Origin of the sequence: Geobacter sulfurreducens PCA (genome assembly GCF_000007985.2) — a bacterium.
GTDB classification, from domain to species: domain Bacteria; phylum Desulfobacterota; class Desulfuromonadia; order Geobacterales; family Geobacteraceae; genus Geobacter; species Geobacter sulfurreducens.
This window is the reverse complement of the sequence record NC_002939.5, coordinates 1,749,043-1,806,713: the sequence shown is the minus strand read 5'-3', so window position 1 is coordinate 1,806,713 and position 57,671 is coordinate 1,749,043. Positions and strand designations below refer to the sequence as shown.

The following is a 57,671-nucleotide window of genomic DNA, read 5'->3' as shown; positions in this document are numbered from 1 at the left end:
CCCGTACCGAGGCCATGATTGCAGTCATAGATGCAAAGATCCGCCTGCTCAAAGGGGAAGGAGTCGACACGGACAGCAGGGAAAAAAGCCTGTTCGCTCTCCGCAATACCTTCCGTCGCCTCTTTCATGAAGTCGACACCGCCCGCGTCGAGCAGGAATCGGGACGAATCCGCTCTGAACTAAGCGCCATCGACCAGTCCCTGGCACTCTATGACCAAGCAAAGCAACGGCGCAAATTCATAGGTGCCATTGTGGTAGGGGCACTCCTACTGGCGGCACTTTTTTCCCACCTTCTTAAAAAGACCTGGAACTAATCCCAGATCTGTCCGGACTGTATTGCATGGCTCACGGTCCGGTCAGATCTGCTTTTGCGGGTATCGATCGCTCTTCATGATGCACGGTTAATTTTCGCTAATTTTTATCTTTACTCCCGTATTCTTTTTGTGTATACATAACTGCGTTGTTCAAACAGGTTGAGAAATGGAGGTGACGTAACTATCAGCTCGATGCAAGCCGGATGACGCTCCACGTGGAGCGCGCGGCATCAACCTACCCCCCCGAGCCAATACGCTAAGGAGGAACAAATGGTTGTACTTGTACGCTGTATTGACGACACCATCACCGTTGCACTGGAAGCAAACCTGAAGCAGCTTATCCGGGAAGGGAGCATCAAGTCGTTTCTTCGTGCCGGAGAATGGGTCGACGCGGTGACTTCATTGGAAAGAAAGAAGCGCCCTGTCACTCTCAGTGAAGGACGTTACCTCACCCTCGTCTCAGGATTCTGAGCAACATCCTGCCCTCCATACACGGACAATTTTCATACGGACGACCCGACGGTCGTCCGTATTTTTTTATGGTGTAACAGAAAGCAATCTTTTACTATTTCTTTACAGAATTACGTTGACGTAACCAAGCTGTTCATTTACTGCCGTCCACAATCACTGTCCGGTGCTACTCCGCTGGAAACGAGAGGCCTATGACCACGACGCGCTCACTGCCGTTTTTGCTGATTGTTCTTGCCCTTGCCGGTTGCGGGGATTTTGAGTGGTTCCCGGATACCGAGACGAACCAGGGGAGTCTAGGAACCGTCGCCGATGCGGAGCGTAACGCCCCGGTGGTGTCCAAGGCTTTCACCATTACGGGTGGGTCAGCAGCGATCAGCATCGCCAATGGAGAATATTCGATCGACGGCGCCCCCTACACCTCTGCCAGCGGCAATGTACAAACGGGCCAAAGCGTAACCGTGCGTCACATCACCTCAAACGCCTACAGCTCCAGCATGACGACGGTTCTGACCATCGCCAACGAGAGCATTCCCTTTACCAGCGTGACCATGAGCAAACCGCCAGTCTTTGTGAACAGCTCAACGGCCACAGACTTCACGTTTGCCCCCAAGCTCGATGTGGAACCGAACACCGTCATTGTCTCGGACAGCCGGACAATTACGGGGAATACATCTCCGGCGCCCATAAGCATAACCGACGGAGAATACTCCACCAACGGCACCGACTTCACCAGTTCGGCCGGCACCATCAACGCCGGGCAGTCATTGCACGTGCGGCATACCTCCCCAACCACCTATCAGACAATCAAGACGACCCGCCTGACGGTGGGCGGCGTGCGGACCAACTTCTCGAGCATGACCAAAGCGGCGCCCTTTGTAAACTATTCGACGGTGAGCCCGGTCAACGCCGATCCGACCAATGTTATTTCGGTGGCTCAGCCCCTCGCTGCGACAAAGGATTTCACAACCTCTACCCACGTAAGCTTTTCAATCAGATACTTCTTGAATAATTCCTCCAATGAACAGAAAAACATCGGACTAACGATCGCCGGCGCCGATGCCCAGAACCGGCGTATTTATTACGGAACCATCGATGCTGCTGTCCCGGCCAATGCCAATCCCTATACCAGCACGCACAGCTTCGGAGCAGCCCTGACCATTGCCCAGTACAACAGCATCACCCAGTGGCTCGTGACGAAAATCATCATCTACCAATAGCGGGCCGCTGATCCAGAGTGGTCTGCAGAGAAGCGCAAAAGGGCCGGCGGTTTCCCGTCGGCCCTTTTGGGCGTGTAACTACTGTCGCAGTCCTTATACCCGCGTCAACTGCCGGTACTTGATCCGGTGCGGCATGTCAGCGGCGGCACCGAGGCGCTTCTTGCGATCCTCTTCGTATTCCGAGTAGTTTCCGTCGAACCAGACTGCCTGGCTGTCCCCTTCGAAGGCGAGGATATGGGTGGCGATACGGTCGAGGAACCATCGGTCGTGGGAGATTACCACAGCGCATCCGGCGAAGTTTTCCAGAGCTTCTTCCAATGCCCGCATGGTGTTCACATCCAGATCGTTGGTCGGCTCGTCCAGAAGGATGACGTTTCCTCCCTCCTTGAGCATCTTTGCTATATGGACCCGGTTCCGCTCTCCGCCGGAGAGCATCCCCACTTTTTTCTGCTGATCACTCCCCGAGAAATTGAAGCGGGAGACATAGGCGCGGGAATTGACACTCACCTTGCCGAGCTGAAGCGTCTCCTGGCCGCCGGAGATTTCTTCCCAGATACTCTTGTTCGGATCAAGGGCGTCGCGGCTCTGGTCCACGTAGGCGATTTTCACCGTCTCGCCGGTGCGTATGGTGCCGGCATCAGGCTCCTCCTGACCGGTAATCATCCGGAAAAGGGTCGTTTTGCCCGCTCCGTTGGGGCCGATAACACCGACGATCCCGCCGGGCGGCAGACGGAAGCTCATCCCCTCGACCAGCAGGCGGTCCCCGTAGGCCTTGGAGACATTGTCAGCCTCGATGACGATATCACCGAGCCTGGGACCGGGCGGGATATAGATCTCCAGGTCCTTGGCCCGCCTCTCGCTCTCCTGGGACAGGAGCTGCTCGTAGGAACTGATGCGCGCCTTGCTTTTGGCGTGGCGTCCCTTGGGGCTCATCCTGATCCACTCGAGCTCGCGCTGCAGGGTCTTCTGGCGTTCACTCTCCGCCTTTTCCTCCTGAGCCAGGCGGTTCTGCTTCTGATCAAGCCACGAGGAATAATTGCCCTTCCAGGGTATTCCCTCGCCTCGATCGAGCTCAAGAATCCAGCCGGCAACGTTGTCGAGGAAGTACCGGTCGTGGGTGACGGCGATAATCGTCCCGGGGTAGCTCTGCAGGTGATGTTCCAGCCAGGCGACGGTTTCGGCGTCCAGATGGTTGGTTGGTTCGTCCAGCAGAAGAATGTCGGGCTTTTGAAGGAGCAAGCGGCACAGAGCCACGCGGCGCTTCTCGCCGCCGGACAGAACGTTCACCGGCGTGTCGCCGGGGGGGCAGCGCAGGGCATCCATTGCCATTTCCAGGCGCGAGTCCAGATCCCAGGCATCCAGGTGATCGAGCTTTTCCTGCACCTCTGCCTGGCGCTCAAGCAGCTTGTCCATATCAGCGTCGGGATCGGCAAAGGCGGCGGTGATTTCGTTGAATTCGTTCAGGAGATTGACGGTTTCCTGGCACCCTTCCTCGACGATTTCACGGACGGTTTTCGACTCGTCGAGCTTGGGTTCCTGCTCAAGGTAGCCGACGGTGTAACCGGGCGAAAGCACAGCTTGACCGTTGAAGTCTTTGTCGACCCCGGCCATGATCCGCAGCAGCGTCGACTTGCCCGAGCCGTTGAGACCCAGGACACCGATCTTTGCCCCATAAAAATAGGAAAGGGAGATGTCCTTGATGACGGGCTTCTTGTCGTAGTACTTGGACACCCTCATCATGGTGTAGATGATTTTCGTGCTGTCGGTGCTCATGCGTGCGTGCAACCTCCTCGGAGTAAATGACCTTTCTTTTTACCCCGGCGCCCGTGGCATGTCAACGTCGGAGTCGCCGAACGCACAAAGACCGCCGGCACGACCGGCGGCCCCGGAAAATGAAGAGCTCAATCTGGCCGTCTCAGAGTTGTTCGCTGCACACCCGGTTTCTCCCCTCCCCCTTAGCCCGATAGAGGCAGCGGTCGGCTCGCTCCAGCAGCACTTCACCGATGGAGAGATCCTCCTTCTGATCCGGAGGGGTAAAACTGGCCACGCCAAAGCTGGCTGTAACCGTCACGGCCCCATCGCCCACAGAGGTCTGTATCAGGGCTATGCGTTGCCTGAGCCGTTCCGCCACAATAACCGCACCTGCCATATCGGTTTCAGGAAGTACCACCACAAACTCCTCGCCACCGTAACGGACGGGCCAGTCGATGTTTTCGCGGACCCCGGAGCGGACCGATTCGGCACAGGCCTTCAGGACCTGGTCGCCGACAAGGTGTCCCCAGGTGTCGTTCACCCTCTTGAAGTGATCAATGTCGAACATGACTACCGAGATGGGGCGTTCGTAGCGGAAGGTGCGTTTGACCTCCTGGTGCAGCCGGTCTTCCAGGTAGCGCCTGTTGTAGATACCCGTGAGCGGGTCACGCATGGTCAGGAGCCGGACCTCCTCCATGCTTTGCTTGAGCGAGCTTTCCAGATCGATAATACGACGGGCGGTCATGAGCCGGACGGTGAGCTCTTCAGGAGTCACCGGCTTCACTAGATACTCGTCGGCGCCGGCTTCGAGCCCTGAAATGATGCTCTCCTTGGAGTCGCGGGAGGTGAGGAGGATCAGGTAGGTATAGTGCTCAAGACCAAGGCTCCGTACGGCCCGGCAAAGTTCGGGCCCGTCCATGACCGGCATGACCCAGTCGGTAATAACCAGAGGGAAATAGCCACTTTGAATACGCGCGAGAGCATCCTTGCCGTCAATGGCAACAACCACGTCGTACCCGATCTCGCGCAGATTCCCCTCGAGGACCGCTCTCAGTAGGGCATTATCCTCGGCTATGAGCACAGGATACGGGCATTGTCTCTGTTCATCCGTCATCTGACCACTCCTAGCCGCTGGAGAGAGAGTCCCCTCCCCCTGCAGCCATCATGTTTGACATCGCTCCATTGTTCGCTACCGTTTAAACGGAAGCAGTTACTCTCATCGCCCCCAAGGAGGCAGCACATGTTCGACATCGATGTTCAGGATGCCATTTTCAAGTCCATTCAGACAGAAAAAAATGCCATGAATTTCTACCAGTTTGGCGCCGGCAGGATGAAAAATCCGGACGCCGTAAAGGTTTTTGAGCTTCTGGCCCGCGAAGAGCGTGAACACGCCGGGCATTTCCACAAAATCTACCAGAGAAACGACATCCCGGATCTGGAAGCATTTCTGAACACTCCTCCCGACCATGCCTCAGACTGGATGGCATCCCTGGCCAAAACCATAGATGCCGACTTTACCGAGCAGAAGGCAATGGAGCTTGCCATGGAAAAGGAGTTGGGCCTGGAAAAGGCCCTGCGGGAAACCGCAGCCCGTATTGCCGATCCCCAGGTACGCGCGGTGTTCGAACTGAACGCCAGGGAGACCCGTAACCATTATGAAATGATAGAGTCCGAGTACGCGCGGCTCATGGCCATGGTGCACGAGTCCGACATGGACACCTATGTTCGGGAATAGCACGCACCAGCAATCGGGTATAGGGGGGACAGTCGTCGTCCCCCCTATCGCTTCCCGTCCTCGATGGTTCCAACCCCGCACATTCCACAGGTCGCAAAACGTAATAGCAACTGACCGAATCTCTCCACAAAAACCGTACGCAAAGCGTCTATCCGCCGCATTGTCGTGCCGATGCGATGTTCATGTGGCTGAGCCGTTGTCTCTAAACATATCGGCGGATTTCAGGTTGGCTGCATCAGGAAAAACAGGATTACAGAAAAGGAACAGTTACCGGAAAGAGCCCTCGCCCAATGGGCTCTTTCCGGTAACGGAAGGCGGGAAAGGACGTATCAGTAGGCGTGTGTATCGTTAAGAACTTCTGCCTCAGTGACCGGGGCCCGGAATATCCGGTACACCCAGATCTTGTAGGCGATAACGATGGGGACGAAGATAAGGGCAACCGCGGTCATGATTTTGAGCGTATAGGGGCTCGACGATGAATTGAAAATGGTCAGGCTATAGGCCGGGTCGAGGCTCGACGGGATCAGGTTCGGGAAGAGCCCTGCCACGCCGGTCGCAGCCACCATGAGGACTGTCACGCACGAGGCGGCAAAGGCCGCCAGAGTCGCCCCCTTGGCCGAGAAGAGGCGCGTGCCGACAAGCCCGGCCACGGCAAGCAGCGGAACAATGAACAGAACCGGCTGGGCCAGATAGTTATCGTACAGCTTCGTGGCGAATTTCGTGTAAGCGAGAAATGCCACCGCAACCACCAGGAGCACCGGCCAAACCTTGTCGGCAACGCCCTTCGCCCGGGCACTAAGCTCACCAACCGACTTGACCGAGAGGTAGAGGGCTCCGTGTACCGTGAAAAGGAGCACGAAGAGTACCCCAGTGAGAAGGCCGTAGGGATTTAGCAGACCAATGAGGCTGCCGTGGTAGCCGTTGGCGTCCATGGGAAGGCCGGCGAAGATATTGCCGAAAGCCACCCCGAACAGGAGCGCGGGCAGAAAGCTCGACACCTGAATAGCCACGTCCCAGGTCTTTTTCCAGGTCGCACTTTCAACCTTGCCCCGGAACTCAAAGGCCACACCGCGGACGATGAGAGAGAAGAGCAACAGCAGAAGCGCTGTGTAGAGATAGCTGAACATGAGCGCGTAGGTGGTCGGAAATGCGGCAAAAGTTGCACCGCCTGCGGTAAGCAGCCAGACCTCGTTGCCGTCCCAGACCGGTCCCACGGCGTTGATGAGCACCCGCTTTTCGCCGTCGGTCTTAGCGATTACGTTGTGCAGGATGCCCGTGCCGAGTACAAATCCGTCAAGCATGAAATAGACCGCCCAGAGTACACCCCAGAGAACGAACCAGGTAATCTGCAGTTCCATGTTAGGCCCCCTTTACCGTCGCAGGCTTAATGATTCCGGAAAGATCGTCGTCAGGTCCCTTGCGGGCATACTTGGCCAGCAAGTAGATATCGATGGCACCCAGCAGGCTGTAAATCAGCGTGAAACCCACCAGCGAACCGACCACCTGGGGCGTTGTCACGGCCTTTGAGACACCATCGGCCGTCTTGAGCACCCCATAGACGATCCAGGGCTGACGGCCCAGTTCCGCCACGATCCAGCCCAGTTGTGCAGCAATGTACGGGAGCGGCAGCGCGAGCAGCATCACGCGCAGGAAGAGGGTCCTGTTCTCAAGATTCTTCATCCGGGAAAGAATAACGCCGGCCAGGGCGGCTAGTGTCATGAACGTACCCAAGCCAACCATGAGACGGAAGCTCCAGAAGGTGGGCTGCACCGGCGGACGCAGTTCCTTGGGAAAGTCCTTGAGCCCCTTGATCTCGGCGTCAGGGGTGTGGAAGGCGAGCATGCTCACCATATTCGGAATACAGAGCCGTTCCACGGCGTTGCACTCATTCTGCGGGTCGGGGAGCAGAATCAGGTTCATGCCGACCCCTTTCTGGGTCTCCCAGACTGACTCCATGGCAGCGAACTTGGTGGGCTGAGTTTTGGCTATTTCCACCGCGTGGAAGTCACCGGAGAGGAATACCAGGATGGCGGCGACGAAGCCGAAGGTGGCTGCCATTCTGAACGAGCGGACAAAGAAGTCGATACGGTTCTTCCTGAGCAGGTGCCACGCGGAGATCCCCATCACGAAGAAAGCCGCCACCATGTAACCGGACGTCAGCGTGTGAACGAATTTGATGATGCCGTAGGGATTGGTTACCACGGCCAGGAAGTCGACCATTTCGGCCCGGCCGTTGCGCAGCACGTAGCCGACCGGCTTCTGCATCCACCCGTTGGCCAGCAAAATCCAGAGAGCCGAGAGATTGGTACCGATGGCCACGAGCCAGATGGCAACCGCATGGGTCGCCTTCGACACTTTGTTCCACCCGAAGATCCAGACGCCGATAAAGACCGACTCCAGGAAGAATGCCACCGTGGCCTCGATGGCGAGCGGAGCACCGAAGATATCACCCACGTAGCGGGAATACTCGGCCCAGTTCATACCGAACTGGAACTCCTGGGTAATGCCGGTGACCACGCCGAGGGCAAAGTTGATCAGAAAGAGCTTGCCCCAGAACTTTGCCATTTTCAGATAGGTTTCATCACCCGTACGCACGTACCGGGTTTCCATGTACGCCGTGAGGACGGAGAGGCCGAGGGTGAGCGGCACGAAAATGAAGTGGAACATTGTCGTTGCCGCGAACTGGAGCCTGCTCAGGGTTAGTACGTCCATTCGCCGTTACCTCCTTTGAGTATGTACTTCAGAGTGATTATGCGGCTGCAGCCGCTGCACATGTAAAGCGCCCATGAATGGGCGCGGTTTTATTAAGAGTACCATACAGGACTATTTTTATCCTGTATACAGGCAAAAAAATTTCAGAGTTTCGTGGTAGCGGCCAGCTCTTCGAGGGTCACCGCGTCAAGGGTTTCGGCGACTCTTTCTTGCACCTTCCGCCAAACGGGGTGAACGCCGCAGATATTATCCCGCTCGCAGGTGCCACTTCCAAGGAGGCAACGGTTGGGCATGATCGGTCCTTCCACCGCCTCCACCACTTCGCGCAGGGTGATGCGCGACGGGTGACGCCCCAGGATGAACCCACCCCCGGCACCCCGAAACGATTTTACAATGCCGATCTTTGCAAAGCTCTGGAGAATCTTGGCAAGAAACGTCTGGGGGACGTCCGTCGCCTCGGCGATCTCGCTGATGAGCGCCACAGTGCCCGGTGGAATCTGGGCAAGATAGATGACGCCGCGAATTGCGTATTCACCCTTCCGGGTTAATTCCATCATAACAATCCCTAAAAGACCGAATTTGTCTTTTTTATAACAGAGCTCATCAGAGCTGTCAAAAAGAAAATGAACCTCAAGCGAAAGTTATTTACTGCGAGGGTCAGAGAGAGACAATGCGGCGAGACGGTTGCCCCAAGAGAGCCAATTAATGCTGTCAAACGCAATGACAAGGGCGGTCGGGATGAACGTGTCCACTTCGCTCAGGGGATGGCCGAGAAGGCGCCCGGCAAAGGTCCGGATAAGCCGGACTTCCTCGGTGAATATTCGGTCGAAATCACCGCGCAGGGCTGGATCGGCCAGAGGATCGGCATCGATGCAGTTGAGGGTACACCATTCATCGTGCATAATCTCGCCCGAAACGTCGACGAGAGGAAGTCCGTGCAGGCGGCAGGTCATGGGACGATGCTCGTAGACGAGGCAGCGGCCGTGTCGATCCAGAAGCGGACAGGGAGTTTCGTCGTCATCGGGCATGAGTGCTTCCCACTCATCATCGGGGCGCATATTGAGGATGAAGGGCTGATCGAATTCGGGCCATACCAGCCTGAGGATTGCGATGCGCTCCCGACAACGGACAAGAACCTGCTCGCGTACCTCCGGATCGAGCCGGTCAAAGCCCCGGCGCAGAAAGGCCGCGTCCAGGAGCGTTATGTCGAAGAGCCCCCGGCAGCAGTCCGAACAGCCGTCGGCACAGCGGATGCGGTCGCCCGAACTGTCGAGGCAGGCGCGGAACCAGTCGTCGATGCGGGAGAGCAGGCTGCCGTAGTGGTCGAGAATTTCTTTCATGGTCCATTAAAAAGGCAGGCGGGTGCACTCCCGCCTGCCTTCTCCTCATGCTTTCGAAGCCGCCGGCCCTTGTCAAGCCAGCAGCTCGGACTTGGTAAAAATTGTCCGGAGTTCGTACCCTTCCTGTTCGATATTCTCGCGGCCCCCCTCTTCACGGTCAACCAGGGAAACGATGCAGAGTACCTTGAGCCCTTCCTCTTCAGCCCGCTTGACGGCTTTCATGGAAGATCCGCCGGTGGTCACAACATCTTCCACAATGACCACCTTTGATCCGGGAGGAAGATTCTTGCGTCCTTCAAGCCACTGGCCCGTGCCGTGCCCCTTGGGTTCTTTGCGGATGATGAACGCGTGCATCGGGCGTCCATCCAGAAATGCGGCAATGGAGGTTGCCGTGGCAATGGGGTCGGCGCCGAGGGTGATCCCCCCTACCCCCTGGACCCCTTCCACATCCTTGATGGCCTCATAGAAGAGCTTGCCCACCAGCAGTCCCCCTTCGGCATGGAGGGTGGTCTGCTTACCATCGAAATAGAAGTCGCTTTCGCGGCCCGAAGCGAGGATTACTTTCCGCTTTTCGTAGGACAGCTCCAGGATGATCTGCTTCAGTCGGTCCTTGTCAGTCATTGGTCGGTTCACTCCTTTCAGAAAAGATCCAGTTGGGGTTCGGCCATGAGGCGCGGGAATGTGATCGGGTAGCCGCCGGAGAAACAGGCTTTGCAGAAGGGATTGCTGCCGGCGCCCACGGCCTGGAGCAGCCCTTCCTCCGAAAGGTAGCCCAGTGAATCGGCGGTTATGTACTTGCGGATTTCCTCGATGGTATGGGACGAGGAGATAAGTTCTTTGCGGGTGGGGGTGTCAATGCCGTAGTAGCATGGATAGCTCGTGGGGGGCGACGAGATGCGAACGTGAACCTCGGATGCGCCGGCGTTGCGTACCATTTTCACGATCTTGCGGGACGTGGTGCCTCTGACGATAGAGTCGTCGATGACCACCACCCGCTTTCCCTTCAGCACCTCCCGCACCGGATTGAGCTTGATCTTGACACCAAAATGCCGGATCGACTGCTGGGGCTCAATGAAGGTACGGCCCACGTAATGGTTGCGGATAAGCCCGAGCTCAAAGGGAATACCCGCCTCCTGGGCATAACCCAGGGCTGCGGGAACACCCGAATCGGGAACCGGGATGACGATATCGGCATCGATGCGGTGCTCGCGGCAGAGTTGGCGCCCGAAGTCCTTGCGTACCTGGTAGACGTTCTTGCCGAAGATGTACGAATCTGGGCGAGCGAAGTAGACGAACTCGAAAATACAAGGAGCCGGTTCGATCTTCTTATGCGGAAAATGGGAGGTGAGCCCGTCCTTGGTAATGACCACGATCTCGCCCGGCTCGATCTCCCTGACAAATTCGGCCTCGATCAGGTCCAAGGCACAGCTCTCGGACGCAACCACCCAGGCATCGCCGAGCTTGCCGAGACAGAGGGGGCGGAAGCCGTGGGGATCGCGGGCAGCCACCATGCGGGTTTCCGTCAGGAACAGAAGACAGTAGGCCCCCTTGATCCGCCCGAGGGCATCGATGATCCGGTCCTCCAGGGAACTATGCTTGGAAGTGGCCAGCAGGTGGAGGATCACCTCCGTGTCCATAGTGGTCTGGAAAATGGAACCCCAGGCCTCCAACTCGTCCTTGATGTACTGGGCGTTCACCAGGTTGCCGTTGTGGGCAATGGCAATGGAGCCCCTGGAGTAGTCGACCTTGATGGGCTGCACGTTCTTGAGGACCGAGTCGCCGGTGGTGGAGTAGCGCACGTGCCCGATGGCGGATTCACCGGGAAGATTGCCGAAGATTTCCTGATTGCCGAAGACATCCGCCACAAGCCCCATGCTCCGGTGGGTGTAGAGGCTGCGGCCGTCCGAGGAGACGATGCCGCAGGCTTCCTGTCCCCGGTGCTGAAGGGCGTAAAGGCCCAGGTACGTCAGATTGGCCGCCTCAGGGTGGCCGTAGATACCGAAAATGCCGCACTCTTCCGTTGGTCTGTAGAGCTTCATCATCTCTCCAAAATGGTGTGGGCGGGAAACCGCCCCCTACAGCAGGTTTGCCTTCGCGTAGTCGGCCGCGTTGCGGAACAGGACGAGTCCATCTCCCTCTTCGGGAAGGTCCTCGCGGGTCCAGCGGGGATGATTGGTCCGGTGGAGGAACGCCTCGGGGTGGGGCATCATGCCCATGAGCCGGCCGGATTCATTGCAGACGGCAGCGATGGCGTTGACCGACCCGTTGGGGTTCAATGGAAACTCCATGGTCGGTGCCGAATATGTTTCGTCGGAATAGGTGAAGACCGCCAGGTGCTTCGCTTCAATAGCGGCAAGAGTTGCCGGGCTGTCCACCACGAACTTCCCTTCCCCGTGACGTATCGGCAGATAGAGCCCCGTCTCCACCCCTTTCGTGTAAATTGACGGCGATGCCTGATCGACCTTCAGGTACACCCAGCGATCCTGGAACCTGCCGCAGGCATTGAAGGTGAGTGTTGCCGTCTGGGCCAGATAGGCACCGTCCACGGCAGGCAACAGCCCCATCTTGGTCATGAGCTGGAACCCGTTGCAGACGCCGAGGATCAGCTTGCCCGCGTCAATGAAGCGTATGATCTGGTCGATCAGGTGCTCTTCCAGGTCGTCGACCCGGGCATATCTGAAACGGTTTGCCTGGGCCTTGGCACTCCCCAGGTCGTCCCCGTCCAGGAACCCGCCGGTAAGATTGAGAAAGTGGAAATCGTCGAGCCGGATCTCACCGGTGAGAATATCGGATATGTGGGCAATGACGGTCTCATCGAAGCCGCCCAGGCGGCAGGCGTGAGCCGCCTCCATTTCGCAGTTTGTGCCGTTGCCGGTTATAACTATCGCTCGTGCCTTTGCCATTGATTACAGCTCCCTCAGCGGGCTCTGCCACGCTTGCTTGAGTTCGTCGATCCCTGCGTCGATGACCCTGGTGCCCGAAAGACCGGTAACCGTCACCCTCCCCTCTTCCGTCACCACCCCGATGGAGGAGAAGCAATTCGCTGCCATGACCGACTCGAAAGCCTCCCGATTCTCGGGGCGGACCGTGACGAGGTGCCGCGACGCAGACTCTGAGAACAGGAGAGCTGCATCTCCTTTCAGGGCTTCGTCACCGCTCCAGAGGACCCGTGACAGTTCGGCGACAATGCCAAATCCGCCGGCAAAAGCCGTTTCGGCCAAGGCCACGGCGAGCCCGCCATCGGAAAGGTCGTGGCACGAAGCAACCAGGCCCTGGCTGATGGCCCGGTGCAGGGCGCGGTAGCGCGGCAGCGCCTTGGCGGTGTTCACCTGCGGCACGCTGTTACCCACTAATCCCTTGAGGGCCATGTACTCGGAGCCTCCCAGTTCATAGCCGGTCTTGCCCAGGAGGTAGACGATGTCGCCCGGACGCTTGGCGTCCATGGTGACCGCCGTACGGATGTCGTCGATCTTGCCGATGACAGAGAACAGGAGGGTCGGCGGAATGGAAATCTTTACGTTTCCGTCCCAGAAGTCGTTCTTCATGGAATCCTTGCCAGAGATGAGAGGGATGCCGAAGGCGACGCAATAGTCGTAGAGGGCCTTGTTGGAGCGAACCAGTTGGGCCATCTTGTACTCGCCGTCAGGGGTCTTGTCCGACTGGACCGGGTCACACCAGCAGAAGTTGTCGAGCCCCGCCACGAGATCCAGGGAGCCGCCCACGGCCACATAGTTGCGCAGGGCCTCATCAATGGCGTTGGCGGTCATGTGATAGGCATCGATGTCGCTGTACCGCGGGCAGATCCCGTGGCTCACCACGACCCCCTCGAAGGAGTCGAGCACCGGCCGGATCACCGCCGCATCCGAGGGACCGTCGTTGGCAACGCCCGTGAACGGTTTCACCACGCTCCCCCCCTGCACCTCGTGGTCGTAGCGCCGGACCACCGACTCCTTGGAGCAGATATTGAGCGAACCGAGCAGTTGCTTCAGGTCGGCCGCGTAGTCTTGCTTCACCTCCAGCGCCGGCTCTTCGTGGCGCTTCACTTCCCAGACCCCCCGCATCTGCATGGGGGGTAGTCCACCATGGAGGAAGTCCATGGGAAGATACGCGATGGTTCTGTCCCCGTACATGATATGGAAGTAGCCGGAATCAGTGAACTCACCGAGGATGGTTGCCTCCACACCGAAACGGCGGGCCATGGCTATGAACTCGTCGATGTGCTCGGGCGGAACAGCGAGGCTCATCCGCTCCTGGGCCTCTGAGATCAGGATCTCCCAGGGATCGAGACCCGGATACTTGAGAGGTGCTTTGGACAGATCCATACGGCAGCCGCCGCACTCGCCCGACATCTCACCGATAGACGAGGAGAGTCCGCCGGCACCGTTGTCGGTGATAAAGTTGTAGAGCCCCTTGTCCCGTGCCCGGATAAGGAAATCGGTCATCCGCTTCTGGGTGATGGGATCGCCGATCTGCACCGCCGTTACCGGAGAACCTTCGTGGAGTTCTTCGGATGAGAAGGTTGCGCCGTGGATGCCGTCCTTGCCGATGCGGCCGCCGGTCATGACGATCAGGTCGCCGGGGCGGATGAACTTCTCGTGGGCCGGAGCTCCGTTGATGGTGGCAGGCATGAGCCCTGCCGTACCGCAGAAGACCAGGGGCTTGCCGGCAAAGCGATCGTCAAAGACGATGGAGCCGTTCACCGTAGGAATACCACTCTTGTTGCCGCCGTGCTCCACCCCCTCCACGACGCCCTCGTAGATGCGGCGCGGGTGCAACAGCCGGCTTGGCAAAGGCTTGTCGTAGAACGGCGAAGCAAAGCAGAAAACATCGGTATTAAAGATGAGCTTTGACCCTTTGCCGGTGCCGAAGGGGTCCCGGTTTACGCCGACAATGCCGGTGAGCGCCCCGCCATAGGGGTCCAGGGCCGACGGAGAGTTGTGGGTCTCCACCTTGAACACCAGGGACCAATCGTCATTCCAGCGGATGACACCGGCGTTATCCTTGAAGACCGAGAGACAGAAGTCCCGCTCGCCGAGCTGTTCACGCACCGTCTTGGTGGTTCCCTGGATAAAGGTCTTGAAGAGGGAACGAATCTCCTCGCGATTGCCGTTTTCGTCGATATATTCGATAGTGCCAGAGAAAATCTTGTGCTTGCAGTGCTCCGACCAGGTCTGGGCAATGGCCTCCAGTTCCGCGTCGGTGGGCTTAGCCGCAAGTCCGACCTTGGACCGTTCCGCTATGACTGCCGGATTGCGGTAGTGGGCCTGGATCACCTTCATTTCGTCCAGCGTGAGGGCAAGGACCCCTTCACGGCTGATCCTCATCAGTTCGTCGTCGGAAACGTTCAGGTCGATCTCCCGAACCTGGGCGCGGGTCTCTCCCGTCACCTTGGGAACAACGACTGCAACCCCGCCGGCAGCGGCGAATTCCGCCCGATCCAGAATGATGTAGCGCTGGATGAGCGTGTTGCAGAGGAGATCGCGGGCAATCCGTTCCACATCGGTCCGCGACAGGGCTCCGGAAAGCAGGTACTGCACCGAGGTGTAGACCCCCTCCCCCGCGGCAAAGGGGCGTCCGGTGATATATTCAATAGCCTCCCTGGCTGTCCTGCCCACGTTGTCGGTAACACCGGGGCGGAAGCCCACCTCTACCAGGTAGTCGAACCCATCGGCCAGAGGCCGATCCAGGCTCCAGGTCTGAATGACCGGGTCGCTGAACGGTTCCGAGGCGGCCTTCTCCAATTCGTCCGGCGAAAGGCCGGCGTCCACGGTGTAGACGTCGATGGTACGCACCTCGTGCACCGGCAGGTGGAGAAAATGCTCAATCTCCCGTCGAACCCGCTCGCCGCGGGCATCGCGAACTCCCTCTTTCAGGGCGACTTCGATTCGTTGCGCCATTTACTGTTCCTTTTCCATGATGACCGTCCGTATCGGATAGGGAATGGTGATCCCTTCCTCGCGGAACCGTGCGATGATCTGTTCATTGATTTTATCGGTGGTAGCAAAGACAGAGCCGTATTCACTTACCCAGAAGAAGAGCGACACATTCAGAGCGCTGTCGCCGAACGACACGAAAAACGCCTCCGGCGCCGGCTCCCGCAGCACCTCCGGAACCGAAAGGGCAGTTTCGACCAGCAGCGACTTGGCCCGCTCGACATCATTGTCGTAGGAAATACCGACGTTGATCCGTCCCTTGGCCCGGACGTCGGGAAACGCAAGGTTGATGATGGTTGTGTTACAGAGCTCCGAATTGGGAATGATCAGGAGCGTATTGTCCACAGTTTTGATCTTGGTGGTCCTCAGCCCGATATCGGCTACATCGCCCCATTGGCCGGAGGCAAGCTGAATCCGGTCGCCAATACGGAAAGGGCGGTCCACCATCAGGGTAAAACCTGAGATCATGTTGGCCAGGGTTTCCTTTGCCGCCATACCGATGGCAAGGGAGCCGATTCCCAGTGCCGTCACCACCGAGAGGATGTCGTAATTGAAATGTCTGAGCACCACCATCAGGGCGATACCTGCCAGGAAGATGGTGATGAGCTTTTCCAGCGGGGGTATGATCTGCCGATCGACTCCTCCGCCGTGGCGCTCAGCAAGACGGCTCCCGTACCACCCTAATAGCTCGTTTGTGATTCGCCAGGCAATATTGGTAACAACAATGACGTTAACGATGAATAGTGCCCCGGCACTGAGCACATGGGCCTTCTCAGGAAACGGCAACGACTTGACCGCATAGTAGAGACCCGCCAGGACCACCAGCAGGCATGCCGGCGGCGTCACGCGAGCCAGAATCCGGTCATCCAGGTCGGTGCTCGTAAACGCGGTGAACCGGGGAACCCATCTGGTGAGCAGGGTCCGGAGCAACAGAGACAGCCCCCAGAAAATGCTGAAGATGATCAGGGCGATGAGGGCTTCTTTCAGCCAGAAGAGCAGCAGATGATCTCCTGCCTCCAACCGGTAGAAGTTGCTGAGAAACGCTATGATGTCAGCCACCGAAGACCCTCGTGAAGATGGTGTTCACATGCTTCAGGTGGTAGTTGAGGTCAAAAGCCTCACGGATTTCATCCTCCGGGAGGAAACCGCGCACTTCACCGTCGGCCAGAAGTTCTTCCTGGAAATCCTTGCCCTGCTCCCACACCTTCATAGCATTGCGCTGGACCAGTTCATAGGCCTTCTCGCGGGACGCACCGGCAGTGGCCAACTTAAGGAGCACCCGCTGAGAGAAAATGAGTCCGCGCATGAGATTCAGGTTCCGCATCATGTTCTCGGGGTAAACCACGAGATTGTCGATGAGGCCGATGGTCCGGTTGAGCATGAAATCGAGACAGATGGTAGCATCCGGGCCGATGACTCGCTCGACGGACGAGTGAGAGATGTCCCGCTCGTGCCAGAGGGGTACGTTTTCGAGGGCGGATACCGAATAGCCCCGCATGAGCCGTGCAAGACCGGTCAGGTTCTCGGAGAGGACGGGATTGCGTTTGTGGGGCATGGCTGACGACCCCTTTTGCCCCTTGCTGAAAAACTCTTCGGCCTCGAGCACTTCGGTCCGCTGGAGATGACGAATCTCCACGGCAAACTTCTCGATGGAGGTGGCGATGATCGCCAGGGTGGAGAAGAACTCCGCGTGGCGGTCCCGCTGGATCACCTGGGTCGAACAGGGAGCCGGCTTGAGCCCTGCCTTGGCGCAAACAGCCTCCTCTACCATCGGATCAATGTTGGCAAAGGTGCCGACCGCCCCGGATATCTTGCCGTAGGCAATGGTTTCCCGGGCAGCCTCCATCCGGCGGAGATTGCGCTTCATCTCGTCGTACCAGAGAGCCATCTTGATGCCGAAGGTGACCGGTTCGGCATGGATGCCGTGGGAACGCCCCATCATCGGCGTATCCTTGTGTTCGTAGGCGCGGCGCTTAATGACCTCCATGAGCCGCTTGATGTCATCGATGATGAGATCGGAGGCCTCGGCCAGCAGCATGGCGAACGAGGTATCGAGCACGTCCGACGAGGTGAGTCCCAAGTGGACAAAGCGTGAATCATCTCCGATGTAGTCGGCAACGGAGGTGAGAAAGGCGATGACGTCGTGCTTCACCGTCCGCTCGATCTCATCAATGCGGTCTACGTCGAAGTCAGCCTTTGCCTTGATGCGCTCTACCGCGTCGCGGGGCACGTTGCCCAGGTCAGCGTGGGCCTCGCAGGCGTAAATCTCGATGTCGAGCCACTTCTGGTAGCGATTGCGCGGTTCCCAGATACGGGCCATTTCGGGACGGCTGTAACGTTCGATCACGGGCGGGTCCTTCCTTTCGTTCAGTAAAGTATGTGCAGTCCCTGACAGGCGTCGGAATACACGAAGCGTCCATCCTGCGCGGGTCGGTCAGCAGACTGTTGAAAAATCATGCAGGGTCGGTATTCGGGGTACCGTTCGCTCCATAACTCAACGTACCGGCGGGTACGCAGAATCTTCTGCTCACGTACGCCGTGCATCCCGGTCTCATGCAACAGCCTGTCAGATGTTCAAAAGCTCGCTGGGCCGATACTGATCGCCCACAACGAGACGTGGAGAGCAGATGTTTTGCCCGGCCAGGAAACTGGCGGTCACTTGGCGGGCCATGACGGGATCGTTGTTTACCTCCGAGAGGTGGGCAAGAAAAAGTCCCTCCAGTCCGGGGTTGATCACCTCGGCCAGGAGGGCCGCTGTATCGTTGTTGGATAGGTGTCCGTGACGGGACTTGATCCGCTGCTTCAAGTGCCAGGGATAGGGACCGTCCATCAGCATCCCTTCATCGTGATTCGACTCCACGACCAACGCCCGGCAGCCTGCAAGCTTGTCAGCCACGAGACGGGTTGCGGTCCCCAGGTCGGTGGCAATCCCCACCTTGCCCTCCCTGCTCTCAACGGTGAAACCCACGGGATCGCAGGCGTCATGGGTTATACGGAAGGGGTCAACGAGCAGGTCGCGAAACGTAAAGGAGTAGCCCGACTCGAACTCCGTCACGTAGACTCCATGGATCTGGCCGCTGATCTCCCGATGTGTCGGATAGCTCACGTGAACCGGTATTCGGTACTTCCTGGCCAGAACTCCGGCCCCCCGCACATGGTCCGTATGCTCGTGACTGATGAACAGTGCATCAAGCTGGGCGGCATCAACCCCGATGAGGGAGAGCCTACGGACCAGTTCCCGGGCCGAGAGGCCTGCATCGATGAGAATCCTGCTCTCGCCGGTCTCGATGAACAGGGAATTGCCTTTGCTCCCGCTGGCGAGGAGACAAACCCTCACACACCCTCCATTCATGGCCTTGTGGTACTACCGGCAAGCGAACAGCTCAACCTATCTTATATACAGGAAACAGGGGGAATGATTCAAGGCGAAAGGCGGAAAATTTTTTTAACGATCAACGGCTGCCGGATACCGGCTCCGGTCAGAGTCGCGAAGGTCACTCAAGCAGATTGAGGTAATCAATACTTCCATCTCCGGTGATGGGATTCAGAGGCAGCACAATGTGAAAAGTTGAGCCGGGAAATTGCTCGGGGTTGTAGCCAGGTGACTCGACCCATATCTCGCCGCCGTGCATCTCGACTATCCCCTTGGCAATGGAAAGTCCCAGACCCGCGCCGCGCGCCTTGAATGCCACCTTGCCCGAACTGTGCTCTTCAATGTTTCCCACCTCGTAGAATTTGTCGAATATCCGGAGCTGGTCATCCATATCGATGCCGATGCCGGTGTCTGTGATAGTGATTTCAACGTAAAGGTGCTGTTCCTTGCCGATATTGACCACCGGCTTGACCAGCTCCGGAATCGGCGCCTGCTTGGAGCGAAGCAGGTACTTGGTCCGGGTGGAAACAGTGATTCGGCCGCCATCGGGGGTAAACTTGATGGCGTTGCCGATGACGTTAGACATGAGCTGCATGAGTCGCACAGGGTCTCCCTTGATCCGGGGGACCGTTTCATCCAGTTCGCCGACCAGCTTCTGCTTGCGCATTGAGACGAAAAAGCGGAGCTCGTTCATGGAGTCTTCGACCAGCCGGTTCACATCGACATCGTCGAGCTTGAGCCGGAGCCGTCTTTCGTCGATCATCGAAATGTCGACCATATCCTTGACGATATTGTCGAGCCGGGCAGCAGCATTGGAGATGTTCTGCACCATGTCGATCACATTCCGGTCGACCTTGCCACTCATATCGGAAAGGATCAGCTCCGCATACCCCATGATCACGGTAAGTGGCGTTTTGAGCTCGTGGGAGGCTATCCCCAGGAATGAGTCCTTCATCTTGTTGAGGCGGGCCAGGTCAGTGGCGCTTTTTTCCAGGTTGAAAAGAATCTCCCGTTCACGGGTTACATCGCGGATGATGGCTTGAATGAGGCGCTCGGACCCAATGGTAACGGTGTTGGCGTGAATAAGTCCCACAACCTGTTCACCTTCCACTCGCGAGAAGCGGATCTCCTCCGCCACATGTCTCCCCTTCCCCACCTCTTGGAAAAAATTGTAAACAATGGGGATATTGTGGGTTTTGACCAGGACAAGCATCCTGCTCAGAGGCAGACCGACGACCTCCTCTGAGCTGTGGCCAAAAAACTCCTCCGCCATCTTATTCACCATTTTGACGATCTCGTTCTCGTCAACGACAACGATGGCATCACTGGCGTCTTCCAGCAGAGATTTGTACAGCTCTTCGCTCTTCTCCAGTTCGAGACTCAGGCTTTCCAGCTTGAGGTATGACGAATGGAGATCATTGTGGATATTTTCAAGCTCCTGGTAATTGCGCTTGATCTCCTCCTCGCGGTTTCCCAGGGCCTCTGACATGACGTTCACATTCCGGGCCAGCTCGTTGAACTCATATACGGACAGCTCGTCGATCCGGTGGTCGAAGTTCCCCTCCGTGATCTTTTTCACCCCGCCCAACAGGGCGGAAATGGGTTGAACAATGCTTTTCTTGACGAAAATAACCACCAGCGAGAAAGAGATCAGAAAAAAGAGCCCGAGCACCATCACGGAACGGAGGATGATCCCCTCAACCTTCTGATCCACCACCTTTTGCGAGAAACCGATGTGGATGAGCGCCACCTGCTTGCCATCCGATGAACGGACCGGCGTCACCGTATCGTAATAGGCTCCATCCTCCCCGATCAGGTGGATACTCTGGTCGAGTCGGGTGGTAAAAGCCTTCTTGATGATGTCGAAGCGTAGGGAGCGATAGACGGGATCGTTGAGAAACAGAACTGAACTTTCGCTGTCTGTAATGACGCAATAGGCAATTTCGGGGCTGGAATTGACCAAATCCCGACATTTTTCACTGAGGCCTTCGATGTCCCTGATGTCGATGCCGAGCCCGACAACCTTCTCGATACTCCCGCGCAAGGAGGTTCCGAGGCTTTGCGATCGCAGGATCAGCGCCTGAATATAATCACGCCTGAACCCCACGATATCCATGCCGGAATTGGCGGCAATCGTGAGAAACAGAATGATGAATGAAAAAAGGATTATTCGCTTTTCAAGGGTATTTTTCATGGAACCGTATGAACAAGGACGGAGAAAGCGCTCGTTCTTGACGGGCTTATAGTAGCACAACTTTCATAACCTTCTCATCTTTTTTATACATGAGGCTGTCTCGCCCGATGCAGCGAGAGAACGGCTCTGACGGCACAAAACGGTTGACGCTCGGCCCGCAACTCTATATGATTGTGAGGTTTGTATACTAAAGGCTCGCCGAGCTCTCACATCACGCGACAGGAGGATTCAATGGCTCTCAGAGTTGCAATCAACGGTTTCGGCAGGATCGGACGCTCCGTGCTCCGCGCGGCTGCCAAGGAGAAGGGCATTGAGATTGTTGCCATCAACGACCTCACCGACGCCAAGACCCTGGCTCACCTTCTTAAATACGATTCGGTCCACGGTCCGTTCCCCGGCAAGGTTGAGGTAGGCGACGGCGCAATCGTCGTGAACGGCAAGCCCATCACCATCATCGCCGAGAGAAATCCCGAACTTCTCCCGTGGAAAAAGATGAAGATCGACGTGGTCCTGGAAGCGACGGGCCTGTTCACGGCACGTGAAAAAGCCGAACTCCACCTGAAGGCTGGCGCCAAGAAAGTCATCATCTCGGCTCCCGCCACCAACGAAGACATCACCATCGTCATGGGGGTCAACCACGACGCCTATGATCCGAAGAAGCACAACATCATCTCAAACGCATCCTGCACCACAAACTGCCTCGCCCCCGTGGCAAAGGTTCTCCATGAAACCTTCGGCATCGAAAAAGGATTGGTTACCACGGTTCACTCCTACACCAACGACCAGCAGATTCTCGACCTTCCCCACAAGGACCTGCGTCGCGCCCGGGCAGCGGCCATGTCCATGATCCCGACCACCACCGGTGCCGCCAAAGCGGTCTCCCTCGTTCTTCCGGAACTGAAAGGGAAACTGGACGGCATGGCCATCCGCGTCCCGACCCCCAACGTCTCGGTGGTCGACCTCGTGGTCACCCTCAAGAAGAAGACCGATGCCGAAAAAGTGAACGCAGCCCTCAAGAAAGCCGCCAAAGGGAGCCTCAAGGGAATCCTCAGGTTCGAGGAAGAGCCCCTGGTCTCCATCGACTTTAACGGCACCACCCACTCCTCCATCGTTGACGCTCTGAGCACCAAGGTCATTGACGGCACCATGGTAAAGGTTCTTTCGTGGTATGACAACGAAACCGGTTTCTCCAACCGGGTCGTGGACCTGATGAAGCTCATCGCGTCCAAGTAAACCGGATACGCGCAAAAGGGGGGATCAATCCCCCCTTTTCTTTTTGCCCGCCAGTCGAACCGATCCCGCCCCTGCATTGCTGACACTATCTACTCGGGAGGAAACCATGGCAATCCGCTATATTGACGAAATATCCGAACTCAAAGACAAAAAGGTCTTCATCAGGGTCGACTTCAACGTTCCCTTGGATGAACATCAGAACATCACTGAAGACACGCGCATCAGGGCGGTCCTCCCTACGATCAACTTTGCCCTCGATGCCGGCGCGAAAGTGGTTCTCGCCTCTCACCTGGGACGCCCAAAGGGAGAGCGCAAGCCCAAGTATTCCATGGCCCCGGCGGCAAAGCGTCTCTCGCGGCTTCTGGGCAAAGAGGTACTCTTGGCGCCCGACTGCATCGGCAGCGAAGTACGGCAGATGATCGATGCCATGAAATCCGGCGACATCATCATGCTGGAAAACGTGCGCTTTTATGAAGGTGAGGAGAAAAATGACGAAAACTTTGCCCGAGAACTGGCCAACGGCTGTGAGATCTACGTAAACGATGCCTTTGCCGTCTCACACCGGGCTCATGCGTCGGTTGAAGCGATAACAAAGTTCTTTCCGGTAGTTGCGGCCGGATTTCTCATGAAGAACGAGATGAATTATTTCGAAAAGGCGATGCAAAAGCCGATTCGCCCCCTGGTCGCTATCTTGGGCGGGGCCAAAGTCTCGGGCAAACTGGAAGTTCTCGAAAGCCTTCTCAACAAGGTGGACAAAATCATCATCGGCGGCGGCATGGCATTCACCTTTCTGAAGGCCCTCGGCTACAACGTGGGCAAGTCGCTGGTGGAGGAAGACCTGATCGAAACGGCCCGCTCAACCTACGCCAAAGCCCGTGAAAAGGGAATCAAGTTCTATCTCCCCGTTGATTGCGTGGCTGCCGATCGATTCAACCCCGAGGCCGAGACCAAGGTAACCACCATTCAGGAAATCCCCGAAGAGTGGATGGCTCTCGATATCGGTCCTGCCACGGTTGCCCTCTTCACCGAGGCACTCCAGAGCGCCAAGACCATCATCTGGAACGGTCCCATGGGGGTTTTCGAGATGGATGCCTTCTCCCGCGGCACCTTTGCCATGGTGACTGCCGTGGCCAACTCCTACGCCCTTACCATCGTCGGCGGCGGCGACACCGACTCTGCGGTCCACCGCGCCGGCGAATATGCCAAGATCAGCTACATCTCCACCGGCGGCGGCGCTTTCCTTGAGCTCCTCGAAGGCAAGAAACTTCCCGGCATCAAGGTGCTGGAAGAAAACGGAAAATAGGAGGAGCGGCCATGAGAACACCTGTGATTGCAGGAAACTGGAAGCTGTTCAAAAAACGCGCCGAGGCCCGTGAGCTGGTCAATGGACTTGTTTCCCTGGTGAAGGACGTCCAGGGGGTCGAAATCGTCGTAGCTCCGGTCTTCACCGTACTGGCCGCCGTAAAGGGCGCCCTGGACGGCTCAGCCATCAAGCTCGCTGGCCAGGACTGCTTCTGGGAAGAGGAAGGGGCTTACACCGGCGAGATTTCCCCGGGCATGCTCGTGGATGCCGGATGCAGCCACGTCATTATCGGCCATTCGGAGCGCCGTCAGTATTTCGGCGAAACTGATGAAACCGTGAATCGTAAGATCAAGGCCGCCCTCAAAGCAGGACTCGCGGCCATTGCCTGCATCGGAGAATCCCTGGCAGAGCGCGAAGCAGGCACGACGTTCGACGTGCTGCGGACGCAGCTGAACGGCGGACTGGCCGGGCTATCCGCCGACGACCTCAAAGACGTCATCATCGCCTATGAGCCGGTATGGGCCATAGGCACCGGAAAAACCGCCACGGACGCCCAAGCCCAGGAGGCTCACGCCTTCATCAGAGGGGTGGTGTCCGAACTTCTCGGCAAACCGGCAGCAGAGGCGGTTCGCATCCTTTACGGGGGCAGCGTAAAGCCAGAGAACATCAAGGGGCTCATGACCCAACCCGATATCGACGGCGCCCTGGTGGGAGGAGCCAGCCTCAAGGCGGACTCTTTTGCGGCGATTGCCTCGTTCAGCATGTAAACACGAAAGAACGCCAAGTTAGGACTTGGCTTTTCAACTAACCTGTGGTATGGATTGCAGGTTACTACATACAGTGGAGTTGGCATTATGATGATCTTTTTGACGTTTCTTCACATTCTCGTCTGTCTTGCACTTATCGGAATCGTTTTGCTCCAGTCTGGCAAGGGAGCCGAAATGGGCGCATCGTTCGGTGCGGGCGGCAGCCAGTCGGTCTTCGGTGCCAGCGGGGGAACAACCTTCCTTAGCAAGCTCACCACTGCCGCGGCCATCATATTCATGCTGACATCCCTTACCCTCGCGTATCTGTCCGGACGTGCGGAAACCTCGTCCATCATGCCCGCCAAAGGCGTGTCGGCTCCGGCTCCCAAACCGGCTGCACCACCGGCACAACCTCAACAGACCCAGCCGGCTCCCGCGCAACCGGCGGTACCGGCACCGGCAGCACCTGCAAAATAGGAATTTTTAAAAAAAGCAGTTGACACCCAGGTAAAGATAATGCTAAAAAGTGAGTTCTTGATGACGAAGCACCAGATATCATCACTGTTTAGACAATAGAAGGTTTGCGGTAGTGGCGGAATTGGTAGACGCACCAGCTTGAGGGGCTGGCGGGGGTTACCCCGTGATGGTTCGAGTCCATTCTACCGCACCAACATTGAAGGCCCATCTACTGATGGGCCTTTTCTTTTACCTAACGCTCACCACTTATACGCCGATACTTACCCACACAAACAAATAAGGGGGCGCGCCACATGAAACGGCGCGCCCCTTATTTGTTTGTTAAAGCCGGAAAAGTTATCAACGGTCCTGGCGGGACTGGTTTACATAGATACTGCTCCGCTTCTCGGCGAATGTCAGATGGCCGAGCATGGCGTTGCGGGCACGCTCGCAATCTTTGTCGCGTATCGCCTCGAAGATGGCTTTATGATGAGCAAAGAGCGTCCTGTGGTCCTCTTCGGTAAGGTAAACGGCCCGCCAGACACTGCGCTGGAACTCCTTCATGGCCTCGAAAATAGTCTGCATCAGGTGGAGCCAGACCACATTGTGGGTTGAACGGGCAATCACAATGTGGAAATTGGCATCCAAATCCTCGGAAGGCTTGAGACCGTTAAGGTTTGCCTCCATATTCCAGACGATTCCTTCAAGTTTACGGACATCATCGGGTAGCGCACGCTGGGCGGCATAATAGGCAGTCCATGCCTCCATGCATTTGCGGACTTCGATGACATCCAGCGCCCTCTCCTGCTCGACCTTGATAATCTCGGACAGAGGCGGCCCAGACGCGGCATCCATGAGGGATTTGACGATAGTCCCGCCCCCCTGGTACGACTCCACAAGACCTGCTGCAGCCAGAATATTGAGGGCTTCGCGGACCGACGGACGCGAAACGCCGAACATCTCTGCCAGCTCACGCTCAGGTGGAAGCTTTTCCCCTGGGGTGAATTCGCCGGCAAGAATGGAGCTGCGGATCTGCTCGGCGATTTGGGTTGATATTTTTTTGGGCTTGATCGGCTTGAAGTTCATGGCGGGCTTCCGGATGAGACATTAATCATATGACCGGATATGAATACACCATAGCTCAACCGAAGGCAATCAGTATTATCCTGAGCAAGCGGTCAGAGGAGCATTCAAACGTACTGGTGTAGCAGGACATCCGGGGGCGAACAACTGCCCCCGAATCGGCTGGTGACTGTTCAGAGTAATGGGGGCAAGAGGCTTGCTGCAAGCACCTCAGTGACATGCAGTACCCGGATGGGCGGCGTCTCCTGGGCCAAGGCCTTACGAAGCTGGAGAAGACAGCCGGGGTTGGCAGTGACGAGAACGTCGGCCCCAGTGGCCTTGATGTTCTCCACCTTGCGGCGCAGCACGCGGTCGGACATCTCCGGCTTCTCGATGTTGTACGTACCACCACTGCCGCAGCAGGCATCGGCCTCGGGAAGCTCGCGGAAATCGAGCTCCGGCACGATCCTGAGCAGCGTGCGGGGCTCCTGGCGTATCCCCTGACAGTGGGCGATGTGACAGGGATCGTGGTAAGTCACCTTGAGCGACAGAGGGTTAAGCTTCGCCTTCAGCTCGTCGGCGTGAAGGGCCAGGACCTGCGTGATGTCGCGCACCTGGGCACTGAAGGTCGCGGCCCGGCTGTCATCTTCCAGGTGATGGCCGTATTTCTTGAGCTCGGCTCCGCAACCACCGCAGTCGGTGACAATGAAATCAAGCCTATGGCCGGCAAAGAGATCCACATTGAACCGCGCCGCATCCAGAAGCCCCTCCCGATCGCCCGACAGCATGTTGGGGGCGCCGCAGCACTTTTGGGCCTTCGGCGTGACGACGCGATAGCCAAGCGATGAGAGGAGCTTCACCGTTGCATAGCTTGCCTCGGAAAAGACCAGGCTCATGACACAGCCGAGAAAAAAGCCGATTGTTCCGCGCTCCGGTCCCACCGCCGGGGTCACCTCGTCGATGGTCTGGCGCAGGGGCTTGACCGGAAGCTCCGGCAGGAGTCCTTCCATCCGCTCAAGGGTTGGGGGAAACATCTTTAGGATGCCGAGTTTGCGGACAACCTTCTGAAGGCCTGTCCGCTGATAGAGGCGCATGGGGGCCGTTGCGGCCTCAAGCCGGTCGGGATGCGGCAAAAGCCTTCTGAGGATGAGGTTTTCCATCGTCGACAGCTCTTTCCCGTCCCTGCGTTCGCACCTGTAGCCAGCCACCATCTCGCCGGCATTTACCCCACAGGGGCAGGCCGAGGCGCATGCCTGACAGTCGAGACACAGCGAGAGGTATTCCAGCAGCCGCTCGCTCACCTCGAGATCGCCCTCCTCGATCTTGCGCATGAGCGCCACCCGCCCCCGGGGAGAGGCGGTTTCCAGAAATGTCTCCTTGTATGTGGGGCACTGGGGCAGACACATGCCGCAGCGCATGCAGTTGATCAATTTTACGTATTCCATCGAATACTCCCTAGAACACCTTCCCCGGATTCAGGATTCCCGTCGGATCGAATGCCTGCTTGATCCCCTGCATCACCCGTATCCCGGACTCTCCCACAAGCCGCGGGAGATACTTTTTCTTGGAAAGCCCCACGCCATGCTCGCCGGTGATAGTTCCCCCCATGGCGAGAGCCGTATCAAAGATTTCCTCGAACGCCTTGTGAGCCCGGGCGATCTCATCCTTATCCCGCTCGTCGGTGAGGCAAGTGGGATGAAGGTTGCCGTCGCCGGCATGGCCGAAGGTGCCGATGGTGAGATTGTACTTCCGGGCCGTGTCCTGGATAAACTTGACCATGGGGGCAATGCAGCTCCGGGGGACAGTGGCGTCCTCAAGGATAGTGGTGGGCTTGACCCGGGCCAGGGACGAAAGGGCCACCCGCCGGGCAGTAGCGAGCTTGAGAGCCTCGTCGGCGTCGGCCGCGGTCTGGAACGACGAACAATGGTGCTCGGCGCAGATCCGCCGGACCGCGACTGCGTCTTCCTCCACCTGGGCCGGATGACCGTCCACTTCGATGAGGAGCACGGCCTCCACATCCAGGGGCAGGCCCACCTTGGCGTAATCCTCGATACACTTGACCGTGACCCGGTCCATGAACTCAAGTGTGGCCGGAATGACCCGGGCGGCCACGATATGGGAGACTGCCAGGGCCGCGTTTTCCAGCACCGGGAAATGGACGAGCATCGTCTTCTTGGCTTGGGGCTTGGGAATCAGTTTAACAGTCACTTCGGTGAAGAGCCCGAGGGTCCCCTCGGAAGAGACGAGGAGCTGGTTCAGGTTATAGCCGGCAACGTCCTTTACGGCTTTGCCGCCGGTCCGCAGGAGGCTGCCGTCGGGTAGAGCGGTGTGGAGCCCCATGACATAGTCGGCAGTGACTCCGTATTTGAGGCCCCGCAAGCCACCGGCGTTTTCGGCCACGTTGCCGCCGATGGTGGAGATGTTCATGCTGCCCGGATCGGGCGGATAGAAGAGCCCCTTTGCTTCCACTGCCCGGTGCAGTGCGCTGGTTACGACGCCGGGCTGGACAGTGGCGGTCAGGTTTTCCTCGTCGATTTCAACGATGCTGTTCAGCCGGCTCGTCTGAACGACAACCCCTTCGGGGCGGCCCAGAGAGCCTCCGGACAGGTTGGTTCCGGAGCCGCGAGGAGTCACGGGGACCCCTGCGGCATGGCAGCGGGCCATGATCCGGCAGATCTCCTCCTCGTTGGCGGGAAGGACCACCGCTCCGGGCCGGCTTTCATACTCCGGCGTTGAATCATAGCCGTAACAGGCGAGGCTTTCCTTGTCGGCGAGGGTGTGTTCCTCGCCGACTATGCTCTTCAGTTCGCTAATGAATGAAACGTCCATATCTGCTCTCCCGGTGCAAGGTTACCCAACGGTGAAGCCCGTGTGCCGTGCGGTTAGTCCCAACTCCCTTCGCAGGGCTACCGACAGGGGACGCTAGGGTATCATCCACTGAAGCACATACGCCTGCAAGTAGACAATTATACCGACCAGAATCGTAAGGAAGATCGAGTGTTTGAGAGTAAACCTGAAGAGTGTCCCCTCCTCCCCGACCATGCCTGTTGCCGCGGTTGCCACGGCCAGCGACTGGGGAGAGATCATCTTGCCCATAACGCCGCCGCTGGTGTTGGCTGCGCCGGTTAGGATCGGGCTTATGCCGAGTTGCTCGGCAGTGGCTTTCTGCAGACCGCCGAAAAGTACGTTTGACGAAGTGTCCGAACCGGTGAGAAACACGCCGAGCCAACCGAGGAACGGTGCGATGAAGGGGAACCAATGACCGGTCTTGGTGAAGATGAGGCCGAGGCAATTGGTCATTCCCGATGCATTCATGACATAGGCGAGTCCAAGGACCGAGGCAACGGTGAGAGCCGGGAAGCGCATGTCATAGAGGGTCTTGCCGAGGATTCTGAAGGTGTCGGCAAAGCCTACCCCGCAGATCAGAGCGGAAAGGAAGGCGGCGATCAGAATGGCGGTACCGGCGGCAGACATGAAGTTGAATTTGTATTTTGCAGCGACCTTCAGCGGGAGATGATCGGCCAGTGCCTTGTCAAGAGGCTTGAACTGATTGGCGGGAACAGCAGCGGTCTTGACGAGCTCCTTGCAGAGCTTCTGGGTTTCGGCCATCTTTTTGGACACGATATCACAGGCCTTGAGCCGTTCATCGGTAAGAACAGCTCCCTGCCCCACGAGCCCCTGCTCCACCGCGGCGAGCTGGGTTTCGAACGCCTTGAGCTCCATAAGTTTGGCAGCGATGGCGGCCTGCTTCGGATCGGCCGGCGAGAGCAGGGTCAACTGGCGATCGATCTCGGCGGAGGCGGCAGCAATTTTAGTAAGGGTATCTTCGGGCTTGGCCACCTTTTTGACGATCATGTTGTGGAGCCCCTTCACCTCGATCTCCACAGTACTCTTGTCCAGCACGGTCTTGATGGAGGGAATACCCCAGAGAAGCACCATCACGGTGAGCGCAAGATAGGGAGACCAGGCACGGAACACCTCGCCAGTCGTGTAGTGGTGTTCGGTCGCGCCGGTGACGGGAGCCTCGTGGGCGAAGGTGTAGATGGTCTTGGGCTGCCATACCCGCAGCAGGAGGACTAGTGCGATGATTGAGGCCAACGAAGCGGTGACGTCCGGCAGATAGGGGCCAAGGTAGGTGGCGGTAGCCCACTGGCTCAGAGCGAATGTAACGCCACAGACGATGATGGCGGGAAGGATCTCGATGGTTTTTTTCCAGCCGACCATGATCATGATGACGTAGAAGGGAATAATGACGGAGATGAATGGCAGCTGGCGGCCAACCATGGTGGAAAGCTTCATCATGCCGTCATCACCGTACCCCATGACCCCGGCCAGTGCCACAATCGGAATACCGATGGCACCGAAGGCGACCGGCGCGGTATTGGCCACCAGGCAGACCCCAGCGGCATAGAGGGGCTGAAAGCCGAGACCCGCCAGGGTTGCACCCGCGATTGCCACTGGCGTGCCGAACCCGGCGGCACCCTCGATGAACGCCCCAAAACAGAATGCAATGAGCAGTGCCTGGAGGCGCCGGTCGGCAGTCACCCCGGCCAGTGATGCCCGGATGATTTCGAATTGCCCTCCCTTAACCGTGATATTGTAGAGAAATATAGTGGTTATCACGATATAGAAGACCGGGAAGAGGCCAAAGGCAGCCCCCTGGGCGGTAGCAAGTCCCGCCAGCTTTGCAGGCATCCCCCAGACGGTGATGGCGATGAGCATGGCTGAGGCAAGTGCCAGGAGCCCCGCCTTATGGGCTTTCATCTTGAACAGGGCGAGACAGACGAAGATGACAACGAGGGGGATAGCTGCCACGAGGGCAGACAACCCGAGACTCCCGGCGACCGGCGTGTACACTTGAATCCATGGCATTTGAATACTCTCCTTTCACTGCGCCTTTAGGGGTATGATGTGTGGGAAGAGCCTGCCATACCATTGGCCGCCGGCCTCATCCACCCAAAAAATAAAATAAAGTTTTGTTTAGTTGTCATACCAACTATCAAATTTACCGAGACACTGTCAAGGCAAATTTAAGGGACAATTATATACACTTGACACTATCGACCATAGTAAACTATCCTCAAAACACGAGTTGGTATTACAACTTACAGAGGTGCCCATGATCTCGACCTTCACTGTGGCGGCGGAAGCGGTTGGCGCTACGGTAAAACGCTTTACCGATCTCAATGGTGCCGTCGATTATCTGCTGGACCTGACGGCGAACCGGCCGGTGGCGGCTTCGAGCCTGTCCTCCCGACTTGCCGCCATGCTCGAAACCATCACCCCCCTCCCCTCCGAAAGGCTTGCCGATGCCGAAGTGGGTATCAGCGAGGCGGACGCCGGTATTGCCGAAACCGGCAGCGTGCTGCTGGAACTTACCGCGCCGGCACAACGGGCGGCAACCGCCCTGCCGCTGGTACACGCGGTAGTTCTCAGGGCTTCGACCATTGTGCCGACGCTCTCCGCGCTGGGCGAGCGACTTGGCGGACTTCTGGCGGAAGGGGGCTCACGCTATCTCTCCCTCATAACCGGCCCGAGCCGCACTGCCGACATCGAGCGGGTTCTTACCATCGGCGTGCACGGCCCCAGGGAGCTCCACCTCCTGATCATCGAAGGAGAATAGGTAATGGCACGGGACGTTATCAGGCAAAAAATCAACGACGCATTTCTGCGCAAAGCTCTTAAGAATTTTGCCGCAGCCTATCCGGTGGCACGGGCCAAGGCCTTTGAAGGGGTTGATTTCGAGGCGCTTCGGTCAAGGATAGCGGCCTTCAAAAAGGAGGGCCTTGCACGGTTGCCGGAGATGGTGAAGGAATTTACCGCCAGCGCCGAGCGGTCAGGGGCAACGGTTCATCTCTGCGCCACCCCCGAAGAGGCGAACCGGACCATCCTGGAGATCATCCGCAAGGCCGGCGTAAACTTCCTCGTAAAATCAAAAGCCATGACCTCCGAGGAGATCGAGCTGAATCACTACCTGGGAAACAACGGGGTAACCTGCCTGGAAACCGATCTGGGCGAGTGGATCATCCAGCTGGCCGGCGAACGCCCCTCCCACATGGTCATGCCCGCCATCCACAAAAACCGGGAGGATGTGGCGGAACTCTTCAGCCGGGAAACCGGCCTGGACTGCCCACCGGACATCCCACACTTGGTCAGGGTTGCCCGGGAAACGCTGCGCGATGGCTTCCTCACCGGCCAGGTCGGACTGTCGGGAGCCAATGTGGCGATGGCCGATTCGGGTGCCATCGGCATAGTCACCAATGAAGGGAACGGCCGACTCGTGACAACCCTTCCCCGTATCCACATCGCCCTGGTGGGGGTAGACAAGATCGTTCCCACCCTTTCCGAAGCCCTGGACGTGATCACCATCCTCCCCAAGAACGCCACAGGACAGAAGATCACCTCCTATGTATCCTTCATCAAAGGCCCCACGGGCGAAGGGCGGGAACTCCACATCGTGCTGCTCGACAACGGTCGGACCCGGCTGGCGGCCGATCCGGACTTTTCTGAAGCCCTGGCCTGTGTCAAATGTGGTGCCTGCGCCAATGTCTGCCCTATTTACGAAATCGTGGGCGGCCACGTGTTCGGCCATATCTACGTAGGGGGGATCGGGCTGGTGCTGACCCCCTTCTTCCACGGTCTCGACAAGGCCGAAGACATCCTCAAGCTCTGCATTGGCTGTCGCAAGTGCAACGAAGTCTGCGCGGCAAAGATCGATATCGAAGGGCTCATCGTGGATCTGCGGGATAAGATCCGAAAGCCCGCCGGGCAAAAATTCCTCTTCGGCACCCTCATGAAAAACCGCGCACTCTTTCATGCAACCCTGCGCACCGCATATCTGGCACAAAAACCGTTCCAGAGCGAAGGGGGGCGCATCCGGCACCTGCCGCTCATTCTCAACCGCGAAACAGCCAACCGCTCCCTTCCCCCCATTGCCGAGAAACCGTTCCGCGACCTGATCGCGGAACAGCCGGGAACGAAGAAACAGGGCGCGGCGTCACGGGAAACAGTGCTATTTTATTCCGGCTGCCTGGCCGATTTCGTCTACCCCGAGATGTGCCTGGATACCGTCAAGAGCCTGGAAGCCCTCGGTTATGAAGTCTCGTTCCCTCAGAAGCAGAGCTGTTGCGGCATACCGGCCCGCTATTCAGGAGAGATGGGCGTTGCCCGGGACCTGGCCAAAATCAACATCGATGTATTGCTGGAGGAGGATGCGGACTACGTGGTCACCATCTGTCCCACCTGCACCATGTCATTGCGGCATGACTTTCCCAAGCTTTTGTCGACCGAGCCCCCATGGCGGGAAAAGGCGGAGCGCTTGGCGGCCAAGACCTTCAACTTCTCCGAACTGGCCGCGCGGAAGGCGGGCTCCGGAATCCCCACGCACGAAACCGTGAACGGTGGAAAAGAGACCGTTACCTACCATGACGCCTGCCACCTCAAGCGGGGGTGCGGGGTACACGAGGAACCGCGCAGAGTGCTCAGAGAGCTTGTCGGCGTGGAGATCGCCGAGATGACCGACTGCGACAAGTGCTGTGGCTTCGGCGGTTCCTATTCCATCAAGTACCCCGAGATTTCCCAGGAGGTCTTGAAAAACAAGATGGAGACCATCAGGGAAACCGGTGCGCGCACCGTGGCCGTGGACTGCCCCGGCTGCAAACTTCAGATCGAAGGGGGGCTGGAAGCCGCCGGAACCGGCATTGCCGTAGAGCACTCCGCCACCCTCCTGGCGAGACGTCTCGTAACCCCTTAAATTAAACAGACATAATCTCGCCGTCCCCCGCCAAAAACAGCCGGAGCCCGTCTCCGGCTGTTTTTTTGCTAAACGAAACGGGCAACCTGCCGATATGAAATTATGTATGGATAAATCAAACGCGTTCGGCGTGACCATAGGAAGGAGGAATGCATGAAAAAAGTTCTCATTGTGGACGACAGCATCTCGGTGGCCCGTCAGCTTGACAAGATTCTTTCGGAAAGCGGCGAATTCCAGGTGGTCGGACACGGCAAGAACGGCATGGAGGCCATCCGCATGCACCAGACCGAGCACCCGGACATCATCTGCATGGACATGAACATGCCGGGCATGGATGGACTTACGGCCCTGCGGACCTTGGTGGCCCTTGATAAGAACATCAAGGTTGTGATGGTCACCTCTCTGGGTGGAGTCGGCGACAAATTTACTGAAGCCCTGCGGCTCGGAGCCCGGACAGTCATCTCTAAGCCTTTTGAGGCTGACAATGTACTGAAGATCCTCCGCGAGCTCTAACCCGGCTCGCCCCCTTTATTCATTAATCTCGCAGGGAGGACCGGACATGGCGGTCAAGTTTTTCGGACAGTTTCTCGTTGAAAAGGAAGTGGTAACGCGGGAAGTTCTGCTGCAGGCCATAGAATTACAGGAATCGGTAAACCTGAGTTTCGGCGCCACGGCCATGGCCATGGGGCTTCTGACCGAAGCCGACATCGAAAAAGTCCACAACGCCCAGCGGTGCGAAGACCTGCGCTTCGGCGACATGGCCGTCAAGCTGGAGCTTCTCACTGCCGACCAGATGCAGCAGGTGCTCACCCGCCAAAAGAACGGCCACCTTTACATCGGCGAAGCCCTGGTCAAGGTCGGCGGGCTTTCCGCCGACGACCTTCCCCGCTACCTGGACGAATTCAAGGCGGATCAGGCCCAGTATGCCACTGACACGGTAAGCATCCCGGCCGGCCTTGCAAACCCGAACATCTGGGAAATGATGGTCGACCTCTCCCACAAGATGCTTACCCGGGTGGCGCTTCTCACCTTCCGTCCCGAGCCGTGCTTCATGGCGAATCGGCTGCCCAGGAAGGATGTTTACGCGGCCATGGATTTCTCCGGCGACGTCTCCGGGTGCTACCTCATGGGAGTGTCGACGGACGCCCAGGCCAGAATCGCCAGGGCAATCCTCAAGGAAGCCAATGTGGACGAAGAGCCCAAGGAGGTTCTGGACGACACGGTGATGGAATTCATCAACGTGGTATGTGGTAACATAGCCGCCAAGGCGGCTCAACTCGGCAAATCAATCGAAATCGCACCTCCCAGGATCGTTGAGGCATCCGCCGGTATCGTTCCGCCGCCCGATCACCTTTGCCTGTGCTTCCCTGCATGCCTGGCCGAGGGGGATCACGTCGAGCTGGCAGTCTTTATCAAGGAATAACCGATCGTTACCCCCCGTGCGTTGAATCCGTGCGCACGGGGGGATGCCCCCCCGCACAGCTTCTCCCTATTCACGCCACCACACTCTATCCTTATTCCCCCTGACCCGTAGCCTGACAGCAATTCCCGCTCACTGTTTCACACCCTTGACACCTTTGTTTTTCCCATGATAGGTTGACATATGTCAACCAATAAGGAAGCCGTCCCCATGGAAACACTTACCTCTCGCCAGCGCACGGTGCTTGAGTTCATAACCGCCCACGTGGATCGCCACGGCTATCCTCCTACCATGCGGGAAATAGCCCGCCACCTGAACGTGAACGGCACACTGGGCGTTGCAAAACACCTTGAGGCTCTTGCCCGGAAAGGCTATCTCCAGCGGGAACCGGGGAACTCGCGCGGCATAACTCTGACTGGGCAGACACGGCACACCCCTACCGTTTCGTTACCCGTGATCGGAGTCGTGCGGGCCGGGGTTCCCCAGATCGCCACAGAGGAAATCGAGGAGCACATATCGATTGATCAATCCCTGGTCAAAGGAGGTGCCTTTTTTCTCAGAGTCAAGGGTGACTCCATGATCAACGCCGCGATCATCGAAGGGGACCTGGCCCTGGTCCGCCCCCAGCAAACAGCGGAAAACCGCGACATCGTGGTAGCCATGATCGACGGCGAAGCAACACTCAAACGTTTCTACCAAGGAGCGGACCATATCCGGCTTCAGCCCGAAAATCCCAATATGGCCCCCATCATAGTTCGGAGCGGGGTACAGGAGGCATGGATAATCGGCAAAGTTGTGGGTATTTACCGGCGTATGGATTAACACACAAACTCCTCAGTACACAGGTAAGTAAATATACTGGCACTCAAGCATGAGCAATCATCGAACCATTCTCCATCTGGACATGAACGCCTTTTTTGCCTCGGTTGAGCAACAAGCAGACCCATCCCTCCAAGGAAAGCCAGTTGCGGTCATCGGGTCAGGCGCGCGCACCATCATCACTACCGCATCCTACGAGGCACGCGCCCACGGGGTCGGCACGGGCATGACAACCCACGAAGCAAAACGGCTCTGCCCGGAATTGATCCTCGTTATCGGCAACAACCGGGAATACACCCGTATTTCAAAACTGATCTTCGAAATGCTCGGGCAATTCACCCCCCTTGTGGAAGTCTTTTCCATTGACGAAGCCTTTCTCGACTTGACCGGTTCGCTTCGACTTTTCGGCCGCGCCGACGTGATTGCCCGCGAGATCAAAGCCCGCATAAGGGACCGATTCGGCCTCACCTGCTCCATCGGCATCGCTCCCAACAAGCTTTTGGCAAAGCTGGCCTCGGACATGCAAAAGCCCGATGGTCTCACCATCATCCCCCCCGAAAACGTGGCTTCACTCATGAAAACGACCCCGATCCGCAGCCTCTGCGGAATAGGCCCATCCACTGAACAACGACTGAAATACCTCGGCATTTCAACCTGTAACGATCTGGGACACTTCAGCTCCAAGATACTTACCCGACATTTCGGTGCCATGGGAGCACGACTCAAACAGATGGGACAGGGCATTGACGACTCTCCCGTAATACCGACCACAACGGAAGAAGAAGTTAAAAGCGTCAGCCACAGTACAACCCTGGACCACGACCTCACCAACAAGGACGACATACATAAGTACCTGCTTATGTTATCGGAGATGGTAGGACGCCGCGCGCGCCGCTACAAAACCAAAGGGAAAACAGTTACCCTAACAATACGGTATGCCGATTTCACCACGTTCAGCCGCCAGGAAACCCTCCCCTCCCCATTGAATCGAAGCGGCGACATTTATCGAGCCGTCACTGCACTGCTCGACACACTCCAATTAACGCAACCAATACGACTCCTGGGCGTTGCCATCAGCAACCTTGTACATGCCTCGGAACAGCTCCCCCTCTTCCCGGAAGAACGGCGGCTCACAACCCTCTCGCAAGCCATGGATCAAGTCAATGACCGGTTCGGAGAAACCACCATCACCTTTGGCACCTTGCTGGGACAAGACAACTGCTCGCACGTTATCGCCCCTGCCTGGAGACCCGCTGGCATACGTGACGTAAAAGTAAAATAATTAAAATATTCAAGCAAGATAGACAACAATATCTCACCTATTAGCACAACACATATCAAACTTACACACATACTCGATTACCCAGAAGCACCGGTCTCAGGTTTCTGCCACAAAGATGAATGCCCGCTCCAGAGTGGTACACTTGCTACAGATATAAAATTCGGGCCGGTTGAAGGCGCAACAAGAAATAACCAGTGCCCGAACGGGAGACGAGCGATGATCAGGGCAAGAACGAGATGGGTGCCTTTCCCCGCTGTTGCCGCACTCCTGCTCTTCATAATAATACTTCTTGCCCCATCGACAGAGACGGCATCCCGGCCGCCGACTGTTACCCTTTACTTTTTCTGGGGTGAAGGCTGCCCACATTGCGAACGGGCCAAAACCTACCTCGCTGACGCCCACCGCCGCTTTCCCGGCCTAGAAATCCGCTCCTACGAAGTGCTGCACAATGAAAACAACCTCAATCTCCTCATGACGATGTCCTGCAAACTGGGAACAGAGGCTAAAGGGGTCCCAACCTTTATTATTGCTGACAGGATGCTCGACGGTTTTTCAGATGAAACCCGCAGTGAACTGGAACGGGAGATCGTCAGACGCACCGCGACATCTCATCCAACCGGCGAAAACGACACACAAGACAGAGCCGGCAATGCGGCCCCGCTTACCCTTCCTCTCCTCGGGACCATTTCGGCCGAGAGACTGTCTCTGCCCTTTTTCACCCTCGCCGTTGCAACGCTCGACAGCTTTAACCCCTGTGCATTCTTTGTGCTCCTCTTTCTCCTGAGTCTCATGGTTCATGCCCATTCCCGCCACAAGATGGCACTGATCGGCGGGGTATTCGTCTTTTTCTCCGGCTTGATCTATTTTCTCTTCATGGCGGCCTGGCTGAATCTCTTTCTGGTAACCGGACACCTGGCATGGATTACCGTGCTGGCTGCCGTCGCGGCTTTGATCATAGCAACCATGAACGTGAAGGACTTTTTTCTGTTCGAAAAAGGGGTGTCGCTCGTCATACCCGAAGAGGCAAAACCCAGGCTTTTCGAGCGAATGAGGAACCTTGTCAGGGCAGGAACCCTACCGGCCATGCTGGCGGGTACCGTGGTACTCGCCTTGGCCGCTAACAGTTACGAACTCCTCTGCACCGCCGGTTTTCCCATGGTATTCACACGGGTTCTGACCCTGCGCGAACTGCCGCCATCGGCCTATTACCTCTACCTGGGGTTTTACAATGTCGTCTATGTGATTCCACTGGCAGTTATCGTGGGAATCTTTACGATTACACTTGGCAGCCGGAAATTGACCGAATGGCAGGGACGGGTTCTCAAGCTCGTGTCAGGGATCATGATGCTCAGCCTCGGATTCGTGCTGCTGCTCAGGCCAACGCTTTTGAATAACGCCTTCATCTCTCTGGGGATCATGGCCGCATCCCTTGCGGTTTCATGGGTGATAGTAACCATAGTCAAGCGAATAAAGCCCGACTGGACCCGGCATTGAACGTGCGGGAACGGATTCCGGGTGGTGATTTTCGCAAAAGGATATACAATTCAATCTCGTCACAACACGAGAGGAGGACACCATGAGCACAAAAGAGCAGATCGACGCCTTTTTCACTTCAAAGGCGTTCGGGGTGGTGGGAGCTTCGGCCGACCGACACAAATACGGGAACAAAGTCCTGAGGGTCTATCAACAGAAGAACCTGAAGGTCGTCCCGGTGAACCCCAGGGAACAGGAAATTGAAGGAGTGGCCTGCGTGGCCAGCGTGATGGACCTGCCGGATGAGGTAACGAGCATCTCGGTCATTACGCCGCCGAAGATCACTGAAGAGGTGGTGGAAATGGCTGCCCGCAAGGGCATCCGCACTATCTGGATGCAACCGGGAGCCGAAAGCGACAAGGCGGTGGAGCTTTGCCGTCAAAACGGTATCACTGTCATCGCGGACGGGAGCTGCATTCTTGTTGTCCTGGGGTACCGCGACCATTGAACAGGGAACAGGAGCTGACACATCTCTTCCGCCGGGAGGGGCTCACGCCTGCAGTTGCGGACCTCTTCCGGCGGATCGTGTATGACTGGTATGCATCCCAGCGTCGCGAACTCCCCTGGCGGGAAACCTTTGATCCGTACGCCATCCTCGTGTCCGAGATCATGCTCCAGCAGACGCAGGTGGAGCGCGTCAGGGAAAAGTACCCAACATTCCTGGCCGAGTTTCCGAACCTGAGGGCCCTGGCTGCGGCGCCACTGGAACGGGTTCTTGCGGCATGGCAGGGGCTTGGCTACAACCGGCGCGCCGTGAACCTCAAGCGCTGCGCCGAGGCGGTTGTCGCAAGTCTGGGAGGAGAGCTCCCCGCTGATCCGAACGAATTGGTCCGGCTGCCGGGCATTGGAACGTACACGTCCCGGGCAGTGGCCGCCTTTGCCTTCAACACCCCCCTGCCCTTCATCGAGACCAATATCCGCAGCGTGTATATCCACCATTTCTTCGCGGACCAAAGCAGCATTCACGACCGCGATCTCATGCCTCTGATCGAACAGACCCTGGACCGTGACAATCCCCGCGAATGGTATTACGCTCTCATGGATTACGGATCGCACCTGAAGCGACTGCATGGCAATCCGTCGCGCCGCAGTTCACATCATACGCGACAGACTCCGTTCAAGGGATCCAACCGGCAGGTGCGCAGCCGCATCCTCCGGGCCGTCCTGGAAAATCCGGGGATCAGCCGCGATGCGCTTGAAAAGGCAGTGGGAGCGAGCAGCGAAATCGTGGGGAAAAACCTGGAACAGCTTGCCGCGGAAGGATTTATCGTGTCGCGGGGTCCAGGGTATCGCATCCTATAGCCCCTGACGCACACATACCTACCTCTTTACCTGATCCGCCACCGACTGGGTGGCCCGGGCAACCTCGTCAGGATCACCCAGGTAATAGCTTCGTATGGGGTGCAGGTCATCTTCCAGCTCATAGACAAGGGGAATGCCGGTGGGAATATTCAGACCGGCAATGGCGTCGTCCCCGATGCCGTCCAGGTACTTCACCAGGGCCCGCAGACTGTTGCCATGGGCGGCGATGAGCAGGCGGCGGCCCGCGAGAATGCGGGGCGCAATCGTCTCGTGCCAGTAGGGAAGGAAACGGGCTACGGTATCCTTGAGCGACTCGGTCAGGGGGATATCTGCGGGATCAAGCTCCGCATAGCGCGGGTCCCGTGCAGGGTTGCGCGGATCGCCGGCGGCCAGGGGCGGTGGCGGAATATCATAGCTGCGGCGCCAGACATGAACTTGTTCCATGCCGTGCCTTTCGGCAGTTTCGGCCTTATTGAGTCCCTGGAGCGCGCCGTAGTGGCGTTCATTAAGCCGCCAGTGACGGTGCTCCGGAATCCACATCTGATCCATCTCCTCCAAAACGATCCAGAGGGTTTTGATGGCCCGCTTGAGCACTGAGGTGAACGCCTCGTCAAAGGCAAACCCCTCGTTTTTCAGGGTACGACCGGCACGCAGGGCCTCTGCCGCGCCCTTATCGGTCAGCCCCACGTCAGTCCAGCCGGTAAAACGGTTTTCCCTGTTCCAGACACTCTCCCCATGACGAATCAGAACGAGCGTTCTCATGCGCTGACCCTCCGGCGGCCCGGCAGTTTCCCGACGAACCATCCCTGCATGCGGTCCATGTAGTAATAAATAACCGGTGTTATGTAAAGGGTCAGCAACTGGGACACCAGAAGCCCCCCCACCACTGCCAGCCCCAGAGTGCGCCTGGCCTCGGCCCCGGCACCGATCCCCAGCGCAATGGGGAGTGTCCCCATCAGCGCCGCCATGGTGGTCATCATAATGGGGCGGAAACGGACGAGAGCCCCCTGGTGGATTGCCTCCAGCGGCGGTTTCCCTTCGGTGCGCTGGGCCTCCAGGGCGAAGTCGATCATCATGATCGCGTTTTTCTTAACAATGCCAATCAGCATGATGAGACCGACAAAGCCGTAGAGATTCAGTTCCTTGCCGAAGATCATCAGGGTAATGAGTGCCCCGAACCCGGCTGACGGAAGACCCGACAGGATGGTGAGGGGATGGATGTAGCTCTCATAAAGAATACCGAGGACAATGTAGATTACCACGATCGCCATGATGATCAGGACAATTAGCCCCGTGGTCGACTGCTGGTAGGCCTGGGCAACTCCCTGGAAACTGGTGGTGAATGAAGCTGGAAGCGTATCGCGGCTCACCTGCTCGATGGCTGACACGGCCTCGCTGAGAGGGGTGTCCGGTCGCAGGTTAAAGGAGATGGTCACCGCCGGGATCTGCCCCAGATGGTTCACGGAAAGGGGACCGAGGGTCCGCCGCAGGGTGGCGAGGGTGTTGAGAGGAACAAGGTCGCCCTGCTGGGAACGGATGTAAAGCATGGACAGGGCTGCCGGGTCGGTCTGGTAGCGGGGCTCCAGTTCCAGGATAACCTTGAACTGGTTGTTTGGAGCAAAGATGGTGGAAACCTGGCGGGAGCCGTAGGCGTAATAGAGGGCATCCTCCACCTGGTGGGCGGTGATGCCGAGGGCCGACGCCTTGTCCCGGTCTATGTCGAGTTGCACCTGGGGATTATTGAGCTGGAGGTCGCTGGTCACGTCCAGCAGGAGCGGCACCTGCTTCAATCTGGCCTCCAGGTCGGCTGCGCGCCGGTAGAGTTCATCCGTATCGGGACTCTGGAGCACGAACTGATACTGGCTCTTGGCCAACTGAGCCTCCAGTCGAATCGGCGGCGGATTCTGGAGGAACATGAGAATCCCGGGCACAGCCATGACTTTCGGCCGGAGCTGCTGGATGACCTGATCCGCGTTAAGCTTCCGCTCGTGGCGGGGCTTGAGCCGAATGAACATGAACCCCGAATTGGAGGACACCCGGCTCCCGGCGGCGCCCGCCGAAGACATGAATCCTTCAACGTTCGGGTCCTGGAGCACAATGGCCGCCAACTGCTGCTGCTTGGCCTTCATTTCCTCGAAGGAAATCCCCTGGGCACCCTCGGTAATAGCGAAGATGGCCCCGATGTCGTCGCTGGGCAGCAGCCCTGTGGGGATTCTCGTGAAGAGCCAGATGGTGAGCAGGGTCATGGCAAGGGTGCCGGCCAACACGGTCCGGCGGAGCCTCAGAACCTTTGCCAGAGTCACTTCATAGAGGCGGTACATGCCGTCGAAAAACCGCTCCATGACCGTATAAAACCTGCCGTGGCCCTTTTCGCCACTGTGCGGACGAAGGAAGCGGCTGCATAGCATGGGTGTCAGCGAGAGCGATACGAAGCCGGAAATGAGAATGGCCAGGCTGATGGTGACGGCGAATTCGTGGAGCAGCCGGCCGAGCATCCCTTTCATGAAAAGAACCGGGATAAAGACCGCCACCAATGAAATGGTCATGGAGACAATGGTGAATCCGATCTCGCGGGAGCCGCGGAGGGACGCCTCCATGGGGCTCTCCCCCTTCTCCAGGTGACGGACGATGTTCTCCAGCATGACAATGGCGTCGTCCACCACGAAGCCCACCGACAGGGTCAGAGCCAACAGTGAGATGTTATTGACCGAAAACCCCATCAGGTACATGGCCGAAAAAGCACCGACAATGGAGAGCGGTAGCGCCAGGCTCGGAATTACCGTTGCCGGCAGGTTGCGCAGGAAGAGAAAGATCACCATGATAACCAGGCAGATGGTGAGCACCATAGTGAACTTCACATCGGCGACCGACTCCTTGATCCCCTCGGTCCGGTCAAAGTGGATACTCAGGTCCACCGAGCCGGGGAGTTGGGAGCGGAACTGGGGAAGCAGCTCCTTAATCCTGTTTACCACTTCGATGGTATTGGTGCCTGGCTGGCGTTGGATGGCGAGGACAATGGCACGGGTCTGTTTGTACCAGCCGGCCACCTTGTCGTTCTCCACGCTGTCAATAACCCGGCCGATCTCTCCGAGACGGACCGGTGAACCGTTGCGATAGGCGACGATGAGCGGCTCATACTCCTTTGCGCTGTAAAGCTGGCCACTGGTCTGGATCGTCAGGGCCTCGTGCTTTCCCTGGAGGGTGCCGGTGGGAAGGTTCACGTTCCCCCGCTCCAGGGCCTGGGCCACCTCGTCAATGCCGATTTTGCGGGCCGCCAGGGCCTTGGGGTCCACCTGAACCCGTACCGCATATTTCTGGGAGCCGTAGATCTGTACCGAGGCTACGCCGTTGACCATGGAAATCCGCTGGGCGATCATGGTATCGGCGTATTCGTGGACCGTGGAGAGGGGAAGCGTCGGCGAACTGAGGACCAGATAGAGGATCGGCTGATCAGCCGGATTCACCTTCTGGAACGATGGAGGGGCCGGCATGTCCTGAGGAAGCTGGCGCTGGGCCCTTGAAATGGCGGCCTGGACATCTTGGGCCGCGGCATCGATGTCCCGCTCCAGGGTGAACTTGATGGTAATGCGGGATATGCCGATGCCGTTGGTGGAGGTCATAGAGTCGACACCGGCAATGGTGGAGAACTCGCGCTCCAGGGGAAGTGCCACCGATGAGGCCATGGTGTCGGGGTTGGCGCCCGGCAGAGTGGCGGAAACCTGGATGGTCGGATAGTCGACGGTGGGCAGGTCATTGACCGGCAGCTTGTCGTAGGCGATGAGGCCGAAAAGCATAACCGCCAGCATGATGAGACTCGTCATGACCGGCCGGCGGATGAAGATTTCGGCAATGTTCATGGGCGCTTACTCGGTTCGGGGGGGGAAACGCCGGCACCTCCGGGTCGTTTTTCCGTTACCTTGGCATTCGGGGTGAGCCGCATCTGGCCGTCGGTCACAACCGTTTCCCCCGGAGCGACGCCCTGTTCAATGACAGTGAGTCCTTCATGGGTGATACCCGGTGTGACGGGGCGAACCTCCACGGAGGTGTCAGCCTTTACCACAAAAAGGTAGGGGCCGCTCTGTCCGGTCTGGAGTGCCTGGGACGGCACCACAACGGCGTCGGCGCGGGACGCGAGGGTCACGACCACGTTGACGAATTGACCGGGCCAGAGCCGCCGCCCCTTGTTCTCGAAGATTCCCTTGAGTTTGATGGTACCGGTGGCGGCGTCGACCGCATTGTCGAGAAAGCTGATGGTCCCCTGCTCCGCCGGTCCCTGATCATTGGGAATGATTGCCTCCACCGCGAGCCGTCCGGACGCCAGCCGGTGCTTGATCTCGGCAAGGTCTTTCTCGGGAATGGCAAAGGTTACGTAGACCGGGGTTATCTGGTTGATCGTAACCAGCGGCGGATTCTCGTTTGCCTTGACGATGTTCCCCGCATGCACCGCCAGGTTGCCGGTTCGGCCCGAAAGGGGTGAGCGTATGGTGCAGTAGGAGAGCTCGACCTTGGCGTTCTCCACGGCGGCCCGGTCGGCGGCAACATCCGCCGCGAAAGCCTCCGCCTTGGTCCGGTACTGCTCATACTGCTCCTGGGTCACGATCCCTTCTGTCAGCAGTTGGGCATAGCGTTCCGCGTCCTGGCGGGCATTGCGCGCCTGGACCAGATTCCGGGAAAGATTTGCTTCCGCTTTTTTCAGGGCGGCGGCATAGGTGCGCGGATCTATGGCAAACAGGAGATCGCCCTTTTTCACGTCCTGCCCTTCGGTAAAGTGAACGTTCACCACCTCACCACTCACCTGGGCCTTGACCGCCACCGTGGCATAGGGCTCCACATTGCCGATGGCCTTGATCTGAACCGGAATCGTCTTCCGCTCTACCTTTGCGAGCACGACCGGCACCGGAGGCTTTACCGTTGGTTTCTGTTCCTTGGGGGAGCAGGCGCACAACGCGAGAGCGGGCACGACCGCAGACGCCGCAACGGCATGCCGTCCCCAGCGGCGAAGCGTGCGAAAGGCTGTCATCACATTCATCAAAGCCATTCAGAACTCCATAATCAGTCCGGACGTGTCAGTCTCGCGCACTTTGCTCGTAAAGGGAATCCCCCTCCTTTTCCGTCACGGTAATTCCCTCCCGATCCAGAAGCTCTCCCGTGGCCCGCAGCAACTGGGTAACGGCATCGCCATACCCCGTCAAGGCCTTTATCTGGTTGCTCTTTGCCGTGGCCAGTTCGCTCTCGACCTCAAGCACGTCCTTAATGGTGGCAAGCCCCACCTCACTCCTCTTGATGAAAGAGCGGAGCCGCTCCTCGGCAAAGGCGCGGCCGCGGTCGGTCACGTCAAGCTGCTTGTAGCCCGAATCAACGCCCCTGATGGCCGTCTTGACCTCATTTCCCACATTGGCCTCAAGGCTCCTGATCTGGGTGCGTCCCTGCTCCACTTTCAATTTACTGCGGCGATACTCGTTCTCGGCAGCATTGTTCCCCAGGGGGTACTGGAATACGAGCCCAACGCCCCAAACCGGGTAATCGGCCGAGCCGACTTTTTCCAGATTGCGGTTGTAGTGACGGTCTAAGCCCGTCACGGCGGCACTAGCAGTAAGATTCAGATCCGGGAGGGTCCGGTTCCGGGCCACGCGCGTCTCCAGTTCACTCGTCCTGAGGCTCGCCTTCTGCTCTCGCAGTTCAGGCCGCAAATCCAGCGCCTTGCGGATAAGTGCATCCTCCTCGGCCTGATATTGGTCGCGGGTCGGGATATCGACCGGAATGATCTCTTCTTTGCCGGGTAGCTGGAGCAGCACATGGAGCACATCATTCTGATCCCGTACCGCCTTTTCCGCATCGATGAGATCCTTTTCCCGGCTTGCCACGCCGAACTCGGCATTGAGAATCTCCATGGCCGGCAGAACGCCCGCTTTTACCCGGGCCTGGGTATCGGTGAGTATTTTACGGGCCAGTTCCAGGGACGTCTTCTTGACCTCAAGATCCTCGCGCAGACTGTAAAGCCGGTTGTACTCGGTCCTGACCCGGGCTACCGTGTCCAGGAGCAGGGTCCGGAATCGCTCCAGGGAACCATCCTTAGCCGTCCGCGCCACCATGATGCCGAGTTCGGTGGGTTCCTTGCCGAAATTTTTCAACAACGGCTGGGAAAGGCTCAGCGTCAGATCCGAGTTCCAGTATTCGCTCAGGCTTCGGGTGGAATTGGTGTAGTTGTAGGCATTATTGAACGTGAGCCCCACTGTCCCGCCAAGGGGCGTCAACTGGTTCACGCCGGGATTCAGAGTCAGCGTCCGGGTCCGGCTGGTATTGGTTCCTGAAAGGAACGAGCTGACCGGCTCAGTGACGGCATACTGGAAATCGGTTGAAATAGTGAGTTGCGTATCATAAATACCGAGGCTTTTGCGGATATCAGCCTCCGCCATGGCCGGGTTGTACAGTTCTGCCCGCACATCCAGGTTTTTCTGCACTGCCGACTGGATTGCCTCCTTGAGGCTCAGCCGAACGCCGCCGTCAGCGGCGTGGACAGTGAGCGGAGCCATTACCAGAAGCAGGGCTGTCGTCATCCGTTTCATCAATCATTCCTCCTCAGCAGGCCGTTGAATGGTACTATGAGAGATCCTCGCAGGTGGACGGGGGCTCTGTTGATCATAATCATCGTAACGCGGAACCCCCGTCAACGGTTGAACAGGATCTGTGCATTTGTTCAAAAAAATGGACGTGCGTCAAGCGCAAATGCGTCCGGAGCGTCCCGAACCGAACCTATTGGGCGATGAAGGTCGTCCGGTCTAGCCCGGTGTTGCCGGTGGCAGGATCAAATGCATAGACCGTTACCTCGTATACTCCCGGCTTTCTGACCGCAAGTTCTCCCATAAACTGGCTCGACTCCCCGGCAAAATGAAGCGGCACCTCTTCCGGGGCTGAACCGTCCAGCCTTACCATGGCACGGATCTCGTAGCCGTCAGCATTCCAGAGCCCTCCTGGCGCAACCGGACAGCCACACATCATCATAACGCTGGCTCGCACGGTCACGGTGGCTAATCCATCCTCAAGGGTAACGGCATGATTGGTCGGCGGTGCGAGTACATCCACGGCAAACCCCGGAAGTTCCAAGACAAGACCGTCGCCAGCGGTTACGTGCTTGCCGGGAATCAGCCACTGGGTCACCGAAGCCTCTCCCATCGCCTGCCTCTGGCTCAATGGGCCTGCCGCTCGCACTTCAATTCGGGTGGGCACATCGATATCCAAGACCGCTCTGAACAGAGCGGATTGTGCGTCCGACAACACGCCCCCCCTCACATGCGGGTTGACCATAATGGTAGCGGTATTGCCAGTGGTTCCCGCCGTAACACCCGTGGAGAGCAACTCGCCGGTGTCGGTATTGCGAATACTTACCAGAGCGCCTCCCATGCTCGTTCCGAGAAACTTTGCGTCCTTGGTCCTCACCCGCACATCGACACGGGTTTCAAGGGCCTGGACGATACCAGCCGAAATAAGAAGCGCCATCAGTGCAACGCCGGTCAGAATTCTTGCCATTGTTGACCTCCCGTTCGCGGAGGGTCCGCGCCCCATTCGACTGCACAACCATAGAATCATAGCAAAGAAAAAGGGGGGATGCCGTACGGATCCCTTTTCAGACGAATCGGATCAATACTCTTATGAAAGACGGTGAGCATAGAGGGGGAAGCGTTTCATAAGCACATTGACCCTCCCCTTAATCTCGGCGAGTTTGGCATCATTGTCCACGTTGGCCAGGGCCTCTGCGATAAAGCCCGCCACGTCGGCCATTTCAGCTTCCTTGAGACCGTGGGTAGTGGCTGCGGGAGTGCCGATCCGGAAACCGGAGGTGACAAAGGGTGAACGGGTCTCGAAAGGCACCGTGTTCTTGTTCACCGTGATGCCGGCCTTATCCAGAGACTCTTCCGCCACCTTGCCGGTCAGTTCGGTGCCGGTTAGGTTAACCAGCATCAGATGGTTATCGGTGCCGCCGGACACAAGCCGGAACCCGCGCTTTACCAGCTCGTCGGCAAGGGCCTTGGCATTTTTCACGATCTGGGCCTGATACGCTTTGAACTCGGGCTGGAGGGCCTCCTTGAGGGCAACGGCCTTGGCCGCGATGACATGCATGAGCGGCCCCCCCTGGATACCGGGGAAGATGTTGGAATTGAGCGTCTTGGCGTACTCCTCACGGCACAGGATCATCCCGCCGCGGGGACCTCTGAGGGTCTTATGGGTAGTGGTGGTCACGAATTCAGCGTAGGGAACAGGGCTCGGATGGAGACCGGCCGCAACCAGGCCCGCAATGTGAGCCATATCAACCATGATAACCGCGCCGACCTTATCGGCAATGATGCGGAAGGCGGCAAAATCGATGGTTCGGGGATAGGCGCTTGCCCCCACAACTATCATCTTCGGCTTATGCTCAAGGGCAAGACGCTCCACCTCATTGAAGTCGATCGTTTCGGTCTCCTGGGACACGCCGTAGGGAACCACGTTGAAGAAACGGCCGGAGAAGTTCACGGGGCTGCCGTGGGTCAGGTGGCCGCCGTGGGACAGATTCATCCCAAGAATGGTGTCGCCGGGCTTGAGCACCGAAAAATAGACCGCCATATTTGCCTGGGAGCCCGAATGGGGCTGGACGTTGGCATGATCGGCACCGAAAAGCTCCTTGGCCCGCTCAATAGCGAGATTTTCCACCACGTCCACATGGTGGCATCCACCATAGTAGCGCTTACCGGGGTATCCCTCGGCATACTTATTGGTCATCACCGAGCCCTGGGCTTCCAGTACCGCCTCGGAAACAAAGTTTTCGGAAGCGATCAACTCCAGGTTGTACTCCTGCCGTTCGGTTTCATGGCGGATCGCCTCAGCTACCTGCGGGTCAAAGGTTTCGAGAATCGACATGTCAGGTCTCCTTGTAAAAGTGGGAAAAAGGAAAACGGGACCGTATCCAGTCCCGTATCAAACTTCATGTAACCGCCGATCAGGCACGATGTCTACTTCATCAGTTCCCGCTCCAGGGCCGCAATCTTGTCGAGCCGACCCTGATGACGGCCGCCTTCGTACACACCGTCGAGCCATGCGATGACCATCTCCCGGGCCACGGCCTCCTCGAGTACCCGGCCCCCGAGGACCAGGATGTTTGCGTTATTATGTTCCTTGGCCATGCGTGCCATGAAGGCGTCGGTGGCAAGGGCCGCACGCACCCGGGGAAACTTGTTGGCAACGATCGACATGCCGATGCCGGTGCCGCAGAGGAGAATCCCCTTCCCTGCCTCGCCATTGGATACCCTGCGGGCCACCTTGATGCCGAAGTCCGGGTAATCAACCGAGTTGCCGTTATCGGTTCCGCAGTCTTCGAAGGTTTCCCCCCGCTCGGCAAGGAGCCGCTTAACCGCTTCCTTCAGTTCCAGACCACCGTGATCGCTACCGACGACTATCACTGCGTGCCCCCTATACTTTCTTAAAGAGCAGCGTCGCGTTCGTGCCCCCAAAACCGAAGTTATTGCTGAGGGCGTACGTGATCGACTTCTCCCGGGCGGCATTGGGAACATAATCAAGATCGCACTCGGGGTCCTGCTCCTGATAGTTGATGGTCGGCGGAATCACACCCTTGTCCATGGCCATGAGGGTAAAGACAGCTTCAACACCGCCGGCTGCGCCGAGCAGGTGCCCGGTCATGGACTTGGTGGAGGACACCATAACCTTTTTCGCGTAGTCACCGAACACGCTCTTGACGGCAAGGGTCTCGTAGTAGTCATTGAAGGGCGTGGACGTGCCATGAGCGTTGATGTAGTCCACTTCCTCCGGACGGACCCCGGCGTTGTTGAGAGCCATTTTCATACACCGCGCTGCACCTTCTCCCTCCGGTGCCGGAGCGGTGAGATGGTAGGCGTCGCCCGTGAGACCATAGCCGACGATCTCGGCATAAATTTTGGCCCCGCGTTTCTTGGCAGCCTCATACTCCTCAAGAACGACGATACCCGCACCCTCAGCGAGAACGAAACCATCGCGATTCTTTTCAAAGGGACGCGACGCAGCGGTCGGATCGTCGTTACGCGTGGAGAGAGCCTTCATGACCGCAAAACCGCCAATTCCGAGGGGAGTCACCGTGGACTCGGTACCACCAGCAATCATGGCGTCCGCATCGCCGCGCTTGATCATATGGTACGCATCACCGATGGAATGTGTACCGGTGGCGCAGGCGGATACCGACGACAGATTGGGTCCCTTGGCCCCATACTTGATTGAAATGTGGCCGGGTGCCAGATTGATGATCAGCATCGGAATGAAGAAGGGGGAAATTTTCTTGTGCCCGCCTTCGAGCATGGCGGCATGATACTTTTCGATGGTCGGCAAACCGCCCAGTCCCGCGCCGACCAGGACACCCGTACGCTCCGCGTTCTCCTCGGTGATCTGGAGGCCGGAATCTTCCATGGCGTAATGGGCAGCTGCCATGGCGTACTGGATGAAGAGGTCCATCTTCTTGACCTCTTTCTTGTCGATGTACTGCTCGGGATCAAAGCCCTTAACCTCACCGGCGATCCTCACCGGCAGGTCGGAGGCGTCAAAGCGGGTTATGTGCCCAATGCCCGACGTGCCTGAAACGAGCGCGTCCCAGTTGGCGGCGTTGCCGACTCCGAGCGGAGATACGGCGCCGACTCCCGTCACCACTACTCTTCTCATAGATATGTGCTCCCGATGGTCGTGAATCTGAACGCATCCGCCATGAAGCCGCTGAAGCTCGCATACGGATGCACGCGGACGCGGCCCGAAGGCCGCGTGCTGTGAAAAAGGGGAAGGCTCTCCTTCCCCTCCTGTGTGCTAGGTGTGCTCGGTGATGTAATCGATGGCATCCTGAACGTTTTGGATTTTCTCGGCGTCCTCGTCGGAAATCTCGATATCAAACTCTTCCTCGAGAGCCATCACCAGCTCGACAGTGTCAAGAGAGTCGGCCCCCAGATCATCCATAAAGGAGGCATCGTTCGTAACCTGCGCCTCATCGACGCCGAGTTGTTCGGCTACGATCTCTTTGACTCTTTTTTCTATTGACGACATGCTTGTTCACCTCCGTTTGGTTTGAGTCTTCGGGTAATGTTTCTAGCTACATACCACGAAACGCCTAAATTTCAAAAGATATTTTTCTACATGTACATCCCGCCGTTAACGGACAGGACGTGGCCGGTAATATAACTCCCCATGTCGGACACGAGGAAGTGGACCGCGTTGGCAATATCCTCGGGGGAACCGAACCGCTCCAGCGGAATCTGCTGCATGAGCGACTCACGCACCTTTTCGGAAAGAACCGCCGTCATATCTGTTTCGATAAAACCAGGGGTGACGGCATTGACGGTAATCCCGCGCTTGGCCAGTTCCCGGGCGACAGCCTTGGTCATACCTATCATCCCCGCCTTGCTGGCGCAATAGTTGACCTGTCCCGCATTTCCCATCTCGCCCACCACAGAGCCAATGTTGACGATGCGGCCGCTCCGGGCCTTGGTCATGAGTTTTGCAGCTTCACGCGTGCAATTGAAGGCGCCCTTGAGGTTCACATCGAGTACGGCGTCCCAATCGGCATCTTTCATCCGCAGCAACAGGCCGTCCCGGGTAATGCCGGCATTGTTGACAAGAATATCAACCTTGCCAAAAGCTTCTACCACCGAGGCGAACAGCGCTTCCACAGCCGCCGCATCCGCCACGTCCACAGCCAGCGCGAGGGCTCTCCGGCCGATCTGCTCTATCTCGTCCGCGGTTTTCCGGGCACTGTCGAGGGTTGTAGCGGTCACTGCAACATCAGCGCCCTCACGGGCGAGCCGGAGGGCGATCTCCCTGCCGATGCCACGAGAAGCTCCTGTAACCACTGCGATTTTTCCAGCAAGACTCATTCCCGTCTCCTTAGGCGAGGCCCCTGATACCGGCCGTATCCTCGACGTTGGCGGTACCCGCTTCCTTCTCGATCCGCTTGACCAGCCCCGACAGAACTTTGCCCGGCCCGATCTCCACAAACCGGGTGACGCCGAGCGAAACCATTTCCCTCACCGAGGCATCCCAGAGCACCGGAGCGCTTACCTGTCTGACCAGGAGTTCTTTTACCCTTCCCTTGTCGGAGTTGGGCGTTGCCTCCACGTTGGTCACCACGGGAGCGACCAGATCGCCGACCGCAACCGCTGCCAGAACCTCGGCAAGCCGTTCACCGGCAGGCACCATGAGGCTCGAATGGAAGGGAGCGCTCACCGGCAGGAGCATCGCCTTGCGGAACCCCTTTGCCTTGGCAATCTCGATGGCACGGTTGACCGCACCGGTGTTTCCGGCAATGACGATCTGGCCGGGCGAATTGAAGTTTGCGGGAGAAACGACCTCACCCTGGGCCGCTTCGGCGCATATTTCGGCAAGGACAGCCGGTTCGATTCCGAGCATCGCGGCCATTGCCCCCTCTCCAACCGGCACAGCCTCCTGCATGAAGGTGCCGCGGGCTCGAACCGTCCGGACAGCATCCGCAAAGCCAAGTGCTCCGGCAGCCACAAGCGCCGAGTACTCGCCGAGAGAGTGTCCTGCCAGGAAGTCTGCGGTGAGTCCCGTTTCAGCCTGAAGCACCCTGAATGCGGCAACACTTGTGGTCAGGATGGCGGGCTGAGTATTGGCGGTGAGCTTCAACTGCTCTTCGGGACCTTCAAAGCAGAGTCGGGAAAGGGAGCTGCCGAGGGCATCATCAGCTTCCTCGAAGACCTGACGGGCAACCGGAAAGGTATCGGCCAGATCCTTGCCCATTCCGGCATACTGGGACCCTTGGCCGGGGAATATGAAAGCTCGCTTGCTCATTGATAGCTCCTTGCTTGGTCCGTTACCAGCGCACCAGTGCCGATCCCCAGGTAAGCCCGCCGCCGAAGGCATCGAATACCACTACATCGTTGGGCTTGATCCGGCCCGAGCGGTTAGCTTCGTCCAGTGCCAGCGGAATGGATGCCGCCGAGGTATTGCCGAACCGGTCGAGATTGACGTAGACCTTTTCGCCCGGCAAGCCGAGGCGTTTGCCGATGGCATCAATGATGCGGCGATTGGCCTGATGGGGGATGAACAACGAAATGTCTGCAGGCGTGAGCCCGTTTGCATCAAGGGCTTCAAGGGCGGCATCCTCCATGGCCCTCACGGCGAGTTTGAAAACCTCATTCCCCTGCATCATGAGATAGATACGACGGTCGTCAAGAGTCTTCTGGACGGCGGGATTTCTGTTGCCGCAACCGGGTTGATAGAGCAGTTCCCAGTACGAGCCGTCACTGTGAAGGTGGGTGGACAGGACCCCATGGCCGTCATCGCATGCCTCCAGAACCACCGCGCCGGCGCCGTCGCCGAAAAGAAGGCAGGTGTTGCGGTCTGTCCAGTCGATAATCCGCGACAGAACTTCCGCACCAATGACCAGAGCCTTCCGGGCGGATCCCGATCTGATTGCATTAGATGCTTGAGCAAGGGCGTAGATAAAGCCTGAGCAAGCTGCCGAGATATCATAGGCAGCCGCCTTCGTTGCCTTGAGATTGCTCTGGACCACACATGCGGTGGCGGGAAACGGAAAATCAGGCGTAATAGTTGCGACAATCAACAGATCGAGATCCGAAGCCTTGACGCCGGCCATTTCGAGGGCCCGTTCCGCTGCCAGTGTCGCAAAGGTAGAAGTATATTCCCCATCAACGGCAATGCGGCGCTCTTTGATTCCGGTGCGCGTGGTTACCCACTCGTCGGAGGTATCGACCATCTTCTCCAGATCGAAATTGGTAAGCACCTTGGAAGGGACGGCCGAACCGGTCCCGACGATCCTTGCTCTCATCATCCCGTGACCTTTCTAACCTGCGACAGCTTCCTTCACAGCATCAAACTGCTGCATGTAAGCCGTGAACTCGGTTTCCATCTTCTCGGCAAGCCGTTGGTTGACCCCCTTGCGCACGTATTCGTGGGCGAAATGGATCGCGTTCTTGATAGCTTTGACGTTCGACCCGCCGTGGCAGATCATGGCGACGCCGTTAATGCCGATAAGAGGTGCACCGCCATATTCGGCGTAATCGACCTTCTTCTTGAAGTTCTTGAATGCCTTACGGACAAACAGATAGCCGAGTTTGGACAGCAAACTGCTCGCAATTTCCTCACGCAGCATTTTCCCGACCGTTTCAGCAAGCCCTTCTGAAAGTTTAAGCACGACGTTACCAACGAAACCGTCGCAGACGACCACATCGACCATGCCGTTGAAGATGTCGCGACCTTCTACGTAGCCTTCATAATCAAAAGAGATGTTTTTCAGGATAGCATTGGTTTCGCGAGTGAGCTCATTCCCCTTGCTGTCCTCTTCACCATTGGAAAGGAGTCCGATGCGGGGCTGCTCCACGCCTATTACGTGGCGGGCGTACACTTCGCCCATGATGGCGAACTGCACGAGATGAATCGGCTTGCAGTCAACGTTACCCCCGACGTCAAGAACGAGGGTCTTACCGCGCAGGGTGGGAAATATCTGGGCAATGGCAGGACGGTCAATCCCCTTGAGCCGCTTTAGGACAAACATCCCTGCTGCCATGGTGGCGCCAGAATTGCCGGCACTCACCACGGCCTCCGCCTCGCCGCTCTTCACAAGATCAAAGGCGACGCGGATAGAGGAATCCTTCTTGCGCCGTACAGCGTCGGATGCAGCATCGTGCATGCCGACGACCTCGCTTGCGTGGTGAATGGCTATATCAAGACCCTGAACATTGTGCTTGGCAAGCTCAAGACGAAGCTTTTCCGTATCACCGACCAGGGTGATGGGTATGCCGAATTCACGTGCAGCTACGACAGCGCCTTCAACCTCGACGGCAGGGGCATTGTCGCCACCCATCGCATCAACAGCAACTCTCATGGTACTCCCAGACAAGAATGAATCAGATCTGCGCACGCAGGCGGGTTAGATCTCTTCGGTCTTGACCACTTCTCTCCCCTTATAGGTGCCGCAGGAAGCGCAGGCGCGGTGGGGAAGCTTGGGGCTCTTGCACTGGGGACAAACGGAAGCTGCCGGAGCGGTAAGGAAATCGTGGGCCCTTCTCATGTTTTTACGGGACTTGGATGTCTTTTTCTTGGGTACAGCCATGGAATATCTCCTTTTGTGGTTCTACTTGTCGAACTTAAAATCCTTGAGTGCACTGAATTTCAAACTGAATGATGAACCGGCACACGTGCACTCTTGCTCATTCAGATCAACTCCGCACACGGGGCAAAGCCCCCGGCAGGACTCGTGACATAGGGGTTTGAGTGGCAGCTCCATGATCACCTGCTCGGCAATCTCCGGAGCGAAATCAATCTCATCCCCCTGATAGGTAACCGAAATCAGATCTTCTTCAGCCAGCTCGACCTCTTCCTCGTCAAGCGCGACGCGGTCTTCCTTGCGAAAAAAGATCGTGAAAACGGAAGCGAGGTCGGTTTCGAAATCACCGAGACAACGGGAGCAATTCAGTCGAATTCGGGCGCTCAGGTTCCCTTTGACCCTGATGTGGTCATACTCCCTGGCGACCGTCAACTCCACCGTAACCGGTGAAAGAAACTCACAATCCCCCGATTCCTGAACGGCTGTAAGCCCCGGGAGCGTTTCGAGCGGCTCCTCGGAGCGGAGAAGCCTCGGTTGATCTTTTATATCATCGACTCTGATTTTCACCGTGACCTGCTGTTCATGGTGGCGACAGAAGCCACTCAGTATAAGGAACGGGTTCCGATTGTCAAGAAAAATGAGGCAAAAGGAAAACCGCCCTTTCAGGCGGTTGATTCAGCTAGTTCTATCCGATTCCACCCATTATTGCAAGCAATTTCAGCCTATCACATCCCGTGAAAGGTGGAATCTCTCAAATGGTGATTGTTTCACCCGGTCGGAGCGGCGGTGGGTACTCTGTCCCGCGAAAATGCGCCACCAGCAACAGGATAAAGATAAAGGTAAACGCACAGAGAATAATGAGGCTCGGAGCGAGGCGGCAGGGATGCTGGCGGTCCGGGCCCGACCGAAGGAACAGGCCGGCAACGGCAAGCACAACTCCGCAACCGCCCGATATGCCTCCCCCCCAAAAGCCAAGTGAAACAAAAAAACTGGCGGCGGGAGGAGAAAGACCGAGCACCCCTGCTATCTGCTCGTGAAAAAACGTAGCCACCGTAACGAGGGCCACTGCCAACGAAAGAGCGTAAATCCCCATTCGTAGCGTTCGCTTCCTCATGCTATTCGCCGCACCAGCTCACATCGCCGATCCCGCGGCGCAACACCTGGGGATAATCACCGATCAGACTCACAACCGAACTGACGTCGGCGGTGAGATTCCCGCCGTCCACGACGAGATCGAGCTGCTTTCCCAGTGTTCGCTCGACTTCCAGCGGATCGCCGATGGGTTCTTCTCCCGAGAGATTTGCGCTGGTGGTGACGATCGGGTGCCCCAACTCCTTGACGAGCGCAATACATATCCGGTTGTCAGGGATTCGAATACCGACCGTCTTCTGCTTGGTCACCAGCAGATCAGGGACTACGCTTGTTGCATCGATTACAAAAGTGTAGGGTCCCGGCAAATACCGCTTCAGGATTTTGTAGGCGTAATTACTGACCTTGGCGTAACGAGCAACCTCTGAGAGTTCCGAACAGATAAAGGAAAAGGGCTTCTTCTTCTCCCTTTGCTTGAGAAGATAAATTCGTTCGATCCCCTTCTTACTGAAGATGCTGCAACCGATCCCATAGGTCGTGTCGGTCGGGTACGCGATGACCCCGCCACGACCAAGAACCTCAGCCACGTGGGAGATAAGTCGTGCCTGCGGATTGTCGGGATTAATGGAGAGAAGCATGACATATCTCCGTCAGAGACAGCAGTACACTCTATTTTCCAGGATTACCGCCCGGTGTGACCGAAGCCCCCGTCACCCCGGGCGGTCTCATCCAGTTCATCCACATCCAGAAGTTCAGCCCGCACAAAGGGCGCAAATACCATCTGGGCGATCCGTTCACCTCGCCTTACGACAAAGGCGTCTGCACCGTGATTAACAATGATTACGCCGATCTCGCCCCGATAGTCGGGATCAATGGTGCCCGGCGAGTTGACGAGGGCAATTCCGTGCTTGAGGGCAAGACCGCTTCGTGGCCTGATCTGCGCCTCAAAACCATCGGGCAGGGCTATGGCAATGCCGGTGGGAACAAGCGCCCGTTCTCCCGGTTCAAGCACCAGATCCGCATCCACATCGGCACACAGGTCCATACCAGCGGCGTGAGGAGTCATATAGCGGGGAAGAGGGAGGTCCGAACCGGACCGTATTCGACGAATCTTTACCAGACAAGGCTGCATGTACCGGCCGCCTAGAGCGCAAGCCGCGAAACATCAAACGCAGCACTGTCAATCTTGCCCATGAGGGCGAGGGTCAGATAGCGCTCGTCGAAAATCTCGCCGGCAAGTTCGAGAATTCCTCGACTCGTCACGGAGTCGAATCCATCCGCCAACTCATGGATGGGGATGTAACGTCCAAAATAAATTTCGTTTTTCGCGAGTTTGGTCATTCTGTTGTCAGAGCTTTCCAACGAAAGATAAATGCTGCCTTTTATCTGTTCCTTGGCCGACTCCAACTCGGGGAGCGGTACAAGTTCCGTCTTCAGACGCTTCAGCTCTGCAACAGTAATATCGAGCACGTCATCGAGTTTTTCCGGACTTGTTCCGACATAGACAACCAGTGAGCCTGCATCAGTGTGGGAAACCACGTACG

The 57,671-nt window shown here is 57.7% G+C and carries 54 protein-coding genes and 1 tRNA gene (2 of these 55 only partly in view); 19 read left to right on the top strand and 36 right to left on the bottom strand.

Features of this window, described 5'->3' with window-relative positions; translation table 11 throughout:
- The 3 genes from GS_RS08225 to GS_RS08215 form a co-directional block, all read left to right on the top strand.
- On the top strand, positions 1 to 314 hold the 3' portion of the coding sequence (locus GS_RS08225) for a cytochrome C (protein ID WP_235045011.1). 427 nt of this gene lie to the left of the window's left edge; 314 of the gene's 741 nt are visible here — the last part of the coding sequence; its start codon lies off the left edge, out of view; it ends in the stop codon at positions 312 to 314.
- 270 nt (positions 315 to 584) lie between these two features.
- Positions 585 to 785: a GSU3473 family protein gene (locus GS_RS08220; RefSeq protein ID WP_010942291.1), complete on the top strand. Its 201-nt coding sequence runs from the start codon at positions 585 to 587 to the stop codon at positions 783 to 785.
- A gap of 191 nt (positions 786 to 976) precedes the next feature.
- Positions 977 to 2,002, top strand: a complete 1,026-nt coding sequence (locus GS_RS08215) for a lipoprotein (protein WP_010942290.1) — start codon at positions 977 to 979, stop codon at positions 2,000 to 2,002.
- 93 nt (positions 2,003 to 2,095) lie between these two features.
- Here GS_RS08215 and ettA read toward each other — a convergent pair whose 3' ends face one another.
- Both ettA and GS_RS08205 read right to left on the bottom strand, forming a co-directional pair.
- Positions 2,096 to 3,775, bottom strand: a complete 1,680-nt coding sequence (gene ettA / locus GS_RS08210) for an energy-dependent translational throttle protein EttA (RefSeq protein WP_010942289.1) — start codon at positions 3,773 to 3,775, stop codon at positions 2,096 to 2,098.
- A 142-nt stretch (positions 3,776 to 3,917) separates the two neighbouring features.
- The gene (locus GS_RS08205) at positions 3,918 to 4,868 is read right to left on the bottom strand and encodes a diguanylate cyclase (protein ID WP_010942288.1); all 951 of its coding nucleotides are present in this window, start codon (positions 4,866 to 4,868) and stop codon (positions 3,918 to 3,920) included.
- A gap of 126 nt (positions 4,869 to 4,994) precedes the next feature.
- Here GS_RS08205 and GS_RS08200 point away from each other — a divergent pair, with 126 nt between their 5' ends.
- Positions 4,995 to 5,489, top strand: a complete 495-nt coding sequence (locus GS_RS08200; protein WP_010942287.1) for a ferritin-like domain-containing protein — start codon at positions 4,995 to 4,997, stop codon at positions 5,487 to 5,489.
- Between the two features lie 329 nt (positions 5,490 to 5,818).
- Here the strand turns inward: GS_RS08200 and cydB are convergent, their stop codons facing one another.
- The 12 genes from cydB to GS_RS08140 form a co-directional block, all read right to left on the bottom strand.
- Positions 5,819 to 6,847: a cytochrome d ubiquinol oxidase subunit II gene (cydB, locus tag GS_RS08195; RefSeq protein WP_010942286.1), complete on the bottom strand. Its 1,029-nt coding sequence runs from the start codon at positions 6,845 to 6,847 to the stop codon at positions 5,819 to 5,821.
- 1 nt (position 6,848) lies between these two features.
- Complete coding sequence (locus GS_RS08190) at positions 6,849 to 8,201, bottom strand: cytochrome ubiquinol oxidase subunit I (RefSeq protein WP_010942285.1); 1,353 nt, start codon at positions 8,199 to 8,201, stop codon at positions 6,849 to 6,851.
- Positions 8,202 to 8,344: 143 nt separating this feature from the next.
- Positions 8,345 to 8,758, bottom strand: coding sequence for an RrF2 family transcriptional regulator (locus tag GS_RS08185; RefSeq protein WP_010942284.1), 414 nt, complete (start codon positions 8,756 to 8,758; stop codon positions 8,345 to 8,347).
- 84 nt (positions 8,759 to 8,842) lie between these two features.
- Positions 8,843 to 9,541: a YkgJ family cysteine cluster protein gene (locus GS_RS08180; RefSeq protein ID WP_010942283.1), complete on the bottom strand. Its 699-nt coding sequence runs from the start codon at positions 9,539 to 9,541 to the stop codon at positions 8,843 to 8,845.
- Between the two features lie 72 nt (positions 9,542 to 9,613).
- Positions 9,614 to 10,162, bottom strand: coding sequence for an orotate phosphoribosyltransferase (pyrE, locus tag GS_RS08175; RefSeq protein ID WP_010942282.1), 549 nt, complete (start codon positions 10,160 to 10,162; stop codon positions 9,614 to 9,616).
- Positions 10,163 to 10,179: 17 nt separating this feature from the next.
- The gene (gene purF, locus GS_RS08170) at positions 10,180 to 11,580 is read right to left on the bottom strand and encodes an amidophosphoribosyltransferase (RefSeq protein WP_010942281.1); all 1,401 of its coding nucleotides are present in this window, start codon (positions 11,578 to 11,580) and stop codon (positions 10,180 to 10,182) included.
- A 36-nt stretch (positions 11,581 to 11,616) separates the two neighbouring features.
- The gene (locus GS_RS08165) at positions 11,617 to 12,444 is read right to left on the bottom strand and encodes a phosphoribosylformylglycinamidine synthase subunit PurQ (RefSeq protein ID WP_010942280.1); all 828 of its coding nucleotides are present in this window, start codon (positions 12,442 to 12,444) and stop codon (positions 11,617 to 11,619) included.
- Between the two features lie 3 nt (positions 12,445 to 12,447).
- Entirely contained in the window at positions 12,448 to 15,438 is a 2,991-nt protein-coding gene (locus GS_RS08160) for a phosphoribosylformylglycinamidine synthase subunit PurS (RefSeq protein ID WP_010942279.1), read from the bottom strand.
- On the bottom strand, positions 15,439 to 16,533 hold the full coding sequence (locus GS_RS08155) for a mechanosensitive ion channel family protein (RefSeq protein ID WP_010942278.1): 1,095 nt from the start codon (positions 16,531 to 16,533) through the stop codon (positions 15,439 to 15,441).
- Positions 16,526 to 17,821, bottom strand: coding sequence for an adenylosuccinate lyase (gene purB, locus GS_RS08150; protein WP_010942277.1), 1,296 nt, complete (start codon positions 17,819 to 17,821; stop codon positions 16,526 to 16,528). Before purB ends, GS_RS08155 begins: the two co-directional genes overlap by 8 nt.
- A gap of 219 nt (positions 17,822 to 18,040) precedes the next feature.
- Complete coding sequence (locus GS_RS08145; protein WP_014551636.1) at positions 18,041 to 18,811, bottom strand: MBL fold metallo-hydrolase; 771 nt, start codon at positions 18,809 to 18,811, stop codon at positions 18,041 to 18,043.
- Between the two features lie 157 nt (positions 18,812 to 18,968).
- On the bottom strand, positions 18,969 to 21,041 hold the full coding sequence (locus GS_RS08140) for an ATP-binding protein (RefSeq protein ID WP_010942275.1): 2,073 nt from the start codon (positions 21,039 to 21,041) through the stop codon (positions 18,969 to 18,971).
- Between the two features lie 231 nt (positions 21,042 to 21,272).
- Here GS_RS08140 and gap point away from each other — a divergent pair, with 231 nt between their 5' ends.
- The 5 genes from gap (at position 21,273) to GS_RS08115 (ending at position 24,993) form a co-directional block, all read left to right on the top strand.
- A complete protein-coding gene (gap, locus tag GS_RS08135) occupies positions 21,273 to 22,274 on the top strand; it encodes a type I glyceraldehyde-3-phosphate dehydrogenase (protein WP_010942274.1) in 1,002 nt (333 codons plus the stop codon).
- Between the two features lie 106 nt (positions 22,275 to 22,380).
- Positions 22,381 to 23,577: a phosphoglycerate kinase gene (gene pgk, locus GS_RS08130; protein WP_010942273.1), complete on the top strand. Its 1,197-nt coding sequence runs from the start codon at positions 22,381 to 22,383 to the stop codon at positions 23,575 to 23,577.
- Between the two features lie 11 nt (positions 23,578 to 23,588).
- Positions 23,589 to 24,344, top strand: coding sequence for a triose-phosphate isomerase (tpiA, locus tag GS_RS08125; protein ID WP_010942272.1), 756 nt, complete (start codon positions 23,589 to 23,591; stop codon positions 24,342 to 24,344).
- Between the two features lie 87 nt (positions 24,345 to 24,431).
- The gene (gene secG, locus GS_RS08120) at positions 24,432 to 24,800 is read left to right on the top strand and encodes a preprotein translocase subunit SecG (RefSeq protein WP_010942271.1); all 369 of its coding nucleotides are present in this window, start codon (positions 24,432 to 24,434) and stop codon (positions 24,798 to 24,800) included.
- A 106-nt stretch (positions 24,801 to 24,906) separates the two neighbouring features.
- Positions 24,907 to 24,993, top strand: a tRNA-Leu gene (locus GS_RS08115).
- A gap of 146 nt (positions 24,994 to 25,139) precedes the next feature.
- Here the strand turns inward: GS_RS08115 and GS_RS08110 are convergent.
- The 4 genes from GS_RS08110 to GS_RS08095 form a co-directional block, all read right to left on the bottom strand.
- Positions 25,140 to 25,865: a FadR/GntR family transcriptional regulator gene (locus GS_RS08110; protein WP_010942270.1), complete on the bottom strand. Its 726-nt coding sequence runs from the start codon at positions 25,863 to 25,865 to the stop codon at positions 25,140 to 25,142.
- A 170-nt stretch (positions 25,866 to 26,035) separates the two neighbouring features.
- On the bottom strand, positions 26,036 to 27,286 hold the full coding sequence (locus GS_RS08105; RefSeq protein WP_010942269.1) for a (Fe-S)-binding protein: 1,251 nt from the start codon (positions 27,284 to 27,286) through the stop codon (positions 26,036 to 26,038).
- 10 nt (positions 27,287 to 27,296) lie between these two features.
- The gene (locus GS_RS08100; RefSeq protein WP_010942268.1) at positions 27,297 to 28,670 is read right to left on the bottom strand and encodes an FAD-binding oxidoreductase; all 1,374 of its coding nucleotides are present in this window, start codon (positions 28,668 to 28,670) and stop codon (positions 27,297 to 27,299) included.
- 93 nt (positions 28,671 to 28,763) lie between these two features.
- On the bottom strand, positions 28,764 to 30,713 hold the full coding sequence (locus GS_RS08095; RefSeq protein WP_010942267.1) for an L-lactate permease: 1,950 nt from the start codon (positions 30,711 to 30,713) through the stop codon (positions 28,764 to 28,766).
- A 247-nt stretch (positions 30,714 to 30,960) separates the two neighbouring features.
- Here GS_RS08095 and GS_RS08090 point away from each other — a divergent pair, with 247 nt between their 5' ends.
- The 9 genes from GS_RS08090 (at position 30,961) to GS_RS08050 (ending at position 39,950) form a co-directional block, all read left to right on the top strand.
- A complete protein-coding gene (locus GS_RS08090; protein WP_010942266.1) occupies positions 30,961 to 31,464 on the top strand; it encodes a LutC/YkgG family protein in 504 nt (167 codons plus the stop codon).
- Between the two features lie 3 nt (positions 31,465 to 31,467).
- A complete protein-coding gene (gene ldhH, locus GS_RS08085) occupies positions 31,468 to 33,594 on the top strand; it encodes an L-lactate dehydrogenase (quinone) large subunit LdhH (protein WP_010942265.1) in 2,127 nt (708 codons plus the stop codon).
- Between the two features lie 153 nt (positions 33,595 to 33,747).
- Positions 33,748 to 34,107 carry a response regulator gene (locus tag GS_RS08080; protein WP_010942264.1) on the top strand — a complete coding sequence of 120 codons (360 nt, stop codon included), beginning with the start codon at positions 33,748 to 33,750 and terminating at the stop codon, positions 34,105 to 34,107.
- Between the two features lie 46 nt (positions 34,108 to 34,153).
- Positions 34,154 to 35,017: a chemotaxis protein CheX gene (locus tag GS_RS08075; protein ID WP_010942263.1), complete on the top strand. Its 864-nt coding sequence runs from the start codon at positions 34,154 to 34,156 to the stop codon at positions 35,015 to 35,017.
- A 207-nt stretch (positions 35,018 to 35,224) separates the two neighbouring features.
- Entirely contained in the window at positions 35,225 to 35,836 is a 612-nt protein-coding gene (lexA, locus tag GS_RS08070; protein ID WP_010942262.1) for a transcriptional repressor LexA, read from the top strand.
- 49 nt (positions 35,837 to 35,885) lie between these two features.
- Positions 35,886 to 37,115, top strand: coding sequence for a DNA polymerase IV (dinB, locus tag GS_RS08065; protein WP_010942261.1), 1,230 nt, complete (start codon positions 35,886 to 35,888; stop codon positions 37,113 to 37,115).
- A 471-nt stretch (positions 37,116 to 37,586) separates the two neighbouring features.
- A complete protein-coding gene (locus tag GS_RS08060) occupies positions 37,587 to 38,609 on the top strand; it encodes a hypothetical protein (RefSeq protein WP_235045010.1) in 1,023 nt (340 codons plus the stop codon).
- Between the two features lie 82 nt (positions 38,610 to 38,691).
- The gene (locus tag GS_RS08055) at positions 38,692 to 39,096 is read left to right on the top strand and encodes a CoA-binding protein (RefSeq protein ID WP_010942259.1); all 405 of its coding nucleotides are present in this window, start codon (positions 38,692 to 38,694) and stop codon (positions 39,094 to 39,096) included.
- On the top strand, positions 39,093 to 39,950 hold the full coding sequence (locus tag GS_RS08050; protein WP_010942258.1) for an endonuclease III: 858 nt from the start codon (positions 39,093 to 39,095) through the stop codon (positions 39,948 to 39,950). The genes GS_RS08055 and GS_RS08050 overlap by 4 nt, the downstream gene beginning before the upstream one ends.
- Before the next feature lie 18 nt (positions 39,951 to 39,968).
- Here the strand turns inward: GS_RS08050 and gpmA are convergent, their stop codons facing one another.
- The 15 genes from gpmA to GS_RS07975 all read right to left on the bottom strand — a co-directional run bounded on the left by gpmA (position 39,969) and on the right by GS_RS07975 (position 55,476).
- Entirely contained in the window at positions 39,969 to 40,712 is a 744-nt protein-coding gene (gene gpmA, locus GS_RS08045) for a 2,3-diphosphoglycerate-dependent phosphoglycerate mutase (RefSeq protein ID WP_010942257.1), read from the bottom strand.
- Positions 40,709 to 43,807, bottom strand: coding sequence for an efflux RND transporter permease subunit (locus tag GS_RS08040; RefSeq protein ID WP_010942256.1), 3,099 nt, complete (start codon positions 43,805 to 43,807; stop codon positions 40,709 to 40,711). Before GS_RS08040 ends, gpmA begins: the two co-directional genes overlap by 4 nt.
- A complete protein-coding gene (locus tag GS_RS08035; RefSeq protein ID WP_010942255.1) occupies positions 43,804 to 44,988 on the bottom strand; it encodes an efflux RND transporter periplasmic adaptor subunit in 1,185 nt (394 codons plus the stop codon). The genes GS_RS08040 and GS_RS08035 overlap by 4 nt, the downstream gene beginning before the upstream one ends.
- A gap of 28 nt (positions 44,989 to 45,016) precedes the next feature.
- Positions 45,017 to 46,516 carry a TolC family protein gene (locus GS_RS08030; protein WP_010942254.1) on the bottom strand — a complete coding sequence of 500 codons (1,500 nt, stop codon included), beginning with the start codon at positions 46,514 to 46,516 and terminating at the stop codon, positions 45,017 to 45,019.
- A 187-nt stretch (positions 46,517 to 46,703) separates the two neighbouring features.
- Complete coding sequence (locus tag GS_RS08025) at positions 46,704 to 47,477, bottom strand: hypothetical protein (protein ID WP_010942253.1); 774 nt, start codon at positions 47,475 to 47,477, stop codon at positions 46,704 to 46,706.
- Between the two features lie 120 nt (positions 47,478 to 47,597).
- The gene (gene glyA, locus GS_RS08020) at positions 47,598 to 48,845 is read right to left on the bottom strand and encodes a serine hydroxymethyltransferase (protein WP_010942252.1); all 1,248 of its coding nucleotides are present in this window, start codon (positions 48,843 to 48,845) and stop codon (positions 47,598 to 47,600) included.
- A gap of 92 nt (positions 48,846 to 48,937) precedes the next feature.
- Positions 48,938 to 49,384, bottom strand: coding sequence for a ribose 5-phosphate isomerase B (gene rpiB, locus GS_RS08015; RefSeq protein ID WP_010942251.1), 447 nt, complete (start codon positions 49,382 to 49,384; stop codon positions 48,938 to 48,940).
- Between the two features lie 10 nt (positions 49,385 to 49,394).
- Positions 49,395 to 50,627: a beta-ketoacyl-ACP synthase II gene (gene fabF, locus GS_RS08010; RefSeq protein ID WP_010942250.1), complete on the bottom strand. Its 1,233-nt coding sequence runs from the start codon at positions 50,625 to 50,627 to the stop codon at positions 49,395 to 49,397.
- A gap of 138 nt (positions 50,628 to 50,765) precedes the next feature.
- Positions 50,766 to 50,999 carry an acyl carrier protein gene (gene acpP / locus GS_RS08005; protein WP_010942249.1) on the bottom strand — a complete coding sequence of 78 codons (234 nt, stop codon included), beginning with the start codon at positions 50,997 to 50,999 and terminating at the stop codon, positions 50,766 to 50,768.
- Between the two features lie 86 nt (positions 51,000 to 51,085).
- On the bottom strand, positions 51,086 to 51,826 hold the full coding sequence (gene fabG / locus GS_RS08000; protein ID WP_010942248.1) for a 3-oxoacyl-[acyl-carrier-protein] reductase: 741 nt from the start codon (positions 51,824 to 51,826) through the stop codon (positions 51,086 to 51,088).
- 10 nt (positions 51,827 to 51,836) lie between these two features.
- On the bottom strand, positions 51,837 to 52,760 hold the full coding sequence (fabD, locus tag GS_RS07995) for an ACP S-malonyltransferase (RefSeq protein WP_010942247.1): 924 nt from the start codon (positions 52,758 to 52,760) through the stop codon (positions 51,837 to 51,839).
- Between the two features lie 22 nt (positions 52,761 to 52,782).
- Entirely contained in the window at positions 52,783 to 53,763 is a 981-nt protein-coding gene (locus GS_RS07990; protein WP_010942246.1) for a beta-ketoacyl-ACP synthase III, read from the bottom strand.
- Between the two features lie 12 nt (positions 53,764 to 53,775).
- Positions 53,776 to 54,816 carry a phosphate acyltransferase PlsX gene (plsX, locus tag GS_RS07985; protein ID WP_010942245.1) on the bottom strand — a complete coding sequence of 347 codons (1,041 nt, stop codon included), beginning with the start codon at positions 54,814 to 54,816 and terminating at the stop codon, positions 53,776 to 53,778.
- Between the two features lie 45 nt (positions 54,817 to 54,861).
- Entirely contained in the window at positions 54,862 to 55,044 is a 183-nt protein-coding gene (gene rpmF / locus GS_RS07980) for a 50S ribosomal protein L32 (protein ID WP_010942244.1), read from the bottom strand.
- A 21-nt stretch (positions 55,045 to 55,065) separates the two neighbouring features.
- Positions 55,066 to 55,476 carry a DUF177 domain-containing protein gene (locus tag GS_RS07975; protein ID WP_235045009.1) on the bottom strand — a complete coding sequence of 137 codons (411 nt, stop codon included), beginning with the start codon at positions 55,474 to 55,476 and terminating at the stop codon, positions 55,066 to 55,068.
- Between the two features lie 96 nt (positions 55,477 to 55,572).
- Between GS_RS07975 and GS_RS07970 the strand changes: the two genes are divergently transcribed.
- A complete protein-coding gene (locus tag GS_RS07970) occupies positions 55,573 to 55,776 on the top strand; it encodes a hypothetical protein (protein WP_164930409.1) in 204 nt (67 codons plus the stop codon).
- A 377-nt stretch (positions 55,777 to 56,153) separates the two neighbouring features.
- Here the strand turns inward: GS_RS07970 and GS_RS07960 are convergent, their stop codons facing one another.
- The 3 genes in view from GS_RS07960 to GS_RS07950 are tightly spaced (at most 44 nt apart) and all read right to left on the bottom strand, a layout consistent with a single transcriptional unit that may run on beyond the window.
- A complete protein-coding gene (locus GS_RS07960) occupies positions 56,154 to 56,765 on the bottom strand; it encodes an L-threonylcarbamoyladenylate synthase (protein ID WP_010942241.1) in 612 nt (203 codons plus the stop codon).
- 44 nt (positions 56,766 to 56,809) lie between these two features.
- Positions 56,810 to 57,259, bottom strand: a complete 450-nt coding sequence (dut, locus tag GS_RS07955) for a dUTP diphosphatase (protein WP_010942240.1) — start codon at positions 57,257 to 57,259, stop codon at positions 56,810 to 56,812.
- 11 nt (positions 57,260 to 57,270) lie between these two features.
- Positions 57,271 to 57,671 carry the 3' end of a M16 family metallopeptidase gene (locus GS_RS07950; RefSeq protein ID WP_010942239.1) on the bottom strand. Its footprint extends 856 nt past the window's final position, so only the last 401 of its 1,257 coding nucleotides appear in the window; its start codon lies off the right edge, out of view; it ends in the stop codon at positions 57,271 to 57,273.

Bases quoted from the DNA above. Each gene is read 5' to 3' on its own strand.
- GS_RS08140 (WP_010942275.1), bottom strand. From the start codon at position 21,041: ATGAAAAATACCCTTGAAAAGCGAATAATCCTTTTTTCATTCATCATT.
- GS_RS08190 (WP_010942285.1), bottom strand. From the start codon at position 8,201: ATGGACGTACTAACCCTGAGCAGGCTCCAGTTCGCGGCAACGACAATG.
- GS_RS08110 (WP_010942270.1), bottom strand. From the start codon at position 25,865: ATGAACTTCAAGCCGATCAAGCCCAAAAAAATATCAACCCAAATCGCC.
- GS_RS08200 (WP_010942287.1), top strand. From the start codon at position 4,995: ATGTTCGACATCGATGTTCAGGATGCCATTTTCAAGTCCATTCAGACA.
- acpP (WP_010942249.1), bottom strand. From the start codon at position 50,999: ATGTCGTCAATAGAAAAAAGAGTCAAAGAGATCGTAGCCGAACAACTC.
- fabF (WP_010942250.1), bottom strand. From the start codon at position 50,627: ATGAGAAGAGTAGTGGTGACGGGAGTCGGCGCCGTATCTCCGCTCGGA.
- fabG (WP_010942248.1), bottom strand. From the start codon at position 51,826: ATGAGTCTTGCTGGAAAAATCGCAGTGGTTACAGGAGCTTCTCGTGGC.
- pyrE (WP_010942282.1), bottom strand. From the start codon at position 10,162: ATGACTGACAAGGACCGACTGAAGCAGATCATCCTGGAGCTGTCCTAC.
- GS_RS07960 (WP_010942241.1), bottom strand. From the start codon at position 56,765: ATGCTTCTCTCCATTAATCCCGACAATCCGCAGGCACGACTTATCTCC.
- rpmF (WP_010942244.1), bottom strand. From the start codon at position 55,044: ATGGCTGTACCCAAGAAAAAGACATCCAAGTCCCGTAAAAACATGAGA.
- gap (WP_010942274.1), top strand. From the start codon at position 21,273: ATGGCTCTCAGAGTTGCAATCAACGGTTTCGGCAGGATCGGACGCTCC.
- GS_RS08075 (WP_010942263.1), top strand. From the start codon at position 34,154: ATGGCGGTCAAGTTTTTCGGACAGTTTCTCGTTGAAAAGGAAGTGGTA.
- GS_RS08025 (WP_010942253.1), bottom strand. From the start codon at position 47,477: ATGGCAAGAATTCTGACCGGCGTTGCACTGATGGCGCTTCTTATTTCG.
- GS_RS08030 (WP_010942254.1), bottom strand. From the start codon at position 46,516: ATGAAACGGATGACGACAGCCCTGCTTCTGGTAATGGCTCCGCTCACT.
- GS_RS08095 (WP_010942267.1), bottom strand. From the start codon at position 30,713: ATGCCATGGATTCAAGTGTACACGCCGGTCGCCGGGAGTCTCGGGTTG.
- GS_RS08180 (WP_010942283.1), bottom strand. From the start codon at position 9,541: ATGAAAGAAATTCTCGACCACTACGGCAGCCTGCTCTCCCGCATCGAC.
- dut (WP_010942240.1), bottom strand. From the start codon at position 57,259: ATGCAGCCTTGTCTGGTAAAGATTCGTCGAATACGGTCCGGTTCGGAC.
- secG (WP_010942271.1), top strand. From the start codon at position 24,432: ATGATGATCTTTTTGACGTTTCTTCACATTCTCGTCTGTCTTGCACTT.
- gpmA (WP_010942257.1), bottom strand. From the start codon at position 40,712: ATGAGAACGCTCGTTCTGATTCGTCATGGGGAGAGTGTCTGGAACAGG.
- ettA (WP_010942289.1), bottom strand. From the start codon at position 3,775: ATGAGCACCGACAGCACGAAAATCATCTACACCATGATGAGGGTGTCC.
- fabD (WP_010942247.1), bottom strand. From the start codon at position 52,760: ATGAGCAAGCGAGCTTTCATATTCCCCGGCCAAGGGTCCCAGTATGCC.
- ldhH (WP_010942265.1), top strand. From the start codon at position 31,468: ATGGCACGGGACGTTATCAGGCAAAAAATCAACGACGCATTTCTGCGC.
- cydB (WP_010942286.1), bottom strand. From the start codon at position 6,847: ATGGAACTGCAGATTACCTGGTTCGTTCTCTGGGGTGTACTCTGGGCG.
- GS_RS08055 (WP_010942259.1), top strand. From the start codon at position 38,692: ATGAGCACAAAAGAGCAGATCGACGCCTTTTTCACTTCAAAGGCGTTC.
- purF (WP_010942281.1), bottom strand. From the start codon at position 11,580: ATGAAGCTCTACAGACCAACGGAAGAGTGCGGCATTTTCGGTATCTAC.
- GS_RS08215 (WP_010942290.1), top strand. From the start codon at position 977: ATGACCACGACGCGCTCACTGCCGTTTTTGCTGATTGTTCTTGCCCTT.
- GS_RS08105 (WP_010942269.1), bottom strand. From the start codon at position 27,286: ATGGAATACGTAAAATTGATCAACTGCATGCGCTGCGGCATGTGTCTG.
- GS_RS08090 (WP_010942266.1), top strand. From the start codon at position 30,961: ATGATCTCGACCTTCACTGTGGCGGCGGAAGCGGTTGGCGCTACGGTA.
- plsX (WP_010942245.1), bottom strand. From the start codon at position 54,816: ATGAGAGTTGCTGTTGATGCGATGGGTGGCGACAATGCCCCTGCCGTC.
- dinB (WP_010942261.1), top strand. From the start codon at position 35,886: ATGAGCAATCATCGAACCATTCTCCATCTGGACATGAACGCCTTTTTT.
- GS_RS08165 (WP_010942280.1), bottom strand. From the start codon at position 12,444: ATGGCAAAGGCACGAGCGATAGTTATAACCGGCAACGGCACAAACTGC.
- lexA (WP_010942262.1), top strand. From the start codon at position 35,225: ATGGAAACACTTACCTCTCGCCAGCGCACGGTGCTTGAGTTCATAACC.
- GS_RS08185 (WP_010942284.1), bottom strand. From the start codon at position 8,758: ATGATGGAATTAACCCGGAAGGGTGAATACGCAATTCGCGGCGTCATC.
- GS_RS08220 (WP_010942291.1), top strand. From the start codon at position 585: ATGGTTGTACTTGTACGCTGTATTGACGACACCATCACCGTTGCACTG.
- GS_RS08160 (WP_010942279.1), bottom strand. From the start codon at position 15,438: ATGGCGCAACGAATCGAAGTCGCCCTGAAAGAGGGAGTTCGCGATGCC.
- GS_RS08035 (WP_010942255.1), bottom strand. From the start codon at position 44,988: ATGGCTTTGATGAATGTGATGACAGCCTTTCGCACGCTTCGCCGCTGG.
- glyA (WP_010942252.1), bottom strand. From the start codon at position 48,845: ATGTCGATTCTCGAAACCTTTGACCCGCAGGTAGCTGAGGCGATCCGC.
- GS_RS08080 (WP_010942264.1), top strand. From the start codon at position 33,748: ATGAAAAAAGTTCTCATTGTGGACGACAGCATCTCGGTGGCCCGTCAG.
- GS_RS08060 (WP_235045010.1), top strand. From the start codon at position 37,587: ATGACGATGTCCTGCAAACTGGGAACAGAGGCTAAAGGGGTCCCAACC.
- GS_RS08205 (WP_010942288.1), bottom strand. From the start codon at position 4,868: ATGACGGATGAACAGAGACAATGCCCGTATCCTGTGCTCATAGCCGAG.
- GS_RS08040 (WP_010942256.1), bottom strand. From the start codon at position 43,807: ATGAACATTGCCGAAATCTTCATCCGCCGGCCGGTCATGACGAGTCTC.
- tpiA (WP_010942272.1), top strand. From the start codon at position 23,589: ATGAGAACACCTGTGATTGCAGGAAACTGGAAGCTGTTCAAAAAACGC.
- pgk (WP_010942273.1), top strand. From the start codon at position 22,381: ATGGCAATCCGCTATATTGACGAAATATCCGAACTCAAAGACAAAAAG.
- GS_RS08100 (WP_010942268.1), bottom strand. From the start codon at position 28,670: ATGGACGTTTCATTCATTAGCGAACTGAAGAGCATAGTCGGCGAGGAA.
- GS_RS07990 (WP_010942246.1), bottom strand. From the start codon at position 53,763: ATGATGAGAGCAAGGATCGTCGGGACCGGTTCGGCCGTCCCTTCCAAG.